Genomic DNA, 56,094 nt, shown 5'->3' with positions numbered 1-56,094 from the left:
CCAAGTCGCCGGTGCGGTACAAACGCTCGCCTGGTGCGCCGAAGGGGTCGGCCACGAACCGCTCTGCGGTCAGTGCGGCTCGGCCGAGGTAGCCACGAGCCAGTCCGGCGCCGCCGAGATAGAGCTCTCCCGTGACACCGGCTGGGACCGGCCGTAGCCGGTCGTCGAGGACGTAGGCACGAGTGCCCGGGTCAGGGACGCCGATGGGCACGATGCTGCCGGTGGGGATGTCCGGATCACAGAGCCCCAGTGTGGAGTTGGTGGTGGCCTCGGTCGGACCGTAAGCGTTGAACATCATCCGGCCGCGCGCATAGCGACTGACCAGCTCCGGCGACACCCGCTCGGTGCCGGCCAGCAGAGTCGCCATGGACGGCAGCAACACGTCGTCCGGCATAGCGGCCAGCAGCGCCGGCGGCAGGATCATGAAGGTGATGCCGTGCTCGTTCGCATAGTCCGCGAGCGGGGCGCCAGGCACGCGCCGGTCAGCCGGTACGACGACCAGTCGGCCACCGGAGAGCAGACCGAGGCACAGGTCCCAGAACGCCACATCGAAGCTGGGTGAAGCGAACTGCAGCACCCGGCTGTGCGGACCGATCCCGAACCGTTCTTGCTGAGTGGCGACGAGCTTGGCGACACCCGCATGCGAGAGCACCACGCCCTTGGGCCGACCGGTCGATCCGGACGTGTAGATCACGTAGGCCGCATGGGCGACCGTCAGCTCGGCCGCAGCGGCCGGGTCATGCGTTGGATAACCAGCGAGCTCAGCACCCGTCTCGGGTGCGTCCAGCAACAGCGAGTCCGGCGGCAGATCCGCCGCAACCTCCGCAGTGGTCACGACACAGACCGGCTGCGCATCCGCAAGCATGTAAGCGATCCGGTCCGCCGGATAGTCGGTGTCGATCGGCAGATACGCCGCCCCCGCCTTCAGTACGGCGACCTCCGCGACAATCATGTCCGCCGAGCGCGGTACCGCGAGTGCGACGACCTTCTCGGGCCCTGCGCCACGTGCGACCAGTGCATGCGCCAACCGAGCCGCCCGCGCGTTCAGCTCGGCGTACGTGAGCTGGACGTCCTCATGGATCAGAGCGATCTCGTGCGGACGCGCAGCGACCTGGTCCGCGAACATCCGCGGCCAGGTCAACGCCGGTACGTCGTGCTCGGTGTCGTTCCAGCCACTGAGGATCTGGTGCCGCTCGTCGTCGGTGAGGAGCTCCAGATCAGCGACCGGCATTTCCGGGCGGGCTACCGCATCGGCCAGCAGCGTGCGGTAGTGGCCGAGGATCCGGTCGATGGTGGCGGGTTCAAACAGGTCGGTGCGGTAGTCAGCTCGCAGTTGCCCGTCGGCGACAGACAGTGCCAGGTCCAGCGGACCGCCCCACTCTGTCTCGTCGATCTGTTCGCGTAGCGCACTGAAGGGGACGCTGCCGTCGACTTCGGTTGCCGAGGCGCCGCCGTACCGATGCAGGAGTGCCACGAAGGCCGTCAGGCCCGTCGCCTCGTCTGCATCGGTGGTGAACGGCAGTGCGCGGAGTGCGCGCGGCTCCGGTCCGTCCGAGCGAGAGGGACGCGGGAAGTCCAGCGGCAACGAGGCAATCAAGGTGTCCGACACAGCTGAATACTAAGGTAAGCCTTGCCTTAGTTGGAGGTTCACGCGTGTGACGTGAGATAACCGCCCATCGTGCGGAAGTAGTCGGTCGCCGCGTACTCGGTCCCGTTGTCGGTCCGCACGCGGCGGACGAGCAGTCCGGGACAGCGCCCGTTGTACGCGTCCGCGCCCGCCACCACGACCACGCCGTCGCCTTCGCGAATGAAGATTCGGCCGGGCGTCCCGCCGTACCGAGCCTCGGAGACGGCCGCCTCGACGATCCGCAGCCGCTCGCCGCGGTGGAAGGCATAGGCATTCGGATAAGGGTCCGACTGGGCGCGCACGAGCCGCTCCAGGCGCTCCGCCGGCCACTTCCAGTCGATCCGGCTGTCCTCCAGCGAGCGCTTGTGGAAGAAGCTGGCCTCCGAGCGATCCTGCGCCACCCAACGACCGGCGTCCTGCCCCGAGGCGATCAGCTCGAGCGACTCCTGGACGATCGGCCCGATCAGATCCACCGTCCGATGAAACAGATCGGTGGCGGTGTCGGTCGGCCCGATCGGCACCGACCGCTGGATCAGAACATCGCCGGCATCGAGCTCGGCGTTCATCTTGTGCGCGGTGACGCCGACCTGCTCCTCGCCGTTGATCAACGCCCAGATGATCGGCGAGAAGCCCGCGTACTTCGGCAGCAACGAGTCGTGAATGTTCAACGTCCCGTGCGGCGGCAGGTCGAACAGCTCCGGCGGCAGCCACGTCCGCCAGTTGTTCGCGATGATCAGATCCGGCCGCGCTGCAGCGATCGCCTCCAGCAGCTCGGCGTCGTCCGGACGATTGCGCAGCAGCACCGGTACGCCGTGCTTCTCGGCCAGCTCGGCGACATCGTCGTCCCAGATCTTCTCGTACGCATGCTCGCTCTTCGGATGCGTGACCACGAGGGCCACCTCATGCTCCGAGTCCAGCAACGCCTGCAGCGTGCGGTGCCCCCAGGTCTGATACCCGAGCATGACGACCCTCATCTGGTTCCTCTCGACGGCTGGCTAGCAAGGTAAGGCTAACCTTAGCCGTCGAGCGAGGGGTCAGCCGACTTCGGCCATGACCTCGTCGGAGACGTCGAAGTTGGCGTAGACGTTCTGGACGTCGTCGCTGTCCTCGAGGGCGTCGATCAGGCGGAAGATCTTGTTCGCGCCCTCGGCGTCGAGGTCGACGGTCATCGACGGGACGAACGAGGCGTCGGCGGACTCGTAGTCGATGCCGGCGTCCTGCAGCGCGGTACGGACCTTCACCAGGTCGCTGGCCTCGCTGATCACCTCGTAGGACTCGCCGAGGTCGTTGACCTCGTCGGCGCCGGCCTCGAGCACGGCCTCCATCACGTCGTCCTCGGTGTAGGACTTGCCGTCCTGCTCCTTGTTCACGACGATGACGCCCTTGCGGTGGAACAGGTAGGCGACACTGCCCGGGTCGGCCAGCGAGCCGCCGTTGCGCGTCATCGCGGTCCGGACGTCGGCCGCGGCGCGGTTGCGGTTGTCGGTCAGGCACTCGATCAGCATCGCGACGCCGTTCGGGCCGTAGCCCTCGTACGTGATCGACTGCCAGTCCGCGCCGCCGGCCTCGGCCCCGGAACCGCGCTTGACCGCGCGGTCGATGTTGTCGTTGGGGACCGACGACTTCTTCGCCTTCTGGACCGCGTCGAACAGGGTCGGGTTGCCCGCGAGGTCACCGCCGCCCGTCCGGGCGGCCACCTCGATGTTCTTGATCAGCTTCGCGAAGAGCTTGGCGCGCCTCGAGTCGATGACCGCTTTCTTGTGCTTCGTGGTGGCCCATTTGGAGTGGCCTGACATCGCGAACCCAACCCTTCTACCGCCGAACAGACTAAGAAAGCTCGCGGACCAGCTCCGCAAAGTAGCCGTGCAGCCTGGCGTCCCCGGTCAGCTCCGGATGGAACGACGTGGCCAGCAGCCGGTCGTGGCGAACCGCGACGATCCTACCCGTGGCCGGGCCCGAGCTCACCGTCGACAGTACCTCGACGTCCCGGCCGACGCGTTCCACCCACGGTGCCCGGATGAACACGGCGTGGTACGGCGCCTCGAACGCCGCGAACTCGAGGTCCGCCTCGAACGAGTCCACCTGCCGCCCGAACGCGTTCCGCCGCACTGTCACGTCGAGCCCGCCGAGCGTCTCCTGGTCGGCGATCCCGCCGGTGATCTCGTTCGCCAGCAGGATCATTCCGGCGCACGTCCCGAACACCGGCATCCCGTCCGCGATCCGCTTCTGCAGGGGCTCGAACAGCTCGAACGCCCGCGCCAGCTTGTCCATCGTGGTCGACTCACCGCCGGGCAGCACCATCGCGTCCACCTGCGCCAGCTCCGAGGGACGCCGTACGGGCCGCGCCTCGACGCCGACCTGCGTCAGCATCGCCACGTGCTCCCGCACGTTCCCCTGCAGCGCGAACACGCCGATCACAGGCTTGCTCATGTCAGTCCACCTTTCCGGTCTTGTCGACCGAGCCGCCTGCTCCGACGAGCTTGCGTTCGTTCGGTCCGATCCACAGCGTCTGGTAGACGCCGGTCAGCCGGCCCTCCGGCGCAGCAGCTGTCGCAGCGGCCAGATCCGGATAGACCGTCGTACCGACTGCGTCGCCTTGCTGGATCCGATACTCAGCACGCCGTACGACGTCGCCCGGGCGCAGGTCCTCGTTCTGCCACTCACCGTGAGCCGCACCGAGCCTGGCCACCTGACCGTCGTCGAAGTGCACGACCATGTCGAACCAGAGCGCGTTCTGCTCGGCGTAGGCGACCGCATCGGCGCGGACGGCGAACTTCTTCGGCGGCTGGTACTTGTCCGGGAGCGTCTCCCAGTACACCGCCTTCACAGCGGAGCCGACGGTCACATACGTCACAGCGACACCCGCCGCTGCCAGTCCAGCGTGACCTCGATCCGGCCCTCGTCGAAGACGGCCGGGAGCTCACGCTCGTTGAGCAGCGCGAGCACGTCCTCCAGCAGCGGCTCCCCCGGCGCCACATTGGCGGTGTCCGGGTGCCACACCTTCAACTCGAGCATGCCGAAGTCCACTGCGTGCCACACGTCGGTGTCCGTGAAGAACACCAGCCCCTGCGGCTCTGTAGCAGCCTCCAGCACCTTGCGTGCCTCGTGGTGGTCCGCGGTGTAGCGAACCACCACCAGCCCGAGCGACTCCAGCTCAGCGAGCACTGCCTCCAACCGGTCCGGGTCAGTGACCTCGGGCCAGCCTTTAGCGTCCTCCGTGACGTCGATCAGCGCCTCACCGATCAGCAGCGGCACCAGCGCGGACGAGTCCATCGCTGGTGCGTCCTCCTGCACCGCCTCGGTCAGCGCGGCAGTGATCGCCGCGTGGTCGGCGTACCCGGACCGCACCAGCACCCGGGCCAGCCCGCGCAGCTCGCGAGAGGTCCGCTCGTCCAGCGCCAGGAGCCCCTCAGGTGCTGTCACCAGCCGCGCTCGGCAAGGCGGTGCGGCTGCGGGATCTCGTCGACGTTGATGCCGACCATGGCTTCGCCCAGACCGCGGGAGACCTTGGCGATCACGTCGGGGTCGTCGTAGAAGGTGGTGGCCTTCACGATCGCCTCGGCGCGCTGCTGCGGGTTACCGGACTTGAAGATGCCGGAGCCGACGAAGACACCCTCGGCGCCCAGCTGCATCATCATGGCGGCGTCGGCCGGGGTGGCGATACCACCGGCGGTGAACAGCACCACCGGGAGCTTGCCGAGCGCGGCGACCTCCTTGACCAGCTCGTACGGCGCCTGCAGCTCCTTGGCGGCGACGTACAGCTCGTCCTCGGGGAGGTTCTGCAGCCGGCGCAGCTCCTGGCGGATCTGGCGCATGTGCGTGGTGGCGTTGGAGACGTCACCAGTACCGGCCTCGCCCTTGGAGCGGATCATCGCCGCACCCTCGGTGATCCGGCGGAGTGCCTCGCCCAGGTTGGTCGCACCGCAGACGAACGGAACGGTGAAGTTCCACTTGTCGATGTGGTTGGCGTAGTCGGCCGGGGTGAGCACCTCGGACTCGTCGATGTAGTCGACCCCGAGGCTCTGCAGCACCTGCGCCTCGACGAAGTGACCGATCCGGGCTTTGGCCATCACCGGGATCGACACGGTGTTGACGATGCTCTCGATCATGTCCGGGTCGCTCATCCGGGAGACGCCGCCCTGCGCGCGGATGTCGGCCGGAACGCGCTCCAGCGCCATCACGGCGACCGCACCGGCGTCCTCGGCGATCTTGGCCTGCTCGGCGGTGACGACGTCCATGATCACGCCGCCCTTGAGCATCTCCGCCATGCCGCGCTTCACCTTCGCGGTACCGGTCTGCGGGGTCACGTTCTCGCTCACTGCATCCTCCTGGTCGTGGGGCTCCACCGCCCAGGCTAGGCGTCCGGCGACACCAATCTTCAGTCCACCTTGATTCAAGTGGACTGAGCGAGCGCATCGCCCAGCCGGGCGACCACCAGGCGCAGAGTGGCGGGCGGGGCGGTGAACGGGATCCGGATGTGGCGCCGGTCGGTCCCGTCCGGCGTGAACAGATCGCCTGAGCCGAGCAGCAGACCGTGCTCTCTCGCCGCGTCCAGCACCCGCCGCGCGCGCACGTCCGTGAGCTCCAGCCAGAGCGTCATGCCACCGGTCGGCGTGGCCCAGCTCACGCCGTTCAGCGTCTTCAGTCCGGTCTCCAGCGCATTCAGATTGGCGCGGAGGCGGGTACGGCGCCTGCTGATCACCTTGTCGAGTTTCTGCACGATCGCTTGGGCCAGCAGGTCGTCCAGCGCGCTCGGCGACGCCACACTGAGCTGTGCGGCCGTGTTGATCCGCCGCCTGAGTTGCTTGCCGGTGCGGACCCAGCCGACGCGGAGTCCACCCCAGACCGTCTTCGACAACGACCCAACGCTCACTGTGCGCGGGTAGCGACTCAGCGGGTCCGCCTGCGCCCCACTGGCCAGCCACAACGGCCGCATGGTCTCGTCGCTGATCAGGGCAGCGCCGTACCGGCGGGCGATCTCGACAACCGTCGCACGGCGGTCTGCCGGGAGGCTGAGGCCAGTCGGGTTGTGGTTGTCGGCCTGGAGGTAGATGACCTTCGGCCGATGCCGTCTGCACAGGTGAGCGAGCTGATCGGTGTCCCAGACGCCAGCTGGCCACCCCGCAACGTCCAGCCGGTGTTTACGCAGCAGGTCAAACGCTGCCGGGTACGTCGGTGTCTCGGTGATCGCTACGCCCGGTCCGAGGTCCAGTCCGGCCAGTGCGGCGTTCAGACCGGCTGCTGCGCCGACAGTGAGCGTAAGCTGGTCCGGCTCGGTCGGTACGCCCTCAGAGGTGAGTCGCGCGGCCAGCGCCGTACGGAGCTCTAATGAGCCACCTGAGGGCGGACCGTCACCGCCCATGGCTTGCGGCAGGCTGTCCTGCACCATCTGAGCCGCAGCCTCGACCACGTCATGTGGTGCTGCGGTGGTTGCGAACCGCAGGTCGAGCAGCGGCTGGTCCCCCGCAGTGACCGTCGATGCCGGCGCGATGGGGTCGAGCAGGCGGTCAGTCGGCCGTACATGCGTCCCTGAGCCCCGCTTCGTCTCCAGTACGCCGTCCGCCCGCAGGTGGTCGAGCGCGCGTACTACCGTCACCCGGCTGAGCCCGAGACGCTCGGCCAGCACACGCTCCGACGGCAGCCGTGATCCGATCGACAGATCCCCGCGCTCGATCCGCCGCAGGACCAGGGCCTCGACCTGCTCGGTCTTGGTCCCGTCCGCTGGTTCCAGATCCCCCGCCCGCCACATAAGTCCAGTCTCTCACCACTGGCCTGATAGCCGCGTTCTGTCGGTGGCAGATGTGAGGATGCGGACATGGACGAGCGGTGGGCGATCGCGCCGGAGGAGGGTGGCGGAGCAGTGCTCGTTGCCCTGCATCTGGACGGTCAGCCCGCCGGGCCGGTGCTGCACGAGCCCGATCTCGCGGCTGCGGTCGGCTCCCGGCCGCAGGTGACGCGGTGGGTGTGGCGGGCGTCGGCTGAGATCTACCCGCGGTTGTTGGCGAGCGGTGTCCGCGTCGAGCGCTGCTACGACATCGAGAACAGTGAGGGCCTGCTGCTCGGTCACGCCGGTCGACTCGGCGAGCCACGCTCGGCGGCGGCCGCGTGGGCCCGGCTGAGCGGTGCGCCTGTCCCACCCGACCCGCCGCTGCGTTCCGTCGTACCGGGTGAGCAGTCGTCGCTGTTCGAGATCCAGGAGGAACCGATCGCCTTCGAGGCGCTGCTCCGGGTGTATGCCGATCAGCTCCGGCGACACGGCGAGTGCGAGCACCCGGATCGGATGCGGCTGCTGACGGCTTCGGAGTCGTCGGGAATGCTGGTCGCTGCCGAGATGGACCGGGCCGGGCTGCCCTGGAGCGCTGCGGTTCACCGCGAGTTGCTGGCTGAGCTGCTCGGTGAGCGATTCGGTGGGACCGGTGAGCCGCGGCGGCTGACCGAGCTGGCCGACGAGGTGTCTGCGGCTTTCGGGCGTCGGGTGCGGCCGGATCTGCCGGCTGATGTGCTGAAGGCGTTCAAGCAGGCCGGGTACCAGCTGAAGAGCACGCGCCGCTGGGAGCTGGCGACGATCGACCATCCAGCCGTCGAGCCACTGATCGAGTACAAGAAGCTCTACCGGATCTACACGGCGAACGGCTGGTCCTGGCTCAACGACTGGGTGCACGACGGCCGGTTCCGGCCCGGGTTCGTCCCTGGCGGCACAGTGTCCGGGCGGTGGATCACCAACGGCGGTGGCGGGCTGCAGATCCCGAAGGTGATCCGGCGTGCTGTCGTCGCCGATCCCGGCTGGAGTCTGGTCGTGGCCGACGCCTCACAGCTCGAGCCGCGGATCCTGGCCGCGATCTCTCGCGACCGCGCGTTGATGGAGGTCGCCAGCGATCCGGGAGACCTCTACAAGGCCGTGTCGGACCAGGCGTTCTCCGGTGACCGCGCGATGGCCAAGCTCGCCGTACTGGGTGCGATCTACGGGCAGACGTCGGGTGACGGACTCAAGAACCTCGCCATGCTGCGCAAGCGATTCCCGCAAGCCGTTGCGTACGTCGACGATGCCGCGCGCGCCGGCGAGGAGGGCAAGCTGGTGCGCACGTGGCTCGGTCGCACCTGTCCGCCAGGTGGCGCAGCACTCGACGACGCCACGCTCGAGGGGCCGCCGGTGGATGAACCACAGTCGGACTCGCGGCACGCTCGTGCGCGTGGTCGCTTCACGCGGAACTTCGTCGTCCAGGGCAGTGCGGCCGACTGGGCGCTGCTGATGCTCGCGGCGCTGCGGCAGGCGTTGGGGCCGCTGAAGGCGGAGCTCGTCTTCTTCCAGCACGACGAGGTGATCGTGCACTGCCCGACCGAAGAGGCCGAGACGGTCGCTGCGGCCATCCAGACCGCCAGCGACCTGGCCGGCACGCTGACCTTCGGTCCAACGCCTACACGCTTCGCCTTCACCACCGCAATCGTCAAGACCTACGCAGACGCCAAGTAGCGCGTTACCGCCCGTCCTCCAGCTCGATGGTCGACGGCATCGGCGCCCGCCCAGCCAACCGGAGCCACTGCACCAGCCGTCGCCGCCTCAGGTTCCGCGTAGAGACGACGACGTCGTTGTGGAAGCGCCGGGCCAGCTGCACTCGTCGCATCGCCAGCGCCAGCTCACTTGCCCACGGCTCGACACCGGTGCCGGTCGCGTTGACCGCTCGCGTCAACGCCGACTCGCACTGCTCGCGGTCGTCGGCTGACGCGGTACGCGCCCGATGCGCCGCGTCCAGCAACAGCAGCGAAGAGGCCGGGTCCAGAATGCCCGCACCGGCGAGCTCCGCAACCAGTGCGGCCCGGCGGGCGAGCTCTGTCTCCAGAGCGGCCCGGGACAACTCCACCCGGTGGTGCAAACGGTCCAGGCGGCCAGCGGTCCAGCTCGCGTACCCGCCGAACAACAGCAGCAGGAGGCCGATCGCGAGCAGAGCCGTGGTCACCTTCACTCCAACATTGGACCACCCCTTACGGAGCGCTCACGGTCCGGCCGAATCGCGTCATCGGGCGCCGCGACGCGTTTAGCGTCAGACGCATGGTTGATATCGGTGTGCTCGGTGGTTCCGGCTTCTACTCGTTCCTGGCGGATGCGCGCCGCGTAGACGTCAGTACGCCGTTCGGACCGCCGAGCGAACCCCCGGTCGTCGGCGAGGTCGCCGGCCGCGAGGTGGCGTTCATCCCGCGGCACGGCGCCGACCACCGCTTCCCGCCGCACCGCGTCAACTACCGCGCCAACCTCTGGGCCCTGCGCTCGCTGGGTGTCCGCCAGGTGCTCGCCCCGTGCGCGGTCGGCTCCCTCAAGCCCGAGCTCGGCCCCGGCACCTTCGTCGTCCCCGACCAGTACGTCGACCGCACCTGGGGCCGCCCGCAAACCGTGTACGACGAGCTGGCGGTCCACACGTCCGCCGCCGACCCGTACTGCCCGGCCGGCCGCGCCACGATCATTGCCGCGGGCAACGTCGTACCGGGCGGCACGATGGTGGTGATCAACGGCCCGCGCTTCTCCACCCGCGCCGAATCTCAATGGCACGCCGCCCAGGGCTGGTCGGTCGTCGGCATGACCGGCGCCCCCGAAGCCGCCCTGGCCCGCGAGCTGGCCCTCTGCTACACCTCCCTCGCCGTCGTCACCGACCACGACGCCGGCCTCCAGGACGGCGAGGGCGTCACCGAGTCCGAGGTGTACAAGGTCTTCGCCCAGAGCATCGACCGCCTCAAGGCGCTCCTCACCGAGGTCATCCCCCGCCTCCCCTCCCCCACGACAGACTGCTCGTGCCACCACGTTTTGGACGGCACCGCCGCAGCACTGGATGCGGCGGTCGCACGGTGAGAGTTCTGCTGACCGGCGGCGCCGGGTTCATCGGGCGGCACGTGCACACGCAACTGACCGCCGAAGGACACGACGTCCTCGTCTTCGACTCGCTGCGCCCTGACGTCCACGACACCCGTCCGGAACCTCGCCAAGACCTGATCGTCGGTGACATCAGAAACCCCGAAGATCTCCGGAGAGCGCTCTTCGGCGTGGACACAGTGATCCACCTGGCAGCCAAGGTCGGTCTCGGCGTCGACCTGAACGACATCGACGACTACGTCTCCACCAACAGTCTCGGCACCGCCGTCCTGCTCCGCGAACTCGCCCACGCGAACCTCTGCCACCTTGTCTACGCCAGCTCGATGGTCGTGTACGGCGAGGGCCGCTACGACTGCGATCGCCACGGCCAGGTCGCCCCCGGTCCCCGCCGTACGGAGGACCTCGAGGCCGGCCAGTTCGACCCGCCGTGCCCGCACTGCGCCGAACCGCTGCGCCCCGGCCTGATCGCAGAGTGCGCTCCCTCCGATCCCCGCAACGCGTACGCCGCCACCAAACTCAACGGCGAACACCTCGCCGCCTCCTGGGCCCGCGAAACCGGCAGCCGCGTCACCGCGCTGCGCTTCCACAACGTCTACGGCCCCGGCATGCCCCGCAACACGCCGTACGCCGGTGTCGCCGCGATCTTCCGCTCAGCCCTCGAACGCGGCGAAACCTCGAAGGTCTACGAAGACGGCCGGCAACGCCGCGACTTCATCCACGTCCACGACATCGCCACCGCCGTCACCACGGCGGCCGGCGCACTCCCCCAGCAACCCCCGTTCACGGCGTACAACGTCGGCACCGACACCGTGCGCACCATCGGCGACCTCGCCGGCGAACTCGCCCACGCCTACCAGGGCCCGCCCCCGGTGGTCACCGGCCAGTACCGCCTCGGCGACGTCCGCCACATCACGGCCACCTCCAGCAAACTCCGCAATGAACTCGGCTGGAAGCCCACCTACGACCTCCGCACCGGCCTCGCCAACCTACTTGCCTCCGGCAACTAGCCGGAATTCTTCAGGTGCGGCCACAACGGTTGCACACTCCACGGCAATCGTGGTGGTCTGGGCGATCGCGGGAAGCAACGGCAGTCGTACGTGTGCGGTGGGGATCCGGCCTTGGGCGGCGAGCACGGCCTTGATGACGACGGGGTTCGGTTCGGCGAAGAGGGCTCGGGCTAGCGGGACCAGTCGGTGAGCGCTCTCTCGGGCTTGGTCCAGCGCGCTGGTCTGCCAGGCTGCGATCAGGTCGGCGTACGGCTGGGGCGCAACGTTCGCACTCGCGAGGATCCCGCCGCGGGCACCGAGTGCCAGCATCGGGCCGACGTACAGGTCGTCGCCGGCCAGCACGCTGACGTCGTCGGGCACGCGGGCCATGAAGGCGACCGTGTCCTCGTCGATCCCGCCGACCGCGTGCTTGAAGCCGATGACGTTGGGCAGCTCGGCCAGCCGGACCAACGTCTCGGCGCTCAGCGTCCGGCCGGTTCGGTACGGGATGTTGTAGATCACCAGCGGGACCGGACTCGCCGCTGCAAGCTGCTTGAAGTGTTCGACAACGCCATCCTCGGACGGCCGGGTGTAATACGGCACGACAACCAGCGCTGCGTCGCCGCTCGAGGCGCCCGTCAACTCATCGATGGACGCGGCCGTCGAGTTCGATCCCGCTCCGACGATGAGCGACGCCTGCCGCGCCGCGCAGACGTCCGAGCAGATCTCGAGAACCCGGCGGCGCTCCGCCGGTGTCAGCGTGGCTGGCTCGCCGGTGGTGCCCAAAGCGACGATGCCGGTCGCGCCACCGTCCAGTACGGCGTGCGCGAGCGCTTCCAGCGCCTCTCCGGCCAATTCGCCGGTCGCAGTGAACGGGGTGATCAGGGGAACGAAGAGCCCGGTGAGTGCCATGAACCGACCATCGCCCTCGACCGCCCATCAGGTCCAGTTCCCATTTCCATCGCTGAGCGTAAGCTCACCTTATGCTCGATGTCCGGAAACTGCGCCTGCTCCGCGAACTCGCGCATCGCGGCACGATCGCCGCCGTCGCCGAGGCGCTGGCCTACACCCCATCAGCCGTCTCCCAGCAACTCACCGCGCTAGAACGCGAAACCGGCGTACCGCTGCTCGAACGCACCGGCCGCCGCGTCACCCTCACCCCGGCCGCCCAAGGCTTGGTCGAACACACCGAAACCATTCTCGCGCTGCTGGCAGAGGCAGCCACCGACTTGGAGAACGCAGCGAGTGCGCTCTCCGGCGTACTCCGCCTCGGCGCCTTCCCCACTGCGATCCCCGCCGTCGTCACCCCGGCAATAGTTGCCCTCAGCACCGAACACCCCGCCCTCGGCCTGACCGTCGTCGAACTCGACCCAGCCTCCGTCCCCGACGGCCTTCGCACCGAAGCTGTCGATATCGCATTAGTCCATGAATACGACCACGTCCCGGCCATGCCCCACCCCGGCCTGCACACTGAGCCTCTTCTGGAAGAGACCGTCTACCTAGCCACTCGTCACCGCCACCCGTTGCCCGCCCTCCGCAACACCCCCTGGATCGCCGGCACCCCGGGCACTCTCTGCCACACCCTCACCATCAGAGCCTGCGAAGCCGCCGGCTTCGCTCCTCAGATCCGCCACCACGCCGACGACTTCACCACCGTTCTCGCCCTGGTGGCCGCCAACCAAGGCTCAGCCTTCGTCCCCCAACTGGCCCTGACCGCCCCTCCGTCCAACGTCACCCTTACTCCCCTCCCCATCCAGCGCCGTACCCACCTCGCCTACCGCCAGGGCACCGCCACCCACCCCGCCATCAAGGCCGCCCGTGCGGCCCTCCAGCACGCAGCCAACGCCGGTACTGGCGAGCGTCCGCAGGTTGTTGGTGCTCAGTAGCCGGTGGTGCCGTCGATCAGTTCACGCATGGCGTCGAGGTGACCGAGGTGGCGTCAGTCTCCTCGATCAGATGCGTGATGATCCACCGCAGCGACACGAGCTCGATCCCCTCCGGCGCCCAAGCCTCGAGCTCATCGAGCTGGTGCGCAGCAACGATCTCGCGGGAGCGTTCGCATTGTTGGTCGTACTCATCCAGCAGCTGATCGAGACGGACATCAGGCGGCTCTGAAAGCTTGAAAGGATCCTTGGCCTCGCCTGCCTGCTGGACGCCCAGGAAGCTGCCCACCAAGGCTTTTACGGTCATCCGTGGCAACGCCGGCAGCACGGCCAGTTCGGCCTGCTCTTCCGACAGGCCCGCGCACTTCCACCTGACCGTTGCCCGCTGACGGTCCAGCCAGCCTGTGAGCATCTCGCGTTCATCAGCCGTGGCAGGCGGGAATTCACGGGTCACTCCACGACCCTAACCGCCCAGCGTCCGCTACATCCTCGCCACCACCATGCGGTCCCAGCCAAACCATCCAACGACCGAAGACTCGGGGTTTACGGTCCGGCTGCTGGGCTGGCGTTGGCTGCCCAGGGGTCGGTGTGATCGGAGACCAATGAGGTGAGCCTGGCTCGGAGAGCTTCGCGGGCGGCGGCGAGCGTCGGGTTACGGTGGGGTACTGGCTGCAGGAAGCCAACCCGGCCGCTCGTGAGTCGGACGGCTGCCGAGACCCAACCTGCCCACCCCGTCAACAGGGGCGGCCCACGCCGGTACGCCGGGAGTGGGAGGTAGCCAGCGCCTCTCGCCCTGGCACTCATGCTGGCGCCGGCGCTCGTGCTGGTGCCGGAGGCGTGGGCAGCGGTGTTCCAGGTGATGAGCTTGGCCAGCGCGGCGGAGTCGGTCCGCGGTGGATCGACCTAGGGTGTCCGAGGTCGAGCGGGTGATGAAGGCTTTCTTCGCCCGCCGACTCGATGATGGCCTCCTGCACGGCAACGGGGTCGCACCGAACCCCCAGGGTGTGTTCTCGGTCGCGCCGGAGGCGGCGGCCGATACGGATCTGTGGGATGCGGTCATGGTCGCCAAGGGCGAGATTGTGGCCGCTGGCGGTACGCCGACCACGCTCGCGCTCGACCCGGTCGCGGTCGTGCAGGAGGAGGGCCGGATCGATGCCAACGGCTACCCGGTGTACCGCGACGGCCTGACCCGCTACAACGGCCTGGACGTGGTCGCGGTCCCGTCGCTGGCCGCTGGTGAGGCGCTGGTCTACGACCGGGCCGAGGTTTTCTGGGTGGTCGCGGAGGACCTCACCATCACCCGAGCCGCGAGTACGCACCCGCCTACGAGCGGGACTCGGTGGCGCTGCGGACCTCCGGTCAGTTCGGAGTCGGCGTCCCGAATCCGACGAAGGCGATCCGTCAGGTGACGGTGACGCCAGCGCCGTAGACAGCACGTGCCCCCCGGTCCCGAGAGGTCGGGACCGGGGGCAAGCTGTGCTCCCCTCGCGAGGGCCGGGAGGGAACGACCGGCGCGGGCCCTATCGGGCTACGAGCCAACTGCGTCGGTGCGGGTGATCTCGGCCAGCGCGAGTGCGGCGCGGAGGTGGTCCTCCGTCAGAAGGTAGACGGTGTAGGCCCACCCCAGCTCCTTGTCGGACTCGGACGTCGGGCTGATGCAGGACTCGGCGGCTGCCGGGATCTTCCGTCCATCCTGGATCCGGAACAGGGTCCGGCCGGACGTGTAGACGTAGATCATCGGGGTGCTGCCGATCCGCAGCGTGACGCGATCCGACTTCTCCTGCACGTGTGAGGTGTAGCCGTACTTGGCCTTGGTCTGCTTGATGAACGAGACCATATGCGGGCGGCGGGACGGCTCGTTGCCGTGCCCCAGTACGTAGGTCTCGTAGTCTGGTGTGTCGCCGTTGGCGGCCGGCGCGTCGGCCGTGAGTCCGAGCAGTGCACGTACCTTCGCGACGTCCTCGGCGTTGTCAGTGTCGAATTCGATCCTCATGGCGTCCTCCCCTGATGTATCCCGGCAGAATCCGGTGATTACGTGACAAGGATGAGATACATGGGGGATGAATGTCAAATAGACGCGATATGAGGCCAGATTCACGTCCATGGCATCGGAGAATTGGAAGGCGCGGCCGGCGCGGGCTCACGGGCTCGCGGGCCGCGCCGGATCAGTGAACTCGCTGCCGAGTAGGCGCGAGTAGCCGCCATTCGGTCGCGGAACCTGCGGTAGTCAGTCTCCGAGCTCAGAACCTCTTATATACAAGGCTTCAGGTGTTGGCGGGGACCGGCGGGAGCTCGATCTGGAAGGCGCAGCCGCCGTCGATGTTGGTGACGCCGATCTGGCCGTCGTGGGACTCGACTACGCCGCGGGCGATGGCCAGGCCCAAGCCGCCGCCTGAGGTTGCGGCGGGGGTGCGCTGTTCGTCGCCGCGCCAGCCGATGTCGAAGACGCGGTCCAGGTCGTCGGCGGGGATGCCGCCGCAGCCGTCGGTGACGGCGAGGCGGACGCGGCCGTCGGTTTCGCGGTCGACGAGGAGTTTGACGGTACCGCCGGGGACTGTGTGGCGGATGGCGTTGCCGACGAGGTTCGTCACGGCGCGGGTGAGTTCGTCGGGATCGCCTTGGACGGCGAGGCGGTCGTCGCCTGGTGGCGTCGAGACGGTGAGGTCGACTCCTGAGGCTCGGGCGTGTTCGCCGTTCTCGCCGGCCACGTCTTCGGCCAGTTCGCGCAGGCTTACCGCGGATCGCTTGCGCGGCAGGGCGGCGGCCGACAGGCGCGACAGCTCGAAAAGGTCGTCGACGAGGCCGGTCATGCGGTCGACAGTCGACCGCATCTGCCGAAGCGCAGCCGGTACGTCGTCGATCACGCCGTCCTCTAGCCCTTCCGCAACGGCACGCAGTCCGGCGAGCGGAGTCCGCAGGTCATGCGACATGAACGCGACCAGCTCCCGCCGGCTCGCCTCGAGAGCGCGCTCTCTGGCGTGGGACGCGGCCAGCTTCTCGCGCGTCATCTCGAGCTCGTCGGTCAGCGCCGCCAGCTCCGCCGGTACGGCGCCCGTGAGGCGATCGGACGGCTCGTACGTCGTACCGAGTCGGCGTAGCCGTTGTCCGACATCACGCGACCCCGCGCTGATCCAGTGGCCGAGTAATACCGACATACCGAGCCCGAGCAGCGCCGCGAAGGCGAGGGTCCAGAGGACCACCCACGAGTCGTGTTCGGAGATGAACATCGCTCGCACGCTCTGCAGCACCGCGGCGAGGGCCGCGGCCATCGGGGCCAGCGCGGCGACGATCATCGTGACGCGCAGGGATCGCCGGCGGAACTGGTACAGGATCGCGCCGCCGATCACTGCGACCACCAAGGTCCACAAGGTGGTCAGCGCGAGGATCGTCATCGTGTCGCGGTTCATTCGGACTCCCCCGCGAACCGGTAGCCCGTGCGCGGAACGGTGAGGACGAGCCGGGGATCGGACGGGTCCGCCTCGATCTTTTCCCGGAGCCGGCGGACGTGCACGGTGACGGTCGAGGAGTCGCCGAAGTCCCAGCCCCAGACGCGGCGTAGCAGCTCGGCCTTCGTGTACGCCTTGCCAGGGTGCGAGACCAGGTAGGCGAGCAGGTCGAACTCACGGTGCGTCAACGAGAGTGCCTTCCCGTCGAGCAACGCGATCCGGGCGGCGGTGTCGATGGTGATCGGGCCGGCGCTCAGTTTGGTCGGCGTCAGGTCGAGGCCGGCCAGCCGCTCCTCGCGGCGCAGCATCGCTTGGACGCGCAGAGTCAGCTCCCGCGGGCTGAACGGTTTGACCACGTAGTCGTCGGCGCCGAACTCGAGGCCGACCAGCCGGTCCTCCTCCTCGCCGCGCGCGGAGAGCATGATCACCGCCGCACCGTCGTCGGCCGCGCGCATGCGACGCAACACGTCCAGGCCGGACATGCCCGGCAGCATCACGTCCAGGACGACCACCGACGGTTTCCATTGCTGCCAGACCTCGACGGCCGCGACGCCGTCGGCGACCACGCGGGCGTCGTACCCGGCCTTGGTCAGGTACGCCGAGACGACGTTGGACACGGTCGGGTCGTCATCGACGACGAGCACACGAGTAGCCACGGTCAGAGCGTAGGACGTCCGGACGCCTCGGCGCTGGACCCGGCCGCCCGGAGAGCGCTCACCGTAAGGGATCCGTAGCCGCCGGCGGCCGCCCGGAGGGCCCGATCTTCCCTACGGTCGAAGGGTGGCTGTCGATCTCGTACTGCCCTGCCTCAACGAGGCGGCGGCGTTGCCCTGGGTACTCACGCGGCTTCCGGCCGGTGTCCGAGCCGTTGTCGTCGACAACGGCTCGACCGATGGTTCGGCCGAACTGGCCGAGGAACTCGGTGCGACCGTCGTCCGGTGTTCGATCCGCGGGTACGGCGCTGCGTGTCACGCCGGGCTGGAGGCGGCGGAGGCGGAGGTGGTCGCGTTCATGGATGCCGACGCGTCGCTGGATCCGCGCCAGCTGGTGCGGGTGACCGCGCCGATTCAGGCGGGGACCGCGGATCTCATGGTCGGCCGTCGGAGAGCGGTCTCTCGTGACGCCTGGTCCTGGCATCTCCGGCTGGCGAATGCCGAGTTGTCGCGCCGGATCAGGCGGCGTACCGGCGTCGTGCTGCGCGATCTCGGGCCGATGCGCGCGGCGCGCCGTACGGCGTTGCTGGAGCTCTCGCTGACCGATCGCCGGTCCGGGTATCCGCTGGAGACCGTCGTCCGCGCTGCCGACGCGGGCTGGCGAATCGCCGAGGTCGATGTCGACTACCTGCCTCGCTCCGGCCGCTCGAAGGTCACCGGTACGCCGCTCGGTGCCGCGCGGGCCGTCCTGGACATGTCGAAGGTGCTGAAGGCATGACCGCGGGGACGCTGATCGTGATCGCGAAGGAACCGGTGGCCGGCCGGGTGAAGACCCGCTTGCAGACCGAGTTCACGCCGAGGGAGGCCGCTGCGCTCGCCCGTGCCTCGCTGATCGACACGTTGACGACGGTTCGGTCAGCGTCGGCGGCGCGCCGGGTTCTGGTTCTCGAAGGGCAGCCGGGGGCGTGGCTTCCGCCTGGGTTCGAGGTGATCGAGCAGCGGGGCGGCGGGCTGGACGAGCGATTGGCGGCAGCTTTCGCGGACTCGTTCGACGGATCGCCGATGCTGCTGGTCGGGATGGACACACCGCAGCTGCCGGCCGAACTGCTGGGGTTCAACTGGCCTGGGTACGACGCTGTGCTCGGACTGACCGAGGACGGGGGCTACTGGTGCCTCGGGCTCCGTGAACCCGACGATGAGGCGCTGATCGGCGTACCGATGTCGACCGAACACACCGGGCGGGATCAGCTGCGACGCTTGGAGAGACTGGGAAAGCGCGTTCTTTTGTTGCCGACGTTGCGAGACATGGACACGCCGTGGGATGCGGCTGCGATCGCGGCGGAGTATCCGTCGCTGCGGATGTCGCGGTTGTTCCGGAGGTTGGAGCACGCGGCGCATCCGGCCTTGCTGTTCGACCAGGCGCTCGGCGGTACGGCGCGGGTCGTTGCTACCGGCATCGATGGGCGGACGCTCTCGTCGCTGTCCGAGCTGGATCGATGGCAGTCACCGGCGGACGAGGTCGATCGGCTCGCGTTGAGCCGATGTGAGGGGCCGGTGCTCGACATCGGATGTGGGCCGGGGCGGATCGTGACGGCGCTTGCTGAGCAAGGGATTCCGGCGCTTGGTGTCGACGTGTCGCCACAGGCGGTCTCGTTGACCACATCGCGCGGCGCGGCGGCGTTGCAGCGGCCGGTGCAGGATCGGCTGCCTGCTGAGGGGCGGTGGGGCAGCGTCGTGTTGATGGACGGCAATATCGGTATCGGCGGGGATCCGGCTGATCTGCTGCGGCGGTGCGCCGAGCTCGTGCGGCCGAACGGTCTGGTGCTGGTGGAGGTGGATCCGGACGACGATCTCGACGACACCGCGCCGATCGTGCTGCGGAGCTCAACAGGACGTCGATCAGTCCCGTTGCCGTGGGCAAGGATCGGTAGCCGGACGCTGCTAAGGCATGCTCGCACGACCGCACTGCACCCGATCGAGGACTGGCGGACACCACACCGCGCCTTTCTCACCCTGCGCCGCACCGCATGAGCAACCCGACCGAGAGCAGCAGGCCACCGGCGCGACGCACCCAGGCGGGGCGATGGGTGGCGTGTGGGCTTGCTGTTGGCGTTTCCGTCGTGACCATTTGGGCGCATGCGGTGTCGTGGTGGCCGAACGTGCTGCTGGTGCTCGGCTGTTTGGTGGTGGCTGGTGGGATCTGGCGGTTCGGACGCGGACTGGGGGTCGCGGCCGTGGTGGTGGTTGCTGCCTTGTGTCAGCTGCCTGGGGTGATGCATGCGCCGATCACCAGTACGGACGCTTATCGATACGTGTGGGACGGACGGGTGCAGTTGGCCGGGCACTCGCCGTACGGGCACGTGCCGCTGGATGACGCGTTGGCCGAGTTGCGCGATCCGGTGTTGTTTCCGGGGTTGTCGCCCGCGGCGAGATCGGGGGTCAGCGCTCCCCCGCGCGTTCCCACTGATCCGGCGGAGGTGGCGGCGTTCGCTGCGGATGACCCGCGGACTCGGATCAATCGACCGCAGGTGCCGACGATCTATCCGCCGATCGCGCAGGTGTACTTCACTGTCGTCGCGGCCGTTACGCCGTGGTCAGCGGGAACGCTTGGGCTGCAGATCGGTGCCGGTCTGCTGGCGGTCGCGCTCGCTTGGCTACTGGCCGCAACGAGTCGCGACAAGCGGTGGGCGGCGCTGTGGGGTTGGTCACCGATTGTCGTTTTGGAGGCGGGAAGCGCTGCTCACGTCGACGTTCTTGGCGCCTTGCTGATCACGGCCGCCGTGGTGGTTGCGGCTCGACGACCTCGGCTGGCCGGGATCCTGCTGGGCGCCGCGGCCGGCGTGAAGTTGTTGCCGTTGCTGCTGGTGCCCGCCTTTCGGGTCCGGCAGTCGGTTATTGCCCTCGGCACCTTTGTCGCGAGCTACATCCCGTACGTCGTCGCGTCCGGCGCCCTGGTTCTCGGCTTCCTGCCCGGTTATCTGACCCAGGAAGGGTTCTCCGACGGCAGCACCCGGTTCGCGATCTTCTCGCTCCTGCTGCCTCCTGAGGCACGGCAAGTGGTCGCCGTTCTCGTCGCGGGAGCGCTCGCGGTGCTGGCGTTCCGGCGCCGCGGCCGCGAGCCGTTGGCTGTCACCTGCTGCTGGCTGTACGGCGCTGCACTGCTGATCGCCACGCCGACCTACCCCTGGTACGGACTGCCGTTGCTCGCCCTGGCAGCGCTCTCCCGGCGGCCCGAATGGATCGTCGTGCCGCTGGCGGCGTACCTGGCCTATGCGACCGTCGGGCACGACAGCAGGCAAGGACTGATCTATCTGGCTGCCGCAGCCGTGGTTGCCAGCGTTGCTACGGTGCGTCACCGTTCGATGGCCGAGAAGCAGTTTGACGCGAGCCTGACCGCCAACCAACACTGAGCAGCGTGACCAAACGCATCGCGATCGCGACCTCGGCCGACTGGCCCGAGCTGCTGCCGGAGGAGCGCCCGCTCCTGGACGCCTTCCGCGCCGCCGGCCTCGAGCCTGTCCCGGCGGTCTGGACCGACTCCTCGATCGACTGGTCGGGGTTCGACGCTGTGCTGCTGCGCTCGGTCTGGGACTACTACAAGCGGCAGGTCGAGTTCACCGAGTGGCTCGGGCTGCTGGACAAGGCCGACGTACTGGTTCTGAACGAGACCGACCTGGTCCGCTGGAACAGCGACAAGCGCTACCTGCTCGAGCTGCGGGAGCGGGGTGTCGCGATCGTGCCGTCGCAGGTCGCGGCCGGCGCGTGCCTGCGCGAGGTGGTCGCCGGCCTCGAGGGTCAGCAGATCGTGATCAAACCGACCGTGAGCGGGGCTGCGTTCAACACCGTCCGCGGCGTGGCCGGCTCGGCCGAGCTGGACCAGGCGATGACGGACCTGCCCGACGACGTGTACCTGGTGCAGCCGTTCCTGCCCGAGATCCAGACCGACGGCGAGTGGTCACTGCTGTACTTCGGCGGCGAGTTCAGCCACGCGGTCGTGAAGCGCCCGGCAGCTGGTGACTACCGGGTGCAGCAGATGTTCGGCGGCGAGTCGACGCTCGAGGAGCCGACCCCGGCGATCCTGGAGAGTGCCGAGAACGCGCTGTCCGCGGCGCCTTCCCAGCCCATCTACGCCCGGGTCGACGGCGTCGTCGTCAACGGCCGGTTCCTGCTGATGGAGCTCGAGCTGATCGAGCCCTATCTGTTCATCCCCGAGCACCCGTCGGCCGCCGACCACCTGGTCAAGACCATCGCCGCGCGCCTCTGAGAGCCCTCAGCTGGCCGCCGACTCCGGGTGACCGCGGCGGCGGCCGTCGAGGAACGTGAGGCCGGCCGCCGTTCCCGTGTAGCGGGTCCGGCGCGCCCACTCGTAGCACTCGTTCAGCACCGGGCAGGCGGTCAGGCACAGCTCGCGCGCCTTGCGCTGCTCGAAACGGCTCGCGGTCTCGTCGTACGCGCCGGCCTGCCCGCTACAGGCGGCACGGTCCATCCAACGGTCACTGGGATCGACGATCACGGTCAGCATCGGTCTCATGACCATGACGGTAGATCCCCGGGAGCGCCCTCCGGGCCGCGTCTCAGGATACGATCGTTTGTCGACCGACTTACTGCACTTAAACGGCGGCGAGCAGGCGACATAGGGTCGGAGCATGCCCACACTCGAGCAGATCAGGACCGCGGCCGAGCAGCTCCGCGGTCGCATCCACCGGACCCCGATGATCAGTTCGTCGGCACTCGACGCGCAGTTCGGCGGCGAGCTCGTGCTCAAGGCCGAGCTGTTCCAGAAAACCGGAAGCTTCAAGGTCCGCGGGCTCCTCACCAAACTGCTGCAGCTCACCCCAGAGGAGCGTGCGCGCGGTGTCGTGACCGTGTCGGCGGGCAACGCGGCCGGAGCCCTGGCGTGGGCCGCGCGGGATGCGGGTATCCCGGCGACCGTCGTGATGGCGACCACCGCCGTACCAGCGAAGATCGAGGCGGCACGCGCGTACGGCGCCACAGTCGAACTGGTGGACGGCGACCTGCTGGCGGCGTACGAGCGGATCCGGGCAGAGCGCGATCTGACCGGTGTTCATCCGTTCGACGACGAACTGGTGATCACCGGCCACGGCAGCCTCGGGCTCGAACTGCTCGAGGACCGGCCCGACCTCGAGACCGTGCTCGTCCCGGTCGGTGGTGGCGGGTTGATCTCGGGAGTGGCGCTGGCGGTCAAGCTGCTCAAGCCGGCGATCCGGGTGATCGGCATCGAGCCGGAGCAGGCCGACGTCGTCAGCCGCAGTCTCGCCGCCGGCGAACCGCAACGGCTACCGACCGCCCGCTCGATCGCGGACGGACTGGCCGCCCCGATCTGCGGTACCCGCAACTTCCCGCTCATCCAGCAGTACGTCGACGACGTCGTACGGGTGAGTGAGGACGCCCTGCGAACCGCCACCCGGCTCGTCATGTCACGCACCAAGCTCGCACTGGAGCCGGCCGCCGCAGCGCCGTTCGCGGCGTTGCTGGAAGGCAGCATCGAGCTCAGCGGTGTGACCGCTGCCGTGGTCAGCGGCGGCAACCTGGACGTCGCCAAGCTGAACCTCTGACCACCCGCAGGGATCAGGCGGGCGCGAGCTCCCGAGGCCGCGCCCTGGACACCACACCGTCACTCGGATCATCGACCACGTCACCCTGCCGCACGGGGTCCTTCTCGGGCAGCAGGATGTCCCGGGCCACAACCAGCATCAGCCACAACGTCCCGGCCATCCGCAAGATGACCGACAACCAGTAGATGCGGTCCGGCACGTCAGGATTGCCAGGCTGCAGGAACTGGGCGAGATGCATCCACACAAGCATCCAATAGAACATCTCGCACGCTTGCCAGATCAGCCAGTCCCGCAGTCTCGGGCGGGCCAGGGCGACCAGCGGCAGCAGCCAGAGCACGTACTGCGGTGAGTAGACCTTGTTGATCAGCAGGAACGCCGCGACCACCAGGAACGCGAGCTGCGCGAAGCGCGGCGGTCTGGGCGCCATCAGCCCGAGGATGGCGATCGACAGACAGAGACCGGCGAAGATCACGATGTTGAGCTGGTTGACATCGGCGACCTCGTGCTTGGCCAGCTTCAGCACGTACCAGATCGAGCCGTAGTCGCTCTCGCGCTCGTCGTTGAAGGTCCAGAACGAGAGCCACTGCTCCTTCGCGAGCAGGTAGATCGGCGCGTTCACCAGACCCCACGCGACCACCGAAGCAACCAGCGCCTGGACGAACGGCCACAGCTTGCGACCGCGCAGGCACACGATCAGCAGCGGCCCGAGCAACAGGAACGGATAGAACTTGGCCGCGGTCCCCAGCCCGATCAGTACGCCGAACCAGATCGGCTTACCGCGTGACCAGGCGAACATCGCCCCGGCGGTGAGGGCGACCGCGAACAGGTCCCAGTTGATCGTCGACGTCACCGCCAGCACCGGCGCGGCAGCGACGTACAGGGCGTCCAGCGGCTGACCGCGGGCCGCGCCCGGTCTGCGGGCGACGCCACGCGCCGTCGCCACCGTGAGGCCGACCGTGAGCAGCGCGCAGAGGAACAGCAGCACGATGTTCATGACGAAGAAGACCCCGGCGGTGTCGCGCTTCTGCTCGTCGGTCAGGTCCTTCTTCGGGTCGCCGGTGACCAGCCAGGTCAGCTGTGCGGCGACCTCCATGAACGCGCCGGTGAGCACCGGGTACTCCAGCACCGGATAGTCGCCGGTGTCCAGGAACGGGCGGTTGCCCTCGGCAAATCCGCGCTCCTGGTAGAGAAAACCGACATCGGAGTAGCACAGCGCCTTGAACGGCCGCCAGCTCTGCCGGTCCCAGCCGGCGTCCATACAGGGCGCCTTCTGCAGCACTCCGAGCGCGAAGGTGATCGTGCAGACGGCGAGTGCGATCCGCAGCGGCGTCCACCAGGACGAACTGAGCCGGGCGAACCGGCCGGACCGTCCACCGAGCCCGACGGTCAGCCCAGCGATGGCCGGATCGGCCTCCGACGGCGGCAGCCGGTCGTGCTTGGGCTGGCTTCGGTGTTCGGTCACGGTCGGCATCATCTCCTATCCGATCAGCCAACGACCAGGGCAGGTTACCCACCCCGCGTTCGGGGCAACACCACCCCCACGCCGAAGGACGCCGCCCGACCCGCCAGAGGTTCTCCGAAACGTCAGGGCGTGCGCCGCTCGTTCAGAGCTCTGCTGACCATCAGGATGCCCGCCAGCGCGCACAGGACGGCGAGTGCGCCGGTCGCCAGCACCAGTCCGGCCTCCAGACCGCGTGGGACGTAGCTGCACGACACCCTGCGCGCCTTCGGCCCCACCGGTACGGCGATCAGTCCCGACAGCGACTGTGGTGGCTTGGCCGCCTTGCCGTCGACCGAACACTGCCAGCCCGGCGCGTTCACGACGCCCATGACCATGGTGCGCGCCTGTCCGGTCTTGGCGAACCGCGCTTCGACGTCGTGACCGCCGACCTCGATCTCGGCCGGCTTGCTGTCCTGCAGCGCAGTGACCGCTGCTGTGAGCCGCTCCGGGTCTAGACAGCCGATAGCGCCCACCGGAAGCTTCGTCGGCACCGACACCCGGACCCGGACCTCGGCGACGCCGTTCGGTCGCACCCTGCCCACCCACAGCACTGGAGCGCCGGTATAGGTCCCCGGGCGTTTCGCAGACGGCTTCAGCACCTGCCGCCAGCCGTCACCGCTGATCATCACGTCACCGACGAACTCCGGCGCCCGCAGGTAGACGCCGTCCCCGGGTTGGCAGGAGGCGGTCAGTCTGAGCTCCACGGGGTCGTCGGCACCCGGCAGCGGCCGGACACCGACGCCCCAGTCCCGCTGTGCCGCCGTAACGCCCTTGGTGACATGCACTTGCACTTCGGGGACGGTGTAGACGTCAGCACCCAGCGCAGTCTCCTGGATGCCGAACGAACCCGGATCCATCGACTCCCACGGCTTCTCGGGCCGCAACGTGACCAGCGGGCTCACCTGACGCTTCGTCAACGTGAACACCCCACGGGGCCCCTCCTGCACCCGAGCACCGACAGCGAAGACCGAATCGACGACAGGGTTCTTCGGATCGATCGGAGCGCGACCGTACGAGCTGTAGCCGAAGCCCAGATCGACCAGTGCCGACGACAGCGACTGCTGGATCGTGCTGGTGTAGTACTCCGCGCCCTGTCCGCCGATCAGCATCGGATCGTTCACAGTCGTGTACTGGCTCGCGGACACGCGCTGCTGCGGCCAGTCGTCGACCGACTGCACCAGCGCCCGGATCGACTCCTGTCTGGCGCCCCACGGCTGGTAGTCGTGCATGAACTTCGACCGGGCCTCGTCGATCGCCACCGACGCCAACGTGGTCTCCACTAGCACAGCGCCGATCAGCAGGCCGGCCGCGATCCGCCGTACCCACTGCAAGTTCCCTGGACGCCAGCGCGTCAGCAGAAACGCCAGTACGGCGACTCCCGCAACCACCGGTACGACGTCCCGCGTGGTCGGCGTGATCGTCGACAAGTCGGCCACCTGCGCATAGAGCGCGCCGACCAGCACCAGCGGCAGTGCCACCGCCAGGAGGTTCCGGACACCGGCCGCGAGCGACAGCCACCCGAGCACGACCAGCATGCCGGCCACGACGAATGCCTGCCGATACGGACTCCCGTTGGGAGAGTCGAACCCGTGCCACACCTTGTGCGGGTACTGCAGTTGCAGACTCACAGCGGTCAGCACCACGAACATAGTCCAGACGAACCGCTCGGGCCGCGGCACCGCACGGTTGAACGGGAAGCTCAACGCGAGCAGGAGCATCAGCGTGCCGACAGCCAGCCCAGGCGACGTACCGACGCCCTCAGACGCCGGCAACAGGCGCGAGAGGAATGCTGTCCAGCCGAGCGGCGTGAACACCTCGTCCGGACTCGGAGTCGCCGTCTGCACCAACCAGTACGTCGGCAACAGCAGTGGTGCCGCCAGTGCGATCCCGACACCGACTCCGACCACGCACCGGAAGCCACCCTCGACCCGGCGCCCGAAGTTCCCACCCGCCGGATCGGACAGCACCCGCGCCAGCACGACCACAGCCGCACCCAGCGTCGCCATGTAGACGGTGTAGAAGTGCGACATCCACAGCAGCGCGACGACGAACGGCGTCACCACCAGCCCTGTCAGCGAGCGTTTGCGCCAGATCCACTCGCACAGCAGGCAGATGACCGGAAAGGCGATCAGACCGTTCAACCACTCGGTCATGTACGCCGCGTCGTCGATCGCCCAGCCACACGTCGCGTACGACACTCCAGCAAGCGCTGCCAGCCACACCGGCCCGGTCGGCCGCAGGAGTCGCAGGTACGCCGTCATCGCGGCCGCCGCGGCTCCGATCGCGGCTGCCGCGATCACGTACAGCGCCAGGTCGATGCGGTCGCGCGGAAACAGCAGCACCAGCCACGACAGGCTGGTTCCGAGGTAGCCCATGAAGTCGCCGATGAACGGAACGCCGTACCCGCTGGACCAGTTCAGGACGAAGTCACCCGGCGCCTGTCCGGTGAGCAGGTCGCGCAGGTAGGCGTGCATCGGGACGAACTGCTGGCCGAGGTCGTTGGTGTTCCGCGGCAGCGCACCGAACGGGTACGTCCCGCGGATGATGCCCGACGCGACGAAGGTCGCCGCAGCCGCCAGAGCGGCCGCCGGCACTGGGACCCAGCGCGGAACTCGCCACGTTCGCAAGGGCTCCCCCGTCATCGTCGTACTCGTGGCGCGGGGCAGACGGCCAGTGGCAGGAGCGTAACAGAGGGTCAGGTTGTTCGGTTCGCACCGAGGGTAGGGTGATTTCGTGGAGCAGCTCGGAGCGGACGAGACGATCGAGCACTGGGACCGCCGGCACCGGCAGCTCGGTGCGCTGCGGTCCGGCGGCGACGCCGGATACGACGAGTTCAGCAACGAGATCTTCTACGCGGTGCGGCTCGGGCGGCTGCTCGACATCATCGGCGACCGGACCGAGCCCGCCGCGCCGCTACGCATCCTCGACGCCGGGTGCGGCAAGGGCTGGTTCGCGCATTCGATGGCGCGGTTCGGGCATGCGGTCGACGGAATCGACGTCAGCGAGCACGCGATCGAGCTGTGCCGTGCTGCCGCGAGCGGCAACAGCAGCTTTCACCTGTCCCCGCTCGCCGAGTGGCATCCGCCGTACCTGTACGACGTGGTCTACAGCATCGACGTGCTCTTCCACCTCATGGACGACGCGTTGTGGGAGGCCTCGGTGCTGAATCTGGCCGCACTGGTCCGGTTGGGCGGACTGCTCCTGGTGGTGGACCACGAGTCGGATGTGGACCGCACCTGGTCGTTCTACCAGCGCACGCGCGCCCTCCACCGGTACGAGAGCCTGCTGGAACCGGTGGGGATGCAGGTGCAGCGTTTCGTCCCCTATGGCTTCCGAGGCGCGCCCACCGGTTTCCTCGTCCTGCAAAGGGTGTTCTGAATGCAGCTCAACGAACTCGTCCGCTCCTGGCTGCCCGAAGGCGGGACAGTCGTCGACCGCACCGGTTCCGACCACGCGTGGCCGCCACTGATGAAGGTGACCGACACCGCCCCGTCTCCGGCGGCCGACAACCTGCTGACGGCTGTGACCGTGGCCGGATCCCCCGCCGCGGTCGGCGACCTGCCCGCTGTGCTGGCGGACGCCGTACCGGGTGAGGTGGTGCTGTTGCTGCTGCCGTGGGCGCCCCACGAGTTGCCACTCGGTCCGGTGATCCAGGCGCTGGTGGCGGCCGGGCTGCAAGCCACCGAGGCGCATCCGCTCGCGGACACCGAGTGGGGCGCGGCCCTCATCTGCCGCCGGGTCGACGACGAGGTCGGTGAGCTGCACTCCTACCTCGACCGTTCGCGGTCGCCAGGGCCGCTGGCCGGTCGGACGCTGCTGCGGCTGGTCGACGAGCACATCGTCGAGGGCCTGGTACGCCGTACTCAGGAGCTGGCGCTGACAGCGATCACAGCCGAGCGTGACGCGCTGCGGAAGGAGCTGGACGCGCTCCAGGCCGAAAACACGACGCCCTCCGCCGCGAGTGCGACAGAGGGCGAAGAGTTGGAGAGCTCAGACGACCTGGGGTGATTCCGCGACCTCGGGCACGACCGGGACCGGGAGCTCACCGGCCGCCGCCTCGATCGTCTGCGGCGCGGGCAGCCGGAGGTAGGCCAGCCGGGCCGCTTCCTGCCGACCGCGCATGATCGCGTCCAGCACGTAGCCGACCGCCAGCACCAGGATCGCGACGATGCCCATCGTCGAGGCCAGGATCGCGGTCGGGAACCGCGGCACCAGACCGGTGTCGACGTACTCGACGATGACCGGTACGCCGAGGATCAGCGACACCACCCCGAAGACCGCGGCCAGGATGCCGTGGAACAGCGTCGGCCGCTCCAGCCGGGTGACGCTGAGGATCCAGCGCAGGATGCGCGTGCCGTCGCGGTAGGTGCGCAGCTTGCTCTCGCCACCGGTCGGGCGCTCCTTGTAGCCGATCGCGAGCTCGGCCACCGGGACCCGCAGGTGCAGCGAGTGGATGGTCAGCTCGGTCTCGATCTCGAACTCCTGCGCGAGCGCGGGGAACGACTTCACGTAGCGCCGCGAGAAGACCCGGTAGCCGCTCAGCATGTCGGTGATCTGACGGCCGAACAGCGCGCCGACGGTACCGGTCAGGACGCGGTTGCCCAGGGTGTGACCCGGCCGGTACGCCTCCTCGTTCGTGTGCTTGCGGACGCCGACGACGTGGTCGTACGGCCCCTGCAGCAGCACCCGGACCAGATCGCCCGCGCGGGAGGCGTCGTAGGTGTCGTCACCGTCGATCAGCACGTAGACATCGGCGTCGACGTCGGAGAACGCGCGGCGGACCACGTTGCCCTTGCCCTTGCGGGACTCGTGGCGCACGATCGCGCCGGCCGCCCGGGCCAGCTCCGCGGTGTCGTCGGTGGAGTTGTTGTCGTACACGTAGATGCTGGCCGTCGGCAGCGCGGCGCGCAGCTCGGTCACCACCTTGGTGACGGCGACGGCCTCGTTGTAGCACGGCACGATCACAGCGATGTCCACGCCGGCGAACTCCTGCAGGTCGGTCATGAGTGGCTTTCTCTACTTGCTCGCGCCCGGCGTGAGCCAGGTCCCGAGGACTGCGCTGGACATGGTTCCGTCGTGCACCGCACGGACGTACTCCGGGCCGCGGGCGGCGACCGCCCGGGCCGCTTCGCGGTCGGCGACGATCTGCTCGACGACCTCGCCGATGGTGGTCGGGTCGGCGTGCACGATCGGCAGGTCGCGCCCGGTGACCGAGCTGACGTGCTTGCGGACGTCCTCGTCGACGTTGACCACGACCACGCGGCCGGCCGCCATCGCCTCACACGCGGTGACGCTGTACGGGCCGAGGACGAACTGCTCGAGCACGATGTCGGCCCCCGCCATCGCGGCCGGCATCTCCTCGCTCGGGATGTCGGTGAGCCGGCGGTACTCGATCAGGCCCTTGTCGTGCAGCGGCTGCATCGCGGCCTCGACGTACTCGGTGCCCTTGAAGCGCGGGTTGGTCGGTGCGTGCAGGACGATCGGACGCTCCCGCTCGAGCACCGGCTCGTCGTTGGCCCAGCGGTCCGGCTCGATCACGACCGGCAGCCACTTGGCGCCCGGTACGTCGACCAGCAGGTCCGGCGTGGAGACGAAGGTCGGCCCGTCGAAGGTGTTGAACAGCAGACCCTCGCGCTTGGCCTGCGCCTCCAGCCGGACGAAGAAGTCGTCGCGCTCGTGGAACGGCGACCACTGGTGCGTCTCGGCGTGCCGGCTCGGCAGGCGGACGTCGGACCCGTGGGCGACCAGGCCGACGTTCACGCCGGCCTCCTTGAGCGCCTTCACGTCGCCGACCGCGTTCCGCGCGAAGCGGGTACCGAAGACCGGGCGACCGGCCTCGATCAGCACGTGGGTGTAGTTGCCGCTGGTCAGGTACTCGACCTGGCGGTCCTGCCAGACCCGGTCGTCCAGCAGCTCGCGCTCGACCTCGATGTCGGCCGGGAACCGGTACGCACCACCGGCGTACTGCATGTTCTTGGCCTGGACACCCTCGAGGTGGCGCTCGGCGGCCCGGGCCCAGGTGGTGCCCTGGCCGGCGAAGTTGGCCGGTCCGACAAACAACCGGACCTCGGACTTCGGCGGCTCCGGGGTCGGCGGCAGGGCCGCCTCCCGGCGCTTGCGGTCGACGTTCGCGGCCAGGGTCTTGCCACCCTCGGTCACGGCACGCTTGCCCCGCCCGAGGATCTTGCGGGCCGGGCCCGGCAGCATCGCGAGCACACGAGCGCGCATCGACCTGCGCCCGGGAGAAACAGTGGAACCCATGGTGTGGAGCTGACCTTCCTGGTTGCTGCGTGCGGCCACCCAGGAGGTTACCGGGTCTCAAGGCCCTGGCTGGACCGGAACGCCGTGACGCTCTATCCCGCCTATTGTGCCGTGTCCTCGATCCGGGCCAGCCACGTGGCCAAGATCTCCTCCAGACGAGCCGCCTCGTCGGGCGGTAAGACGCCGAGCAGACGCCCCTCGTTGTCCAGATGGGCACTAAAAGCGCGATCGATCAGTCGCTTGCCCGCAGGGGTCAGCCGGATCACCCGTCCGCGCCCGTCGGCGTCGCTGCGCCGCCGCACCACCAGTCCGGCCGATTCGAGCCGGTCGACGCGTTTGGTGACCGCACCGGTCGTCACCATCGTGTGGACGGCGATCTCCCCCGGCGCTCGCTCGTACGGCGCTCCGGCGCGGCGCAGCGCGGCCAGTACGTCGAACTCGCCCTCGGTGAGCCCGAACCGCGAGTAGAGCAGCGTCAGCTCGCCAGTGAGGTACGCACCGATCCGGTGCAGCCGGCCGATCACCCCCTGCGGACTGGTGTCGACGTCCGGCCGTTCCTGCCGCCACTCCGCTTGAATCCGTGCCACATGGTCCACGGCTCGAGTATATCTTCCCGGGAAGATATAGTGTCTTCCATGGAAGATACCTACCGGTGGGCGCTCGTCACCGCGATCGCACCGGTGGCCTGGGGAACCAACTACTTCGTCACCCACGAGTACCTCCCCGCCGGCTATCCCTTGTACGGCGCCGTGTTCCGCGCACTGCCCGCCGGATTGCTGCTGCTGGCCGTGGCACGCCGCCTTCCGCGGGGTGTGTGGTGGTGGCGTTCGCTCCTGCTGGGTGTCTGCAACATGGGCGCGTTCTTCGCTCTCATCTACCTGGCTGCGCAACTGCTCCCGGTCAGCGTGGCTGCCACGATCATGTCCGCGGCCCCCATGACCATGGCTCTGTTCGCCTGGGCGCTACTGGCCGAGCGGCCCACCGCACCTGTCTTAGTCGGGGCAGTGGCCGGCTTCGCCGGTGTCTGCCTCCTCCTAGGAGGTGGTGGCTCAGTCAACCTGCTGGGAGTCGCAGCCTCTGTTGCTGCACTGACGATGTCCTCCTGCGGCTACGTCCTCGCCAAGAAGTGGGGCCGAGCCGACGGCCCGCTGGCCACCACCTCCTGGCAGCTGATCGCCGGTGGACTTGTGCTCATCCCGTTCGCTCTGCTCTTCGAAGGCCGGCCGCCGGCTCTCGATCTCCCCGCCGTCGCCGGATTCGCGTACGTCGGTGTGGTGGCCACCGCACTGGCCTTCACAGCCTGGTTCACCGGGCTACGCCACCTCGACGCGGCCACGGTCGGTCTGATCGGACTGCTCAACCCGGTGACCGGCGTACTGCTCGGTCTGGTTCTCTCAGATGAGTCGCTGACGACGAACCAGATCCTTGGCCTCGCCCTGGTCTTCGCCGGCATCACCCTCGGCCAGGTGCGGTGGACGTTGTCGTCAGGCGCGGCACGGTGCGACACTGGCAGCGGTGGCACCATGCAGGGGGGACAACGTGGAGGCGGGACGCGGTCGGGCAGTCGTGCCCACAGTGGTCGCACTAGTGATCCTGGCGCTCGGTGCTGCCGGGTGCTCGAGTGCAGTCGGTTCGGAGTATGTCGGCGAGGACGTTCCGCCCACTCCGACGCAGGAGCCGGCCACAACCAGTAAGAAGCCGACGACAGCGCGGAAGGCAGCTGTCGACTGCACGCAGTCGACCCGTCGGCTTCCGGCGGCGACCGCGGCGGACGGGGTCCGGCTGGAGGCGGCGACTGACGCCACCCGGACCACGCTGCTGCTCAAGAACACCGGCAACCTCGCAGTGATCGTCGTACCGGATGCGGAGTGGAACACGCGAGTGCTGCCGGCGCCGTTCGCCAGTCCGACCGACATCGCGGCCAAGACCGCGCAGGCCGCGGTCGCGGGCAGCGGCATCCTGTCGCCACAGATCAAGCTGCCGGGCAACGTCCCGTCCTCGCAGGCGCTCATCGTGCCGCCGGGCTGGGCGGTCTGCGGCCTGACCGACGACGCGGGCGAGCTCGCCGGTCTGCGCTACCTGCGAGAGAAGACCGCCAGCGCGGAGTACTTCGTCCTCAAGGCTCTGGCCGACCAGGCCGTTGCTGTGAAGACGCCTCCGGCCAAGACGTTCGCCGCAGGTCTGCTGCGCTGCGGCAAGGCCACGCGACTGCTCCTGAAGGAGCGAGTGGACCTGGAGGACATCGAGTTCTACGCCGAACTGCTCAGAACCGGCAGTCCGTGCCAGCTGGCCTTCGAGAGCCTGCTGCCGAGTGAGGCCACGGCCGAGCGGGCAATGGCGCAGGCACTGAGCCGGTTGGAGCGGGTGCCGCATCTGCTGGAGAACACCCCGCTCTACGAAGCGCAAGCCACTACCTGACCCCAGGGTGGTCTCCGGGGGCACTCAGGGTGATCTCCAACTGTTTTGCGGGCCTCCGACCGACAGACTGTTCTCAGAACAGTTCAGACTCGGAGGCAACAAGACATGATCGGCTTCATCGTCGCGGGACTCATCATCGGCGCGCTGGCCCGGCTCTTCACCCCGGGCAAGCAGCGGCTCGGCCTGCTGGCCACACTGCTGCTCGGCCTGGCGGGTTCCGTCATCGGCGGCACGATCGCCAACATCCTCGGCACCGGCGGCATCTTCGAGCTCAACGTGCTCGGTTTCATCACCGCCGTGATCGCCTCGGTGCTGCTGGTCGGCACGGCGGAGCGGCTGTCCGCCAAGAACTGACCGTCAGCGGTCCTCGCCCGAAAACGCCGGGCGAGGTTCGCGGCCCGGCGGCTGTGTCGGCCGGCTGAGGAGCGGAACCCGCTTGGCCAGCGGCCGGGTGACCGGCGTACCGGCGGTGACGGTGAGCTCCTCCCCCGCGTGTTGAAGGGTGATCGCGGCGTCTTTGCCGTCGCGCACCGTGTAGGTGACGGAGCCTGAGTCGACATCCACGGTCAGCCGGACACCACGCCACCGGATCGAGAACCGCAGCCTGCTCAGCCCCTGTGGCAGCGCAGGGTCGAACGCCAGGCAACCGTCGCGGTCACGCAGTCCACCGAACCCGGCGACCAGTGCGGTCCAGGCTCCCCCCAGGGACGCCATGTGGAGGCCGTCCCCGGTGTTGTGGTGCAGGTTCCGCATGTCGATCAGCGCTGCTTCGTACGCGTAGTCGTAGGCCAGGTCCAGGTGACCGACCTCAGCCGCCATCACCGCCTGGACACAGGCCGACAACGACGAGTCGCGCACGGTGAGCCGCTCGTAGTACTCGAAGTCGCGTGCCTTCTGCTCGGCAGTGAACGCGTCACCACACCAGTACGCCGCCAGAATCAGATCGGCCTGTTTGACCACCTGCTTGCGGTACAGCTGGAAGTACGGCGCGTGCAGCATCAGCGGGTACTTGTCCTTGTAGCCCTCGAAGTCCCACTCGGCATAGCCGGTGAACCCCTCGGACTGCGGGTGTACGCCGAGCTCCTCGTCGTACGGGATGTAGACCGCCGCCGCGGCGTCCCGCCAGCTCGCCTCTTCCTCGCTGTCGACGCCGAGCACCCGTGCGACGTTGGGGAACCGCATGGCCAGCTCGGCCGCGGCCCGGAGGTTCCGCGCGGCCATGAGGTTCGTGAAGACGTTGTCGTCGGCAACTGCGCTGTACTCGTCCGGACCGGTGACACCGGGCAGATGCCATCGCCCGTGCCGGTCATGGTGCCCCAGCGATATCCAGAGCCGCGCGGTCTCGACCAGGAGCTCCAGACCGAACTCCTCGATGAACTGGTCGTCGCCCGTGGCACGGTGGTAGCGCGACACGGCTTCGGCGATGTCCGCGTTGATGTGGAAGGCCGCCGTACCGGCAGGCCAGTAGCCGGAGCACTCCTGACCACGGATGGTCCGCCACGGGAAGGCGGCGCCACGCAAACCCAGTACCTCGGCGCGGTCCTTCGCCATGTTCAGCGTTGTGTGCCGCCAGCGCAGGGCATCCGCGGCCGCGTCCGGCATCGTGTAGGTCAGCACTGGCAGAACGAAACCCTCGGTGTCCCAGAAGGTGTGACCGTCATAGCCGGCTCCGGTCAGGCCCTTAGACGGGATCGCGCGCCGCTCTGCGCGAGCGCCGGCCTGCAGCACGTGGAACAGCGCGAACCGCACTGCCTGCTGCAGCTCCGGGTGGCCGTGGACCTCGACATCGGCACCGTCCCAGAAGTCGTCCAGGAACTCGGCCTGCTGCTTCACCAGCCCGTCCCAGCCCGAGAAGCGCGCACTGGACAGTCCTGCCGCCACCTGGTCGCGGATCGCGGTCTCCGACCGCAGACTCGACCAGCCGTAGGACAAGTACTTCACCACACGCAGCTTCTCGCCCGGCTGGAGCTGACAGATCACAGTGGTCCGCGCCCAGTCCTCCCGAACGTCCTGGTCGATCTCGTACCGGGTCGGCGCCTCCACCTCGTGCACCATCGCGGCAGCCATCAGCTGCCGGCTGTTCGTCGTCCGGTGGATCAGTACGACGCCGTTCTCCCCACCGTCGTGGCTCACCGGCTTGAGCGGGTTGTCCAGCGCCGCTGCGACCCGCGGGTCGTCGGACAGCTTGGGCTGCGCTTCATTGGCGACCAGCTCGGACTGGATCACGAAGCGGGCCGGCTGATCGATCGCCTCCACGGTGTACTCGATCGCTGCAACGGCGCGCTGCGTCAGCGACACCATCCGCCGGCTTCGCACCCGGATGCGCTTACCGGCCGGTGACGTCCAGTCCACGTCCCGCTCCAGCAGACCGGTCCGGAAGTCCAGCGACCGCTCGTGCCGGCTCAGATAGCCATAGCGAACGTCGAACGGCGAGTCGTCGACCAGCAGCCGGATCAGCTTGCCGTTGGTCACGTCGACCAGGGTCTGGCCGGACTCCGGGTAGCCATAGCCGGCTTCGGCGTACGGAAGGGGCCGGGCTTCGTAGAACGAGTTCAGATAGGTGCCCGGGATCGCGTACGGTTCGCCCTCGTCGAGATTGCCGCGCAGACCGATGTGCCCGTTGGACAGTGCGAACAGCGACTCCGATTGCGCAAGGTTGTCCAGCGACAAGCGGGTCTCGCGCAAGCGCCATGGCTCGACCGGGTGGTGGCCGCGATCGATCATCGGTCTCCTCCGTCCAGCAGCTCCGCCAGATCCTGTACGACGACATCCGCGCCATGGGCCGCGAGTTCGGCAGCCTGTCCGACCCGGTCGACGCCGACCACTCGCCCGAAGCCGCCGGCGCGTCCAGCGGCCACACCGGCGAGCGCATCCTCGAACACTGCCGCCTCGGACGGATCGACTCCGAACCGCCGTGCGGCGGCGAGGAACGTGTCCGGGGCCGGCTTGCCCTTCAGCCCGTCGGTCCGGATCGTGACGCCGTCGACGATCTCCTCGACGTACTGCGCGAGTCCGGTCACGTCGAGGACCTCGCGGGTGTTCGCACTGGATGAGACGACCGCCCGGCGCAGCCCGGCCTGCTCGGCCGCCTGCAGGTACCGGCGCGAGCCCTCGAACACATGCACGCCGTCGGTGCGGATGCGCTGCTGGACGGCCTCGTTCTTGCGGTTACCCAGCCCGTTGACCGTGGTGGCGTCCGGTGGGTCGCTCGGCGTCCCCTCCGGCAGCGTGATGCCCCGGGACGCCAGGAAGTCGCGGACGCCGTCCATCCGCGGCTTGCCGTCGACATAGGCGTCGTACTCGGCGCGAGCGTCGAACGGCCGGTACGGAAGGCCGTGCTGCTCGGCGTAGTCCCGGAGGAACTGGTCGAACATCTCTTTCCAGGCAGCGGCGTGCACAGCCGCGGTATCGGTCAGCACTCCGTCCAGATCGAACAGACAGACCCGGATCGCCGTCGGCAGTCCCAGCATCTCCACCCTCTCGCGTCGTGGGCGTTCCACTCCACCCTAGACAGACGACGGCCGCGGACACGCCATTCACCGCATGACAGCCCGGTTACGTGAGAATATGACGGGCGGCTGGGGAGTCACGGGGTTGGTGGGGAGATGCGCCAGATCAGCATGCACAGCACACTGCACAGCCGAAGCACTACCTACTTCGGCCGCCAAGAGGTTCTGGACGCGTCACTGCGTCTCCAGGTCGTCCGGGCGAGGTTCTGCGACGACCTGCTGGCCAGACGCCCGTGTGACGCCGAGGTGCTGGTCGTCACCGACCGCTCCGCGCTGCGGGACTGGCTCGAGGGCCACTGCGGTCGCGCCGAGGAGCTGACCGCGGTCACCTGGACCCGGCACCAGGATCTGGAGGCGTTCGTCCCCAGTCACCGGTACAACCGTGAACTGGTCGAGGCGGGTCTCCGGATGACGAGCTTCTTCGACATCAGCGACGGCTCGCCCACCGTCACCGACTTCATCGTCTCGGCCGACGACATGCCGTACCACATCTCCTTCGGACCGATTCAGCTCAAGCTGCTCGACTGTGAGCGGGTGATCCTGGAAGGCCCGCTGCTGAACGGCAAGCGGAGCCTGATGATGATCCACGGCACGGAGGCCGTCAACGCGGCCAAGCAGTACCTGCGAGCGGTCCGCTGCAGCGCTGTCCGTGCAGTCGATCTGCGCGAGCGCTATCCGGCCGGACTCACCCCACGGCAGCACGTCATCGCGGCACTGCTCGGCGACGGCTGCACCGACGAGGAGATCGCCGACCGGCTGACCCTCAGCGTCCGCACCGTGCGGTACGAGGTGGCCCGGCTGATGGAGACGCTGGAGGTCAAGACCCGCTTCGCCGCCGGCGTCCGCTACGCCGAGACCGACAGTCTCGAACGCCACCAGATTGCAGGAACCTGCAACCTAATCGACCACTGTGACGGCCCGCACGCACGCTGACGCCATGCGAACGATCAGCGGCGACGGCTCCCCTGCACTCCGGCCAACCGGCAGACTGTCGGGGTGACCGAATCGACCCTGCTCTCCGTGAACGTCGGCCTGCCGCAGAACGTCGAATGGAGCGGCCGCACGGTCTACACCGGCGTCTGGAAGCGTCCTGTCGACGGACCGGCGATGGTCCGGCGGCTGAATATCGACGGCGATGGTCAGGGCGACACCGGCGGTCACGGCGGAGAGATGCGTGCCGTGCTCGTCTACCAGGTCCAGTCCTACCGGTACTGGGAGCAGCACTTCGGCCGCGACGACTTCGAGTACGGCCAGTTCGGGGAGAACCTGACGGTCGACGGGATGCCCGACGACGAGGTGTGCATCGGCGACCGGTACCGGATCGGCGAGGCCGAGCTCGAGGTGACTCAGCCGCGGGTGACGTGCTACCGCGTCGGAATGCGGATGGGCGAGCCGGAGCTGCCTGCGCTGCTGGTCAGTCACCATCGCCCCGGCTTCTACTGCCGCGTGATCACCGAAGGACACATCCAGGCCGGTGACTCGATCGTGAAGACGCGAACCGGGCCGGGCGCGCTAAGCGTCGCTGACACCGATGCACTGCTTTACCTGCCCGATCGGGACATCGCGAAGTTGCGAGTGGCCGTGGACATCCCAGCGCTGAGTCCTGGCTGGCAGGGCTCGTTCCGAGACCTGTTGCGCGGCTCGACCGTTGCCAAACCGGCCTGGGACGGCTTCCGCGAGCTGCTCGTGACGGATGTGGTCGCCGAGAGCGCCACTGTCTCTTCGGTGCTGTTGACTGCAGCCGACGGTACGGCGCTGCCGAGTGCGACGCCTGGTCAGTACCTGACGTTCAAAGTGCTGGCGCTGTGCGGAGTTACTCGCTCTCCTCGGCTCCTGGCACCGGCAGCTACCGCATCAGCGTCAAACACGAGCCGCACGGAGTCGCGAGCGGCTATCTGACGACGCAGTTGCGGGCGGGCGCCGTACTGGAGGTTGCTGCGCCGCGAGGTGAGTTCGTGCTCGGTGATGACACCAGTCCAGTGGTGCTGCTCTCGGCCGGTATCGGCGTCACGCCGGTGCTGGCGATGCTGCATCAGCTGGCGGCCGAGCGCAGTACGCGCCGCATCTGGTGGATCCACGCTGCTCGCACGCCGGACGAGCATCCGCTGGCTGCCGAGGCACACGCGCTGATCGAGTCACTGCCGAATGCGGTTGAGCACATCTACTACAGCGCGACCGACGGCCGGATCACTCGAGATCGCTTGGCGGAGTTGGCGCTGCCGTCCGACGCCACGGCGTACATCTGCGGGCCGGCGGCCTTCATGAGCGAAATGACCACAGCGCTGACAGCACTCGGCCTTGATCCAAGCCGTGTGCGCACTGAGCTGTTCGGCGCGCTCCCAGCCACCAACCCCGGCATCGCAGACCGGACCACTCGTGCACCACATCCGCCCGCGAGCGAGCCGGGCACCGGCCCGCTCGTGACGTTCGCCCGCAGCGGCATCGCAGTGCCCTTCGCCGGCAAGAACGTTCTCGAGTTGGCCGAAGCATGCGACGTACCAACGCGATGGAGCTGTCGGACCGGCGTCTGCCAAACCTGCGTAACCCCACTGCTCTCCGGCACCATCACCTACTCCCCCGACCCCCTGGAACCAGCCCCGGAGGGCCAGGCGCTCATCTGCTGCGCCCAGCCCACCAGTGACCTCGTACTGGACATGTGAGTTAGGGGTAGTTGACCAGGTAGCGCTGTTGGGTGGCGGCGTTGGCGGTGCCGCCGGTGTTGTTGATGACGTTGCTGATGGTGCCGACGCCGCCGAGGGAGACCGAGACGAGGTCGTGGAAGCGCACGCCTGGTGTGTTCGGTGCTTCGAAGGAGCGGGACGCGACGATCGAGTTGTTCGGGCTGAAGAAGCAGTAGCTGCCGACGCCCCACGCCTCGTGGGTGGTCACGGTGTTCGCGACCTTGTACGCCGCCCAGCCCTGGCTACCGCCGCCACTCGACCACGACGCCTGGTCGGGGACGTCGTACGGGAACTCGTTCTGGTAGAAGTACGTGCGGCCGCCATTGCCGTTCCAGAGCGTCTCGTACTCCTGGTAGTGCTCGACGAAGAGGCCGTACATCGTCACGTTGTTGCCGTTCACCACGAGTCCGTTGGCGGCGGTGTTGACGTTCCAGCCGACGCCGTCGCCGTGGTCGCCACGCCACAGCCACAGGTGGTCGCCGATCACGTCGTTGCTGTTGACCCGCAGGCTGACGCTCGCCTTGCCGATGTGGGCGCCGCCGACGCGGACGAAGACGTCGTGCAGCGAGGTCGGGTTCGCCGCGTGGCTCGCGGTCGAACCGGCCGCGCCGATCTCGATCAGCGACGGCGAGTTGATCGGGCCGGCGTCGACGAGCACTCCGGCCAGCTTGACGCCGTCCACGTCGGCGACGCTGATCGCCGCCTTGCCGGTGTCGGGGATCAGCGTGGCCAGCCCGAGCCCCAGTACGACGGTGTTGGCCCGGGTCACGCGGATCGCATCACTCAGGTGGTAGACGCCCGGCGTGAACAGCAGGTGCTTGCCCTGGGCAAGTGCCGCGTTGATCGTGTCGACCGACGAGCTCGGTTTGGCGACATAGAAGTCGGCGAGGCTGATCGACGTACCGGCGGCCGGGCCCTGCGACCAGCTGGTGCCGGCCGAGTTCGTGCGGAGCGCCGGGACGAAGACGTTGTAGTTGCCTGCGGCATCGAAATACAGGAAGGGCTTCTCGCGGACCTTCGGAGTCTGCCCGATCGTCGTGTGCGACGGGTCCGGGAAGTGCTGCGGCGGCGCGCCGTTCGTGCCGAGGAACACCATGTTCCAGACCGAACCGGCCCAGCTGCCGAACTCCGAGTTCCGCGAGAACCACTGCTGCTGCGAGCCTGAGACCACCCGGCCGTCGATCTTCGTGTCCGCGAACAGGCCACCGCTCGCCCAGCCGTCACCGCCGTTCCAGAGCTGCACCTCCGGCGCGCCCTTCAGATGCATCCGCCGGTACGGCGCCGCCTGCGACACCGCCCATCGCTCGATCTGACCGGGCGGAGTGGTGACGGCCAGGTTCTCGGCCGAACGCCAGAAGTTCTGCGTCGCGTTGCCCTTGTTGTTCGGGTTGTCGCCCTGCTGCAGCCAGTCGGCCTCGACCCGGACGTGACCATTGAGGTTCACGTCGTCGGGAGACAGCCCGAGGCCGGCCACTTGGGTGTAGAAGCCGAGGTTCACGTCCGCGGTGTAGCTGCCGGGCTTGAACAGCACCGCGTACCGCTGAGTGCCGAACTGGTTGGTGTGCATCTCGGCGGCGATCTGGTTCAGCTTGTTCTGCATGTCGGTCTGCGAGCTGCCCGGCCCGTAGACGAAGACGTTCGGCCCGAGGTCCGGGTTGCGCGGATCGGTCGGCGGGATCACCGGTCCGCTGCCGTCACTCGTGCGCACCGCGACCTCCCAGAGCGAGTATCCGTAGCCGGTCCCGCGCTGGGTGCCGGTGATCCGCAGATAGCGCCCACTGCCCGTGACATCAAGCGTCTGCGCACCTCCGGTCCCGGTCGTCGTCGAATACACCTCGGTCCACGCGGTGGCGTTGTCGGACAGTTCGATCCGGAACGCCTTCCCGTACGCCGCCTCCCAGGTCAGCGCGACCTGACAGACGCTGACCGTGGACCCGAGGTCGATCTGCAACCACTGCGGATCGGAGAAAGCGCTCCCCCAGCGCGTTCCCGGGTTGCCGTCGACCGCGGCCGAGGCCGGTACGCCGGCGTTCTCGGTCGACGAGGCGGTCGCGGGCCGGTTCAGCGCGGCGTTCGCCGTACCGCAGGCGGCGGCACGATCGGACTGGGCCACGGCATCACCAGCGCCGAGGCCCGCGGCCACCAGAGCAAGGGCGGCCGCACAACTGGAGATCAGAGAGCGCGCACGTCCGCGCGAGGACACCTTCATAGGGCGACACCAATCAGAGAGCGGGCGGAAAGGATCTGAGAGAGCGCTCTCTCAGAGCGTCCCCGCCCGCCCGGCCGCTGTCAAGGGAACGTTCCCTGAGCGCGGTTCCGGAACTTGCCGGCGGCCGCCAGGGCAGCGACTAGGCCGACTCGCGCTCGACCAGCACGGGCCGGAAGATCTGCGGCTCCGGCGGTTTCGCCGAGTCGGCCAGCCGCTCCAGCAGCATCTCGGTCATCCGCGCCGCCATCGCCTCGAGCGGCTGCGAGATCGTGGTCAGCCGTGGGCTGGTGAGCTGAGCCGGCTGGCTGTCGTCGAACCCGATCAGCGCGACGTCGTCCGGCACCGAACGACCGGCCAACTGGAGGGCGCGCAGGGCGCCGACCGCCATCAGATCGTTCGCGGCGAAGACGCCGTCGAGATCCGGCGCGGTGGCGAGCAGCGCGGTCATCGCCCGCTCACCGCTCTCGGCAGTGAAGTTGCCTCGGGCAACATGAACGTACGGAACGCCATGCGCCTCCATCGCGTGCTCGAACCCGGTCAGCCGGTCGATGGCCGCCGGCAGCTCGGCCGGTCCGGCGATGGTGGCGACCGTACGGCAACCGCGCGCGGCGAGCCGGTCGGCGGCCAGCGCGGCGCCCTGGTCGTGGGCCAGGTCGACATAGCTGATCGGCAGCCGCGGTGACGGCCGGGCGAACAGCACCGCCGGGACGCCCGCCTCCAAAAACATCCGCGGCAACGGGTCGTTCGCGTGGGTCGACACCAGCAACGCACCGTCGGCGCCGCCGCGGCGGACCAGGTCGAGGGCGTCGTTGCGCGCCTTGGCCGAGTCGGCGAGCTGCACGGTGGCGCGCATCGAGCGGTCGCGCAGACAGGTGACGACCCCGCCGATGATCCGCCCGAAGAACGGGTCTGCGAAGGCCTGGCCGGCCGAGCCGTCCGAGCCCGACATGACCAGCGCGACGGTCCCGGTCCGGCGGCTGACCAGTGCGGCGGCCGCGGCGTTCGGCACGTAGCCGATCGACGCGATCGCGTCGATCACCCGCAGCCGGAGACCGGCGTCGACGTTCTCCTGACCGTTGACCACGCGGGACGCGGTGGCGCGCGAGACACCGGCCTCGCGCGCCACATCTTCCAAGGTTGGAGTACGTCGGGCCGGGGTCATGGCACCGGATCGTATCTGGGACACGTGATTCCGCCTCAGCGTTTGTAGATCCCGAACTCGTAGAGTGAATAGCCCCAGCCGGTACCGCGCTGAGTGCCGGTCAGCCGGACGTACCGCCCGGTCCCGCCGGTGGTGATGTCGTCGACGTCGCCGTTCCCGGCGGCCGTGGTGTAGAGCGCTCGCCACGTGTTCCCGTCATCGGAGACCTCGACCCGGTACTCGCGGGCATACGCGCCCTCCCAGACCAGCTGGATCCGGTCGAACGACTGCACCGAACCGAGGTCGACCTGCACCCACTGCGGATCCGCCCAGTCGCTGGCCCAGCGGGTCGCGGTGTTCCCGTCCGTCACGTTCGACGGCGGGAACGGCGCCCCATTGCCGGTCTGCTGGTACGACGACGCTGTCGCCGGCCGGCCGCGCGCGAGGTTCGTCCCCTCGACCGGCGGCGCGACCACGCGGAAGGACCGGGTCTCGATGCTGACATGACCGCGACCGTCCCGGACGTAGTCGTACAGCTTCCAGACCCCGAGCCGCTGCGGCACTGTCACCGTGAACGGCCCGTTGCCGCTCGACGGCGTACCGACGAGAGCACCACTGCCGTCGATGTACTTCCCACCGACCTTGAACTCATGGGAGAGCGCGTCCCCGTCGGGATCGGTGACCGCCACGTTGACCGAGATCGTGCCGCCGGCCGGCGCGTCCGTGGTCCGGCTCAGTGTCATGTTGGTGATCACCGGCGGAGTGTTGCCACCGCCCGGACCGCCGAACGCCTGCCGGATCGCGTACCAGGCAAGGCTTTTCTCGTTGCCGGGCGTGATGTTGAACCAGACCGCACCGAAGTCGTTCTCGCTGCCGTAGTGGAACAGCGTGGCCCCGAGGGCCACACCGGCGTGCCCGGTGATGCAGTTCCAGGCCTGCAGGTAGCCGTCGCGCTTCTGCAGATCGGTCGGCTGGTTCGGTACGCCGTTCGCGTCGTTCGGAACCTCCCACTCACCGGCCGGTCCACCTTCGGTGAGGATGTACGGCTTGGTGTAACCGCCGTTGATCCAGTCCTGCTTGACCTGGCAGACGTGACCGTAGGAGTTCACCGCCAGCAGGTCGAGGTCCGGCGAGTACTGCTTGTAGTACGGCCAGGCACCGGTCCAGGCATCGGTCGAGGTGACCGGGTGGTTCGGGTCGATCGCGTGGATCGCCTTGGCCGCGTCGTTGACGAAGGTCGCGTACGCGATCCGCTGCTGCTCGAGCTCGGCGCCGGAGTAGCAGTTCTGCAGGCCGAGCACCGACTCGTTGCCGACGTTCCAGATCAGCACGCCCTGGTTGTCCTTGTACTCGGTCGTCCAGCGCCGGATCTCACCGAGCATCGTGGTCTTGTAGTTGGTGTCGGTCACGTAGTTGGCGCAACCGCCACTGCCAGGTCCGCCACCGGGCTGGAGCCAGTAGCCGGCCACCACTCGCATGCCGTTCGCGGCGGCCGCGTCGAAGAGCGGCTTCGAACTCGCGTCAGTGCCCCAGGTGCGGACGGTGTTGACGCCGATCGCCTTCAGGTCGGGCAGTCGCTGCGCGGCCTCGGTCGGCGGCGGTCCCCAGGTCAGGCCCTTCACGACCCAAGGCGCGTTGTTGACCAGCAGCTGCCAATTGCCTTGGCTGCCGGCGATTCGGACGGTTCCGGTTCCCGGCGCCGGTCCGGTGTCGCCCGGCGTACCGAAGACCTTGAACTCGAAGAGGGAGACGCCGTACCCGTTGGCGCGGGTCGTGGCGAACATCCGCACGTAGCGGCCGCTGCCGTTCACGTTCAGCGTCTCGGTGCCACCGTGGCCGGTCGTGGTGCTGTAGATCGCGTTCCACTGCTGGCCGTTGGCCGAGACCTCGATGCGGTAGCCGGTCGCGTACGCCGCCTCCCACTGCAGGACGACCTGTTCGACGGTCGCGGTCGCGCCGAGGTCGACCTGAAGCCACTGGTTGTCGGCCCAGACGCTCGACCACCGGGAGTTCGCGTCGCCGTCGACCGCGGCGGAGGCCGGCGTACCGGCGCCTTCGGTGGTCGACGCGGTCGCGGGTTTGCCTTGGGACAACAGCGTCGCGGCCTGCGCCGGGACGGCCGACACCACCAGGTTGCCGAGCGCCACCACCGCGACCGCGATCAGAGCGGAGGTCGTACGGCGGCGTCGGCGGCGGGCACGGAGAGCGGGCAAAGGGTTCATCGGGCGGACTCCTTGGTGCGGGAGAGGGTGAGAGAGCGCTCTCTCGCGGACTGATCGTTGCCCGCGGTTTCATCGCTTGTCAATGCCTCGGTACGCCGCTTGCACGCTCAGCGTGGTTCCGGAACCACGGAGGGTTGACACCGCGGGAGCGCCGGATGATGGTTCTCCAGAGAGCGCTCTCCCGCGATCCGTCCGACCGCGGGCCACCCGACCACCGCCCCGCGGATCCCTCGAACAGGAGGAGTTCCGTGTTCTCGACAAGAAAGTCTGTGTTCTCTTTAAGGATTGGGTTGTACGCCGGCGGCACCGCCGCCGGTCTGATCGCCGCCGCACTGACCGCTCTGGCCGGCTCGGCCGCGCACGCCGCCGACGAGGTGACGCATCACGAGTTCCAGGTCAACTGCACCGTCCATCACCGGGCGCCCGACGACCCGATCGTGTTCCCGAACATGCCGGGCGCGTCCCACGACCACAGCTTCGTGGGCAACACCACCACGAACGCCGCGACCACCCTCAACAGCCTGAACGCCGCCGGACCGTACGCGACGACCTGCCTGAATCCCGACGACCTGTCGGCGTACTGGTGGCCGACGATGTTCCGCGGCAACGACCCGGTCGTCCAGACCTGGCACCAGACCATCTACTACAAGTCCGGCATCCTCGACTACCAGGCGGTCCGGCCGTTCCCGCCGGGGATCCGGTTCGTCGTCGGCAGCCCGACCGCGACCCAGGAGGCGTTCCGGACCTCACCGGGTGCCGTCGAGGGCTGGGAGTGCGGCGACAGCGCGCACAACTGGGACTTCCCGGCGAACTGTCCGGCGGGAACCCAGCTCAACATCCGCTACCAGGCGCCGAGCTGCTGGAACGGCCGCGACCTGGACAGCGCCGACCACAAGAGCCACATGGCTTATCCGGTCAACGGCGCCTGCCCGGCCTCGCATCCGAACCCGGTGCCGATGCTGGAGTTCAAGATCGCGTTTCCGGCCGACGGCGACGTGACCAATGTCCGGCTGGCCAGCGGACGCGGCTACTCCTGGCACTACGACTTCTTCAACGCGTGGGATCCGCCCACGCTGGCTGCCCTGGTGAGCCACTGCATCAACGGCGGCCTGCAGTGCAACTCGCGCGGGTACGACCTCTACAAGCCTTGGCGTGGTCAGGTTCTCGGCGACAACTACCGGTTGCCCGGACGGCCCTGACCCGCTTGGACCTCCTGCGGCGCCGGGGACCGGGCAGGCCCCGGCGCCGCAGGACGGCGGCCGTGCCGCACCGTGGACCCGAAACCGGTCGACCCTGTGAGCTGAGTCTCACCGATCCGCCCAGTTGCCGACCGCAACAAAAGTTGGGAGAAACGTTTCGCCCCTCCACAACGATAGGGAGGCTGGGAGGGGGTGATCCGGTATGTGCGAGGTGACTCGCCGGTTGCTGGCACTGCTACGTCTGATCGAGACCGACGGCACGCGATCGAGCGTCACGGACGACGATGCGCTGCTGGACGCCCAGTTCGGCGTCCAGTCGGCAGAGTTCCCGTTCGACCGCTACTGAAGGGCGGTCGAACGGGCTCGGCCCCGCGGTGTTTCGGGGAACCGATCGAGCATCTCCCGCAGCTCGGCCGCGGTGACATTGGCGCCGAACGCGTCGGTCCCCGGCTCCAGCCGTACGCCGTCGGCCAGCGGCCCCGCGAGCACCGGATCGAAGCCGAGGTCGTCGACGATCGTCGCCACCTGGGCCGCCTCCGCCGGCGGACCCGCGATCGCGATCGCCTTCCGACCGGGCGTCCCGGCGGGCGCAGCGCCGTCCTCGAGGTCGTGGTACCCCATGTGGTTGAACGCCTTCACGACGCGGGCCCCGGCCAGGAACTCCTGGACGATCTCGGACGACGACGTCCGCGGATCGGTGAGGTCGTCGCGGATGCCGTCGACCTCCCACCAGTAGTTCATCGCATCGATCACGAGTTTGCCGTGGAGCGCCTCGACCGGGAGCGCCCGGTGCTTGCCGAGGGGCAGCGCCAGGATCACCACGTCCGCCCGCGCCGCCGCGTCGGCCGCGGTCGTCGCGACCGCGCCCGGCGTGACGACCTCCACGATCAGCGCGATCTTCGACACGTCACCGGAGCCGGCGATCAGTACCGGATAGCCGGCTCCGACCCCGAGCCGAGCCAGCACCGTGCCCACCTTGCCCGCCCCCAGGATCGCGATCGTCGGCTTGCCGCTCATGACTCGTCCGCCAGAATGTCGCGCACCATCGGGATCACCTTGCTGCCGTACAGCTCGACCGCGCGCAGCCGGTCCGCACCAGGCACCGATCCAGCCGAGTAGATGAGGTCAAAGCGCCCGACGCCGAGCTTCTTGATCGCACCGGCGATCCGGCGCGCCACGGTCTCCGGCGAACCGACGTACAGGGAGCCGTGCGCCACCTCGGAGTCGAACTCCGACCGCTTCACCGGCGGCCAGCCACGCAGCGCGCCGATCCGGTCCCGCATCACCTTGTAGCGCGGGTAGTAGATCTCCTTGGCCGCCTCGTCGGTGTCGGCGATGAAGCCGGGCGAGTGCATCCCGACCGGGTGCGCGACCGTGCCGAACTGCTCGGAGGCCCGCTTGTACAGATCCAGGTACGGCGCGAACCGGTCCGGCGCACCGCCGATGATCGCAAGCATCAACGGCAACCCGTAGAACGCCGTACGGACGACGGACTGCGGTGAGCCGCCGACGCCGACCCACGTGGTCAGGCGGCCCGACTCCGTCTTCGGATAGACGTCCGCGTTGTCCAGGGCGGCGCGGACCGTGCCTTCCCAGGTCACCGGCTTCTCGTCGAGCAGCCGCGTGAACAGCTGCAGCTTCTCCTCGAACAGCACCTCGTAGTCGGCCAGGTCGTAGCCGAAGAGCGGGAACGACTCGGTGAACGAGCCGCGGCCGAGGATGACCTCGGCGCGGCCGTTCGACAACGCGTCCACGGTCGAGAACCGCTGGAAGACCCGGACCGGGTCGTCCGAGCTGAGCACGGTCACGCCCGAGCCCAGCTTGATCCGCGACGTCTGCCCGGCGATCCCGGCCAGCACCGTCTCCGGTGAGGAGATCGAGTACTCCGGCCGGTGGTGCTCGCCGAGCGCGATCGCGTCCACGCCGAGCTCGTCGGCCAGGGCCGCCTCCTGCACCACCTGCCGGATCGCTGCCGCATCCGACACCAGTTCGCCGTTCGCGCCTTCCGGTACGTCGCCGAATGTGTCGAGACCGAACTCTAGGCCACTCATCTTCCCGCTCCTGTCATGTCACCAAGTCTAGGTTGACATGTCAACGCATGCGCGGCCGGGGGTTATTCCCGAGCGGTCACCACTTGTCGTAGTGGACGATCGGCTCCAGGTCCTTGCGCGGTCCGGGCTTGAAGTCGGTGCCGATCGTGTGCGCGACCGGGATCAGCACGCCCTGCCGGACACCCTCCGGTACGCCGAGCAGTTCGGCCACCTCGGCCTCGTGCCGCAGATGCAGCGTGGTCCAGGTCGTCCCGAGCCCACGGGCCCGCGCGGCCAGCATGAAGTTCCAGGCCGCCGGGAGGATCGAGCCCCACAGTCCGGCCTGGTTGCCCGCGGGCAGCTCCGGCGCGGTGATGCACGCGATCACGAAGACCGGCACCTTCGCCAGGTTGTCACCCAGGTACGCCGAGCTGTCGCGAACCCGCTGCTGGGTCGCGGCCGTCGTCGGATCGAGCGCCGGCTTGCCGGCCGCCGCGGCCTCGTTGGCGGCGAAGTACTGGTGCAGCGTCTCGCGGTAGTACTCGGCGATCTTCGCCTTCTTCTCGGCATCGGTGATCACCAGCCAGTGCCAGGTCTGGCTGTTGCTGCCGGACGGCGCTTGGACGGCGATCTCGAGGCACTCACGGATCAGATCGAGGGACACGGGCCGCTCGAGATCGAGCCGCTTCCGCACGGCGCGCGTGGTGGTGAGCAACTCGTCTGGGTTCAGGTCAAGGGTGTACACGCATGTCAGTGTTTCACCGAACGGAGTCACCCCGCGACTCATCTCATGTCGCGGTGCCCACGACCGGTGCCACGACCATCGCCGCGGCCGGATGACGCCGTACGGCGACCGGGACGAACGCGCCCGCGATGCCGAAGATCGCCGCCGTGAGCAGCCAGCCGGGCCAGCCCCAGCTGACCGCGATCGTGGTCAGGATGAGCGGCGCGACCAAGTCGCCGAGCTGATGTCCCATCGCGTACGCACCCTGGTACTGCCCCTGCGCGCCCGGCGGCGCGAGCTCGAAGCTGACGCCCCAGCCACCGGCGGACTGCAGCATCTCCCCCAGCACGTGCACGAGCGCGGCAACGATCAGCAGGGCGATCGTCACTGTCCCCGACGTCACGTCGGTGATCGCCAGCACTCCACACGCTGCGGCCAGCAGCAGCCCCGCCCGACGACCGGCCCGCGCTGCCCCCGCGAGCTGCTCGGTGCCGCGCGCGGTGCGGATCTGGAGCAGCACCACCGCGACCGCGTTGATGACGAGCAGCACCGAGATCAGCCAGCGTGGCGCGTCGGTCGCGGTGACGATCCAGAGCGGGATCGCGAGCTGCGCCATCGCGTTGTGCATGTTCAGCACCCCGTCCAGTACGACGAATGCCAGGAACGGACGGTCCTTGAGAGCAGTCAGCCCCGATGGCCCAGCCGCAGAAGCGACGCCGGCCACCGCCGGCAGCCCGAACTGGATCATCGCGGCCGTCACGCAGTACGTGACCGCGTTCGCCAGCAGCGCGCCGACGTACAGGCCGGGTTTGTCGAGAGCGAGAACGATCCCGGCGAGCGCGAGACCGACGCCCATCCCGATGTTCGTGGTGACGCGCAGGACTGCTCGGGTCCGCACTCGCTGATCGGGCTCGGACAGTCCGGCGATCAACGCGCCCTTCGCGCCACGCTGTCCCGAGTCCGCGAGCGCGGTCACGCCGGCCACGGCGACGTACGCGCCGAACGAATGCACCTGGGTCAGCGCGCTCATCGTGATCGCCTGCAGCAGGAGGAAGCCGACGTACGCGCGGTTCGGGCCGAGGCGATCGGCGACGACGCCGAGCGGCGTACTGGCGATCAGCCCGATCACTCCCGCGATCGTCAGCCCGATGCCGACGTGCGCGACCGACAACCCCGCGACGCGGGTCAGGTACATCGCGCCGATCGCGGCGTACACGCCGTTGCCGAGGGTGTTGACGAGCGTCGCGATGATCAGTCGCCGGACAGCGGGCGAGAAGGAGGCGGTCACGCCGTCACTCAACCGCACCCTGGCCTAGAGCGCCTCCGGATTGACGAATCCCGGCAGTCCGGCCGGTGATCAGGCCGGCTTGAACCGTTGCTCCATCGCGTCGATGATGCTCTCGACCTGGCGGTAGGTGGCCGAACTGTAGGCGCCGATGCTGCGCTCGCTGCCGAGCGCGTCGCGCATCGCGTCCAGGTAGCGGCGCTGCACGACCGCCATCTGCTCGAAGCTGTCCGGCTTGGCGGCCGGCACCTCCCGGCTGGCCGAGACCAGGCGCGGGATGATCCGTTCCTTCATCGTCTCGACCAACTCCGGATCGAGCAGCTCCCCCGCGATCGTCTGCTCCTCGAGCGGGCCCATCGTGTCGATCGCCGACTCACCGATCCGCCGCAGCAAGGCCTGCGTCGCGTCCCGCTTCTCCGCCGCCGTCTCGGCCTGGAACTTCAGCCGGGCGATGACCCACGGCAGCGTCAGGCCGAACACCACCAGCGTGAACAGCGCCACCAGGAAGGCCGCGAGCACAACCGTCGCGACGTGCGGCACGTCCGGCGGAATCGTCTGGACGGCGGCCACCGTGACGACGCCGCGCATCCCGGCCCAGGCCAGCACCAGCATTCCGCGCGAGGTCAGCGGCTCCCGCTCTTCGAACTCCACATCCGCGCGGCCGCGGGCGAGCCGGCGCCGCGCCCAGGCGAGCCGGGTCTCCTCCCGCTCGCTCTCCGGGTTCAGCGCGTCCAGCGCCTCCTCGAACTTCGTCAGCCTGGTCCGTTGCTGCTCATTGCGATCCCCGCGGCCGAACCGGCTCGCCAACGCGGGCCACAGCAGCCCGACGAACCTCAGCACGACCAGCAGCCCGACGACGACGGCGACCAGTCCGGCCATCTCACCGGCCGTGGTCTCCTCTCGAGCGGCATCGACCAGCTCCGGCAACTGGTAGCCCATGGCAAGGAACACTGCGCTCTCGAGGACGAAGCTGATCGTCGTCCAGGTGGTCGCCTGCGTCTGCCGGTCACGTGCGCTGAACCGCTTGCTCCCCAGTACGCCGGTCAGCAGGCCGGCCACGACCACCGCGAGTACGCCGGACGCGTGCGACTCGTCGGCCGGGAAGTACGCCAGGAAGGGAACGGCGAACGAGATCGTTGTGTTCAGCACCGGATCGTCCAGGCGCTGCCGCAGCAGCACCGTCAGCAGACCGATCACGCCGCCGATCAGACCGCCGCCGATCACCGCCCACCCGAAGTCGAGCACCGTGTGCCCGAGATCGAATCCACCACCGGCGACACCGATCGCGGCGATCGCCGTCCGCAGTACGACGAGCGCGGAGGCGTCGTTGACGAGGCTTTCGCCTTCCAGCACGGTCATCACGCGGGGCGGCAAGCCGACCCGGTGACCGATGGCTGTCGCCGCGACCGCGTCGGTCGGGCTGACCACCGCGCCCAGCGCAACGCCCAGACCGAAGGAGATGCTCGGGAACAGGGCGTGGACGACAGCCCCGATCGCCAGCGCCGAAGCGATCACCATCACGACCGACAGCCACGCGATCAGCGAGAGGTTTCGCCGGAAGTCGAGCACGGGCAGCTGCACCGCCGACGAGTAGAGCAGCAGCGGCAGCACGCCGGCCAGCACGATCTCCGGCTCGACGGTGATCGTCGGCGTACCGGGGAGATAGCTGGCTCCGATGCCGAGGGCAACCAACAGCAGCGGGGCCGCGACACCGGTCCGGGCGGCGAACACCGAGGCCGCGATCATGATCGCGAGCCCGGCTCCGGCGATGAGCAAGAACTGATGGTCCACGGCACAGGACTCTAGTGCCTCGTCAAGGAACGTTGGTGCCTTTAGCGGTGGTCCAGTCGTTCGCTGGCAAGGCGGAGGAGGAGCGCGATGCGGAGCATCTCGCGACGACGACAACGCCGCCAGCGGGCGTCTGGGGCGCCGCTAAAGGTGCCGAACGTTTCTTGACGAGGCACCTAGCCAGGAAGCACCTCGATCGTGCGCAGGTGCTCGTAAACGATCGACGTCCGGACGTCGGCCACCTCGGGCCGCGCGGTCAGCCGGTCGATGACGAACGCGTAGAGGTGATCGTTGTCCGGCACCGCGACATGGATCAGGAAGTCCTCCGACCCGCTCGTCACGAACACCCCGAGCACCTCCGGCAGCCGCGCCGCCCAGGTCCGGAACCCCTCGATGAACGCCCGCGTCGGCGGCCGCACCCGCACCGCCACCAGCGCCTGCACCGGCCGCCCGATCCGCGCCAGGTCGACCTCCAGCCGCGCGCCGGTGATCACCCCGCGCTCCCGCAACGATCTCGTCCGATCGAGTGCCGTCGTCGGCGCGACCCCCACGGCCGCGGCGACGTCGCGGTTGGTCCGCCGAGCATCGTGCTGCAGTTCCCGCAGGATCGCCGTATCAAGTTCGTCGAGTTCGGTCATCTGGCGATCGTATCCGTACTAAGTACGGATCCTGAGATTCCGTCCGGATTTTGAGTTAGCTTTGCTGCGCAGAGACGCTATTAGTTCGAAGGAGAGGCAGTTCCGTGCAGATCGGATTCACCGAGGACGAGATCGACACCAGCGCATCCACGCGCCAGGCCAGGCTCAAATGGGTCATCGTCGTGAACAACGAACTCCCCACCGGCCGCATCGTCAACGCCGCCACCTGCGTCGCCGCCGCCACCGCGCTCGCGGTCCCCGGCCTCCTCGGCCCCGACGGCAAAGACGCCGACGGCAGTCCCCACGCAGGCCTCCCCTGGGCCGGCTGCACCATCCTGGCCGCCGACCCCGAAACCCTCCGCACCCTCCGCGCCGCCGCCGTTGCACGCGAGGACATCCACGTAGCTGACATGCCGCTGTCCGCCCAAGAAACCCGCGTCTACGACGAGTACCTGACCCAGCTCACCGAAATCACCACCGCCGAAATCACCTACGGCGCCCTCAGCCTGGTAGGCCCCCGCAACCCGATAGACCGCCTCGTCAAGCGACTGCCCCTGCTGCCCTGAGACGTCCTGCCCTCGCCCTGGCCCATGATGGGGGCAACCAGCGGGAAGGCGGGAGCATGACTGAGGTTGGGCCTAGTACTGAGTGGCGCGAGGTTGTGGGTGCCGATGAGGAGGAGCGGCATCAGCGGCAGGCTGAGGGGTTTGTGGCCATGCAGGTGCGCAAGTCCGGGAAGTACGGGACCGGGCGGGCGTTGCATCGGCGGCAGGTGGCGGCGTTGCGGGCTCGGGTGGAGGTGGTCGAGGGGCTGCCGGAGTACGCGCGGCAGGGGTTGTTCGCGGAGCCGGGGTCGTTCGAGGCTTGGTTGCGGGTTTCCAACGGCGGGTTCAACGTTGCGGCAGACAAGACGCCGGATGTGCGGGGATTCTCGATCAAGGTGCTGGGGGTGAGTGGGCAGGGGGCGCTCGGCGGCGAGGCCAAGAGCCAGGACTTTGCTTTGATCAACCATGAGCGCTTCAGTTCGGCGACCAGTGTGGACTTCAGCGGCGTGGTGCTCACGACCGGCAGTACGCCGGGTGGCGCGATCCGCAAGCTGATCGGCTCGCCTTCGTTGCTTCCGAAGGTGCGCGAGGTCGTCACCGCGATCCGGGAGCCGTTCACCGGCTTCGCGACGCAGGACTTCTTCAGCGCCGCACCCGTTGCCTTCGGCCCGTACGCCGTCCGCGTGCGGCTCGCGGCCGCCTCCGATCAGGTCGATCCGGCGGCATCGCGGGACTGGGGCGCCGACCTCTTCCGGCGGTTGGCCGTGGCGCCGCTGGTCTACGAGCTGCAGGTGCAGTTCTTCCAGGACGAGGCGACCACTCCGATCGAGGACGCCTCCGCGATCTGGCCCACGCCGTACCAGACCGTCGCTCGTCTCACCGTCCCGCAGCAGGAGCCCGACGACGAGTTCGCCCAGACAGTAGAGGCTGCTCGCTTCGATCCGTGGAACGCGTTGGTCGAGCACCGGCCGCTCGGCGAGGTGATGCGCGCCCGCAAGGTCGCGTACTACGCGAGCCAGCAAGCCAGGGACGCCAAGTAGCACCCAACCCTTTGCGGCCTCCGTCCCATCAAGGAGGGTAGACAGACATCCGAGGGGGCGAGAGATGGCCGACTCGACGGCGTTCGCCGAGTTCGCGACGAGTAGACACGGCGCGCTCTACCGGTACGCCTATCTGCTGGCCGGGGACGGCGGTCTGGCCGAGGACCTCGTCCAGGAAGCGCTGGTGACGACGTACGTCAGATGGCACCGGCTCCGCGACCCGAACAACGCCGAGGCGTACACGCGCCGGGTCATCACCACCACCGCGATCGGCTGGTGGCGCCGGAAGTCGTGGCGCGCCGAGCGGCCGAACGACGACGTACCGGATCGGCCGGCCGACTCGGCGGCCGCCGACGATGCGACCGCGCGGGTGTGGCTGTGGCACGAACTGCAGCAGCTGCCGCCCCGGCAACGGGCGGCGGTCGTCCTGCGGTACTACGAGGACCTCACCGAGCCGCAGACCGCCGAGATCCTCGACTGCAGCGTCGGGACCGTGAAGAGCCAGGTCTCGGACGCGCTCAAGAAGCTTCGCGCCCGGCTGGGCGCCGACGTCGTGCTGAAGGCAGGGATGAGCGAATGAACAACCTCCTCAGGGACACGCTGGCCGAACGCGCCGCCGGCGCCGAGCCGCCGCCGCTCGACCTCGACGCCATCGTTGCCGCCGGCAATCGCCAGATCTCCCGCCGGCGCGCCATCGGCGTCCTCGGCGGCGCGGTCGCGGCCGCCGCCGCCGTGATCGGAACCGCGACCGTCGTCCGCCCGCGCGAGTCCCAGCCCCAACCGGCCAAGCCGGCCCCGTTCGCCGAGCGCCGCGTCACCTACGCCCTCGGCAGCACCATCCACTACGGCGACGAAATCCTCTCCGTGGCCCCGCTCAGGATCACCGCCTTCGTCCAGACCGACGCAGGCTTCGTCTTCCTCGACGAAGGCAACGACATCCACGTCGCCGACCGCTCGGGCACCCGCAAGCTGGGGGCGGCGGCCAGTTGGGAGCTCACCGCGGACTTCCGCGGCAACCTGGTCGGCTGGATCGACCCCTTGAAGATCCCCAACGAGTCAGTGGTGTACGACGTCCTCGCGGGCCGGGAGCTCGTACGGACCGCGGTCGGCAACAAGCTCCCGCCGACCGTCGACCTCGCCTACAGCCCCCGGATCATCGCGATCGACGGCGGCACAGCATACCTCGACACGGCCCACGGCCCGTACCGCTGGGACATCCAGGCGAACCGGGGGGACTTCCTCACGGGCGTGGGGATGAACGCTGTCCGCGCGGTCGCGGCCGGGCAGATCGTGTTCCAGCAGCCACTCGAGCAGCGCCCGCCGGCGGTGAACCTCACGATCGCGAAGAGCGTGACCGAGAAGCCGTCGGTCCGCTTCGTCGGCCAACAGGCGCACCTCTCCCCCACGGCGGAGTATGTGGTGACCCAGCCGGACGACGCACGCCCAGACGTCCAGCCACCGTGGACCCACCTGCACCTCACGGCCACCAAGTCCGGCAACCGCATCGCCCTGCCGGACCAGACCTATTCCAAGTTCTACTTCGGCCAGTGGATCGACGACGAGACGTGCACCATCGCCGCCGAATACCCCAAGACCGGCGTCCTGGACCTCCTCGTCGTCAACGCCCGCACGGGCGCCACGAAGGTCGCGGTCTCACAGCTCACCACGCTGAACTTCAGTACGACGCCCCCACGCGTGGCGAACCTCGCCCTGCCGACGGGACGGCAGATCATCGACCTCTTCGCCTGATCGCGCTCCTGGAGCGCGGCCCTGAAAGAGGGCCAGACAAATGTTAAGGGCCACCCCTCGCGGGGTGGCCCTTAACAGTGTGAATGTCCGGCGGCGTCCTACTCTCCCACGACCTCCCGGTCG

At 68.7% G+C, this 56,094-nt stretch carries 55 protein-coding genes (1 of these 55 only partly in view); 24 read left to right on the top strand and 31 right to left on the bottom strand.

Annotated elements, in window-relative coordinates; all coding sequences use genetic code 11:
- From ABZS29_RS18215 to ABZS29_RS18180, 8 genes are all read right to left on the bottom strand, one after another.
- Nucleotides 1-1,609, bottom strand: partial view of an amino acid adenylation domain-containing protein gene (locus ABZS29_RS18215; protein WP_355463308.1) — the 5' end (the start) only. Its footprint begins 16,631 nt before the window's first position; 1,609 of the gene's 18,240 nt are visible here — the first part of the coding sequence; its start codon is at nt 1,607-1,609; the stop codon falls past the left edge of the window.
- Nucleotides 1,610-1,647: 38 nt separating this feature from the next.
- Nucleotides 1,648-2,601 (bottom strand): methionyl-tRNA formyltransferase, encoded by a 954-nt coding sequence (locus tag ABZS29_RS18210; RefSeq protein ID WP_355463307.1) that lies wholly within the window; start codon nt 2,599-2,601, stop codon nt 1,648-1,650.
- Between the two features lie 60 nt (nt 2,602-2,661).
- Nucleotides 2,662-3,423 (bottom strand): YebC/PmpR family DNA-binding transcriptional regulator, encoded by a 762-nt coding sequence (locus ABZS29_RS18205; RefSeq protein ID WP_355463305.1) that lies wholly within the window; start codon nt 3,421-3,423, stop codon nt 2,662-2,664.
- Nucleotides 3,424-3,454: 31 nt separating this feature from the next.
- Nucleotides 3,455-4,057: a pyridoxal 5'-phosphate synthase glutaminase subunit PdxT gene (gene pdxT / locus ABZS29_RS18200; RefSeq protein WP_355463304.1), complete on the bottom strand. Its 603-nt coding sequence runs from the start codon at nt 4,055-4,057 to the stop codon at nt 3,455-3,457.
- A gap of 1 nt (nt 4,058) precedes the next feature.
- Nucleotides 4,059-4,481, bottom strand: a complete 423-nt coding sequence (locus ABZS29_RS18195) for a hypothetical protein (protein ID WP_355463302.1) — start codon at nt 4,479-4,481, stop codon at nt 4,059-4,061.
- Complete coding sequence (locus ABZS29_RS18190; protein WP_355463301.1) at nt 4,478-5,050, bottom strand: hypothetical protein; 573 nt, start codon at nt 5,048-5,050, stop codon at nt 4,478-4,480. Before ABZS29_RS18190 ends, ABZS29_RS18195 begins: the two co-directional genes overlap by 4 nt.
- Nucleotides 5,047-5,946, bottom strand: coding sequence for a pyridoxal 5'-phosphate synthase lyase subunit PdxS (gene pdxS / locus ABZS29_RS18185; RefSeq protein WP_355463300.1), 900 nt, complete (start codon nt 5,944-5,946; stop codon nt 5,047-5,049). Before pdxS ends, ABZS29_RS18190 begins: the two co-directional genes overlap by 4 nt.
- Before the next feature lie 74 nt (nt 5,947-6,020).
- A complete protein-coding gene (locus tag ABZS29_RS18180; RefSeq protein ID WP_355463298.1) occupies nt 6,021-7,376 on the bottom strand; it encodes a PLP-dependent aminotransferase family protein in 1,356 nt (451 codons plus the stop codon).
- Nucleotides 7,377-7,442: 66 nt separating this feature from the next.
- Here ABZS29_RS18180 and ABZS29_RS18175 point away from each other — a divergent pair, with 66 nt between their 5' ends.
- Nucleotides 7,443-9,098 carry a bifunctional 3'-5' exonuclease/DNA polymerase gene (locus tag ABZS29_RS18175; protein ID WP_355463296.1) on the top strand — a complete coding sequence of 552 codons (1,656 nt, stop codon included), beginning with the start codon at nt 7,443-7,445 and terminating at the stop codon, nt 9,096-9,098.
- A 4-nt stretch (nt 9,099-9,102) separates the two neighbouring features.
- Here ABZS29_RS18175 and ABZS29_RS18170 read toward each other — a convergent pair whose 3' ends face one another.
- Nucleotides 9,103-9,588: a hypothetical protein gene (locus ABZS29_RS18170; protein WP_355463294.1), complete on the bottom strand. Its 486-nt coding sequence runs from the start codon at nt 9,586-9,588 to the stop codon at nt 9,103-9,105.
- Nucleotides 9,589-9,674: 86 nt separating this feature from the next.
- On the opposite strand from ABZS29_RS18170, the gene ABZS29_RS18165 reads away from it, so the two are divergent.
- Nucleotides 9,675-10,466 (top strand): S-methyl-5'-thioadenosine phosphorylase, encoded by a 792-nt coding sequence (locus ABZS29_RS18165; protein ID WP_355463293.1) that lies wholly within the window; start codon nt 9,675-9,677, stop codon nt 10,464-10,466.
- Nucleotides 10,463-11,494 (top strand): NAD-dependent epimerase/dehydratase family protein, encoded by a 1,032-nt coding sequence (locus tag ABZS29_RS18160; protein WP_355463291.1) that lies wholly within the window; start codon nt 10,463-10,465, stop codon nt 11,492-11,494. Before ABZS29_RS18165 ends, ABZS29_RS18160 begins: the two co-directional genes overlap by 4 nt.
- On the opposite strand, the gene dapA is transcribed toward ABZS29_RS18160, so the two are convergent.
- A complete protein-coding gene (dapA, locus tag ABZS29_RS18155; protein WP_355463289.1) occupies nt 11,474-12,385 on the bottom strand; it encodes a 4-hydroxy-tetrahydrodipicolinate synthase in 912 nt (303 codons plus the stop codon). The genes ABZS29_RS18160 and dapA overlap by 21 nt on opposite strands.
- A gap of 71 nt (nt 12,386-12,456) precedes the next feature.
- Between dapA and ABZS29_RS18150 the strand changes: the two genes are divergently transcribed.
- On the top strand, nt 12,457-13,359 hold the full coding sequence (locus tag ABZS29_RS18150; RefSeq protein WP_355463287.1) for a LysR substrate-binding domain-containing protein: 903 nt from the start codon (nt 12,457-12,459) through the stop codon (nt 13,357-13,359).
- A gap of 16 nt (nt 13,360-13,375) precedes the next feature.
- Here the strand turns inward: ABZS29_RS18150 and ABZS29_RS18145 are convergent, their stop codons facing one another.
- Nucleotides 13,376-13,810: a DUF664 domain-containing protein gene (locus ABZS29_RS18145; RefSeq protein ID WP_355463285.1), complete on the bottom strand. Its 435-nt coding sequence runs from the start codon at nt 13,808-13,810 to the stop codon at nt 13,376-13,378.
- Nucleotides 13,811-14,264: 454 nt separating this feature from the next.
- Here ABZS29_RS18145 and ABZS29_RS18140 point away from each other — a divergent pair, with 454 nt between their 5' ends.
- Nucleotides 14,265-14,765, top strand: a complete 501-nt coding sequence (locus tag ABZS29_RS18140) for a hypothetical protein (protein WP_355463283.1) — start codon at nt 14,265-14,267, stop codon at nt 14,763-14,765.
- A 119-nt stretch (nt 14,766-14,884) separates the two neighbouring features.
- Here ABZS29_RS18140 and ABZS29_RS18135 read toward each other — a convergent pair whose 3' ends face one another.
- The 3 genes from ABZS29_RS18135 to ABZS29_RS18125 form a co-directional block, all read right to left on the bottom strand.
- Nucleotides 14,885-15,349: a hypothetical protein gene (locus tag ABZS29_RS18135; RefSeq protein ID WP_355463282.1), complete on the bottom strand. Its 465-nt coding sequence runs from the start codon at nt 15,347-15,349 to the stop codon at nt 14,885-14,887.
- A gap of 271 nt (nt 15,350-15,620) precedes the next feature.
- Nucleotides 15,621-16,763: a HAMP domain-containing sensor histidine kinase gene (locus tag ABZS29_RS18130; protein ID WP_355463280.1), complete on the bottom strand. Its 1,143-nt coding sequence runs from the start codon at nt 16,761-16,763 to the stop codon at nt 15,621-15,623.
- Complete coding sequence (locus ABZS29_RS18125; RefSeq protein ID WP_355463278.1) at nt 16,760-17,458, bottom strand: response regulator transcription factor; 699 nt, start codon at nt 17,456-17,458, stop codon at nt 16,760-16,762. The genes ABZS29_RS18130 and ABZS29_RS18125 overlap by 4 nt, the downstream gene beginning before the upstream one ends.
- Nucleotides 17,459-17,582: 124 nt before the next feature.
- Between ABZS29_RS18125 and ABZS29_RS18120 the strand changes: the two genes are divergently transcribed.
- The 4 genes from ABZS29_RS18120 to ABZS29_RS18105 all read left to right on the top strand — a co-directional run bounded on the left by ABZS29_RS18120 (nt 17,583) and on the right by ABZS29_RS18105 (nt 21,719).
- A complete protein-coding gene (locus tag ABZS29_RS18120; protein ID WP_355463276.1) occupies nt 17,583-18,233 on the top strand; it encodes a glycosyltransferase family 2 protein in 651 nt (216 codons plus the stop codon).
- The gene (locus ABZS29_RS18115) at nt 18,230-19,486 is read left to right on the top strand and encodes a DUF2064 domain-containing protein (protein ID WP_355463274.1); all 1,257 of its coding nucleotides are present in this window, start codon (nt 18,230-18,232) and stop codon (nt 19,484-19,486) included. Before ABZS29_RS18120 ends, ABZS29_RS18115 begins: the two co-directional genes overlap by 4 nt.
- An 89-nt stretch (nt 19,487-19,575) precedes the next feature.
- Nucleotides 19,576-20,865, top strand: coding sequence for a glycosyltransferase family 87 protein (locus ABZS29_RS18110; protein WP_355463272.1), 1,290 nt, complete (start codon nt 19,576-19,578; stop codon nt 20,863-20,865).
- 5 nt (nt 20,866-20,870) lie between these two features.
- Nucleotides 20,871-21,719, top strand: a complete 849-nt coding sequence (locus ABZS29_RS18105) for a hypothetical protein (protein WP_355463270.1) — start codon at nt 20,871-20,873, stop codon at nt 21,717-21,719.
- Between the two features lie 6 nt (nt 21,720-21,725).
- Here ABZS29_RS18105 and ABZS29_RS18100 read toward each other — a convergent pair whose 3' ends face one another.
- Nucleotides 21,726-21,986 carry a WhiB family transcriptional regulator gene (locus ABZS29_RS18100; RefSeq protein ID WP_355463268.1) on the bottom strand — a complete coding sequence of 87 codons (261 nt, stop codon included), beginning with the start codon at nt 21,984-21,986 and terminating at the stop codon, nt 21,726-21,728.
- A 115-nt stretch (nt 21,987-22,101) separates the two neighbouring features.
- On the opposite strand from ABZS29_RS18100, the gene ABZS29_RS18095 reads away from it, so the two are divergent.
- Nucleotides 22,102-23,031: a threonine/serine dehydratase gene (locus tag ABZS29_RS18095; protein WP_355463267.1), complete on the top strand. Its 930-nt coding sequence runs from the start codon at nt 22,102-22,104 to the stop codon at nt 23,029-23,031.
- Nucleotides 23,032-23,044: 13 nt separating this feature from the next.
- Here the strand turns inward: ABZS29_RS18095 and ABZS29_RS18090 are convergent, their stop codons facing one another.
- Nucleotides 23,045-24,493: a glycosyltransferase 87 family protein gene (locus ABZS29_RS18090; protein ID WP_355463266.1), complete on the bottom strand. Its 1,449-nt coding sequence runs from the start codon at nt 24,491-24,493 to the stop codon at nt 23,045-23,047.
- 122 nt (nt 24,494-24,615) lie between these two features.
- The gene (locus ABZS29_RS18085) at nt 24,616-27,126 is read right to left on the bottom strand and encodes a YfhO family protein (RefSeq protein WP_355463264.1); all 2,511 of its coding nucleotides are present in this window, start codon (nt 27,124-27,126) and stop codon (nt 24,616-24,618) included.
- 139 nt (nt 27,127-27,265) lie between these two features.
- Here ABZS29_RS18085 and ABZS29_RS18080 point away from each other — a divergent pair, with 139 nt between their 5' ends.
- Both ABZS29_RS18080 and ABZS29_RS18075 read left to right on the top strand, forming a co-directional pair.
- Entirely contained in the window at nt 27,266-27,910 is a 645-nt protein-coding gene (locus tag ABZS29_RS18080) for a class I SAM-dependent methyltransferase (RefSeq protein WP_355463262.1), read from the top strand.
- Complete coding sequence (locus tag ABZS29_RS18075) at nt 27,911-28,540, top strand: hypothetical protein (protein ID WP_355463260.1); 630 nt, start codon at nt 27,911-27,913, stop codon at nt 28,538-28,540. It abuts the gene before it with no gap.
- Here the strand turns inward: ABZS29_RS18075 and ABZS29_RS18070 are convergent.
- The 3 genes from ABZS29_RS18070 to ABZS29_RS18060 all read right to left on the bottom strand — a co-directional run bounded on the left by ABZS29_RS18070 (nt 28,523) and on the right by ABZS29_RS18060 (nt 31,389).
- Nucleotides 28,523-29,536, bottom strand: coding sequence for a glycosyltransferase (locus ABZS29_RS18070; protein WP_355463258.1), 1,014 nt, complete (start codon nt 29,534-29,536; stop codon nt 28,523-28,525). The genes ABZS29_RS18075 and ABZS29_RS18070 overlap by 18 nt on opposite strands.
- 12 nt (nt 29,537-29,548) lie before the next feature.
- Nucleotides 29,549-30,760 carry a hypothetical protein gene (locus ABZS29_RS18065; protein WP_355463257.1) on the bottom strand — a complete coding sequence of 404 codons (1,212 nt, stop codon included), beginning with the start codon at nt 30,758-30,760 and terminating at the stop codon, nt 29,549-29,551.
- Between the two features lie 134 nt (nt 30,761-30,894).
- Nucleotides 30,895-31,389, bottom strand: a complete 495-nt coding sequence (locus tag ABZS29_RS18060) for a MarR family transcriptional regulator (RefSeq protein ID WP_355463255.1) — start codon at nt 31,387-31,389, stop codon at nt 30,895-30,897.
- Between the two features lie 39 nt (nt 31,390-31,428).
- Here ABZS29_RS18060 and ABZS29_RS18055 point away from each other — a divergent pair, with 39 nt between their 5' ends.
- The 3 genes from ABZS29_RS18055 (at nt 31,429) to ABZS29_RS18045 (ending at nt 33,565) form a co-directional block, all read left to right on the top strand.
- On the top strand, nt 31,429-32,487 hold the full coding sequence (locus ABZS29_RS18055; RefSeq protein ID WP_355463253.1) for an EamA family transporter: 1,059 nt from the start codon (nt 31,429-31,431) through the stop codon (nt 32,485-32,487).
- Complete coding sequence (locus tag ABZS29_RS18050; RefSeq protein ID WP_355463251.1) at nt 32,369-33,211, top strand: hypothetical protein; 843 nt, start codon at nt 32,369-32,371, stop codon at nt 33,209-33,211. Before ABZS29_RS18055 ends, ABZS29_RS18050 begins: the two co-directional genes overlap by 119 nt.
- A 105-nt stretch (nt 33,212-33,316) precedes the next feature.
- Nucleotides 33,317-33,565, top strand: a complete 249-nt coding sequence (locus tag ABZS29_RS18045) for a hypothetical protein (RefSeq protein WP_355463250.1) — start codon at nt 33,317-33,319, stop codon at nt 33,563-33,565.
- A 3-nt stretch (nt 33,566-33,568) separates the two neighbouring features.
- On the opposite strand, the gene ABZS29_RS18040 is transcribed toward ABZS29_RS18045, so the two are convergent.
- Both ABZS29_RS18040 and ABZS29_RS18035 read right to left on the bottom strand, forming a co-directional pair.
- The gene (locus ABZS29_RS18040) at nt 33,569-35,935 is read right to left on the bottom strand and encodes a glycoside hydrolase family 65 protein (protein WP_355463248.1); all 2,367 of its coding nucleotides are present in this window, start codon (nt 35,933-35,935) and stop codon (nt 33,569-33,571) included.
- Nucleotides 35,932-36,681, bottom strand: a complete 750-nt coding sequence (locus tag ABZS29_RS18035; protein ID WP_355463246.1) for a beta-phosphoglucomutase family hydrolase — start codon at nt 36,679-36,681, stop codon at nt 35,932-35,934. Before ABZS29_RS18035 ends, ABZS29_RS18040 begins: the two co-directional genes overlap by 4 nt.
- Before the next feature lie 135 nt (nt 36,682-36,816).
- Between ABZS29_RS18035 and ABZS29_RS18030 the strand changes: the two genes are divergently transcribed.
- From ABZS29_RS18030 to ABZS29_RS18020, 3 genes are all read left to right on the top strand, one after another.
- A complete protein-coding gene (locus ABZS29_RS18030) occupies nt 36,817-37,653 on the top strand; it encodes a LuxR C-terminal-related transcriptional regulator (RefSeq protein WP_355463244.1) in 837 nt (278 codons plus the stop codon).
- Nucleotides 37,654-37,716: 63 nt separating this feature from the next.
- The gene (locus tag ABZS29_RS18025) at nt 37,717-38,619 is read left to right on the top strand and encodes an MOSC domain-containing protein (protein WP_355463242.1); all 903 of its coding nucleotides are present in this window, start codon (nt 37,717-37,719) and stop codon (nt 38,617-38,619) included.
- Entirely contained in the window at nt 38,526-39,380 is an 855-nt protein-coding gene (locus ABZS29_RS18020) for a 2Fe-2S iron-sulfur cluster-binding protein (protein WP_355463240.1), read from the top strand. Before ABZS29_RS18025 ends, ABZS29_RS18020 begins: the two co-directional genes overlap by 94 nt.
- A gap of 1 nt (nt 39,381) precedes the next feature.
- Here the strand turns inward: ABZS29_RS18020 and ABZS29_RS18015 are convergent, their stop codons facing one another.
- The 3 genes from ABZS29_RS18015 to ABZS29_RS18005 form a co-directional block, all read right to left on the bottom strand.
- Nucleotides 39,382-41,610 carry a discoidin domain-containing protein gene (locus tag ABZS29_RS18015; protein ID WP_355463239.1) on the bottom strand — a complete coding sequence of 743 codons (2,229 nt, stop codon included), beginning with the start codon at nt 41,608-41,610 and terminating at the stop codon, nt 39,382-39,384.
- Between the two features lie 139 nt (nt 41,611-41,749).
- The gene (locus tag ABZS29_RS18010; protein WP_355463237.1) at nt 41,750-42,772 is read right to left on the bottom strand and encodes a LacI family DNA-binding transcriptional regulator; all 1,023 of its coding nucleotides are present in this window, start codon (nt 42,770-42,772) and stop codon (nt 41,750-41,752) included.
- Between the two features lie 35 nt (nt 42,773-42,807).
- The gene (locus ABZS29_RS18005; protein WP_355463235.1) at nt 42,808-44,973 is read right to left on the bottom strand and encodes a discoidin domain-containing protein; all 2,166 of its coding nucleotides are present in this window, start codon (nt 44,971-44,973) and stop codon (nt 42,808-42,810) included.
- Between the two features lie 290 nt (nt 44,974-45,263).
- On the opposite strand from ABZS29_RS18005, the gene ABZS29_RS18000 reads away from it, so the two are divergent.
- Nucleotides 45,264-46,172 (top strand): DUF1996 domain-containing protein, encoded by a 909-nt coding sequence (locus tag ABZS29_RS18000; protein ID WP_355463233.1) that lies wholly within the window; start codon nt 45,264-45,266, stop codon nt 46,170-46,172.
- Between the two features lie 202 nt (nt 46,173-46,374).
- The gene (locus ABZS29_RS17995; protein WP_355463231.1) at nt 46,375-46,518 is read left to right on the top strand and encodes a hypothetical protein; all 144 of its coding nucleotides are present in this window, start codon (nt 46,375-46,377) and stop codon (nt 46,516-46,518) included.
- Here the strand turns inward: ABZS29_RS17995 and ABZS29_RS17990 are convergent.
- The 6 genes from ABZS29_RS17990 to ABZS29_RS17965 form a co-directional block, all read right to left on the bottom strand.
- Nucleotides 46,512-47,189 (bottom strand): NAD(P)-binding domain-containing protein, encoded by a 678-nt coding sequence (locus tag ABZS29_RS17990; RefSeq protein ID WP_355463229.1) that lies wholly within the window; start codon nt 47,187-47,189, stop codon nt 46,512-46,514. The genes ABZS29_RS17995 and ABZS29_RS17990 overlap by 7 nt on opposite strands.
- Nucleotides 47,186-48,223, bottom strand: coding sequence for an LLM class flavin-dependent oxidoreductase (locus tag ABZS29_RS17985; RefSeq protein WP_355463227.1), 1,038 nt, complete (start codon nt 48,221-48,223; stop codon nt 47,186-47,188). Before ABZS29_RS17985 ends, ABZS29_RS17990 begins: the two co-directional genes overlap by 4 nt.
- Nucleotides 48,224-48,299: 76 nt before the next feature.
- Nucleotides 48,300-48,947, bottom strand: coding sequence for a nitroreductase family protein (locus tag ABZS29_RS17980; RefSeq protein WP_355463225.1), 648 nt, complete (start codon nt 48,945-48,947; stop codon nt 48,300-48,302).
- 43 nt (nt 48,948-48,990) lie between these two features.
- Nucleotides 48,991-50,214 carry an MFS transporter gene (locus ABZS29_RS17975; protein ID WP_355463223.1) on the bottom strand — a complete coding sequence of 408 codons (1,224 nt, stop codon included), beginning with the start codon at nt 50,212-50,214 and terminating at the stop codon, nt 48,991-48,993.
- Between the two features lie 69 nt (nt 50,215-50,283).
- The gene (locus ABZS29_RS17970) at nt 50,284-52,002 is read right to left on the bottom strand and encodes a sodium:proton antiporter (protein WP_355463221.1); all 1,719 of its coding nucleotides are present in this window, start codon (nt 52,000-52,002) and stop codon (nt 50,284-50,286) included.
- A gap of 173 nt (nt 52,003-52,175) precedes the next feature.
- Nucleotides 52,176-52,637, bottom strand: coding sequence for an Lrp/AsnC family transcriptional regulator (locus ABZS29_RS17965; protein WP_355463220.1), 462 nt, complete (start codon nt 52,635-52,637; stop codon nt 52,176-52,178).
- Nucleotides 52,638-52,741: 104 nt separating this feature from the next.
- On the opposite strand from ABZS29_RS17965, the gene ABZS29_RS17960 reads away from it, so the two are divergent.
- The 4 genes from ABZS29_RS17960 (at nt 52,742) to ABZS29_RS17945 (ending at nt 55,971) form a co-directional block, all read left to right on the top strand.
- Entirely contained in the window at nt 52,742-53,203 is a 462-nt protein-coding gene (locus ABZS29_RS17960) for a DUF2000 domain-containing protein (RefSeq protein ID WP_355463219.1), read from the top strand.
- A gap of 56 nt (nt 53,204-53,259) precedes the next feature.
- Complete coding sequence (locus tag ABZS29_RS17955) at nt 53,260-54,222, top strand: hypothetical protein (RefSeq protein WP_355463217.1); 963 nt, start codon at nt 53,260-53,262, stop codon at nt 54,220-54,222.
- Between the two features lie 64 nt (nt 54,223-54,286).
- On the top strand, nt 54,287-54,802 hold the full coding sequence (locus ABZS29_RS17950) for a SigE family RNA polymerase sigma factor (protein ID WP_355463215.1): 516 nt from the start codon (nt 54,287-54,289) through the stop codon (nt 54,800-54,802).
- The gene (locus tag ABZS29_RS17945) at nt 54,799-55,971 is read left to right on the top strand and encodes a hypothetical protein (protein WP_355463213.1); all 1,173 of its coding nucleotides are present in this window, start codon (nt 54,799-54,801) and stop codon (nt 55,969-55,971) included. The genes ABZS29_RS17950 and ABZS29_RS17945 overlap by 4 nt, the downstream gene beginning before the upstream one ends.
- The last annotated feature ends 123 nt before the right edge of the window (nt 55,972-56,094 follow it).

The organism is Kribbella sp. NPDC005582 (assembly GCF_040605415.1).
Classification (GTDB): Bacteria; Actinomycetota; Actinomycetes; order Propionibacteriales; family Kribbellaceae; genus Kribbella.
The sequence above is the reverse complement of the archived record's forward strand: the minus strand, read 5'-3'. Positions and strand labels throughout refer to the sequence as shown.

What these genes read in the sequence shown, in the direction of transcription:
- dapA (WP_355463289.1), bottom strand. Translation starts at nt 12,385, where the DNA reads ATGGCACTCACCGGGCTCTTCGTTCCCCTGATCACCCCGTTCACTGCG.
- ABZS29_RS18165 (WP_355463293.1), top strand. Translation starts at nt 9,675, where the DNA reads ATGGTTGATATCGGTGTGCTCGGTGGTTCCGGCTTCTACTCGTTCCTG.
- ABZS29_RS18035 (WP_355463246.1), bottom strand. Translation starts at nt 36,681, where the DNA reads ATGCTGGGACTGCCGACGGCGATCCGGGTCTGTCTGTTCGATCTGGAC.
- ABZS29_RS18205 (WP_355463305.1), bottom strand. Translation starts at nt 3,423, where the DNA reads ATGTCAGGCCACTCCAAATGGGCCACCACGAAGCACAAGAAAGCGGTC.
- ABZS29_RS18065 (WP_355463257.1), bottom strand. Translation starts at nt 30,760, where the DNA reads ATGCGCGCTCGTGTGCTCGCGATGCTGCCGGGCCCGGCCCGCAAGATC.
- ABZS29_RS18045 (WP_355463250.1), top strand. Translation starts at nt 33,317, where the DNA reads ATGATCGGCTTCATCGTCGCGGGACTCATCATCGGCGCGCTGGCCCGG.
- ABZS29_RS18210 (WP_355463307.1), bottom strand. Translation starts at nt 2,601, where the DNA reads ATGAGGGTCGTCATGCTCGGGTATCAGACCTGGGGGCACCGCACGCTG.
- ABZS29_RS17995 (WP_355463231.1), top strand. Translation starts at nt 46,375, where the DNA reads ATGTGCGAGGTGACTCGCCGGTTGCTGGCACTGCTACGTCTGATCGAG.
- ABZS29_RS18030 (WP_355463244.1), top strand. Translation starts at nt 36,817, where the DNA reads ATGCGCCAGATCAGCATGCACAGCACACTGCACAGCCGAAGCACTACC.
- ABZS29_RS18070 (WP_355463258.1), bottom strand. Translation starts at nt 29,536, where the DNA reads ATGACCGACCTGCAGGAGTTCGCCGGCGTGGACATCGCTGTGATCGTG.
- ABZS29_RS17990 (WP_355463229.1), bottom strand. Translation starts at nt 47,189, where the DNA reads ATGAGCGGCAAGCCGACGATCGCGATCCTGGGGGCGGGCAAGGTGGGC.
- ABZS29_RS18075 (WP_355463260.1), top strand. Translation starts at nt 27,911, where the DNA reads ATGCAGCTCAACGAACTCGTCCGCTCCTGGCTGCCCGAAGGCGGGACA.
- ABZS29_RS18055 (WP_355463253.1), top strand. Translation starts at nt 31,429, where the DNA reads ATGGAAGATACCTACCGGTGGGCGCTCGTCACCGCGATCGCACCGGTG.
- ABZS29_RS18015 (WP_355463239.1), bottom strand. Translation starts at nt 41,610, where the DNA reads ATGAAGGTGTCCTCGCGCGGACGTGCGCGCTCTCTGATCTCCAGTTGT.
- ABZS29_RS17965 (WP_355463220.1), bottom strand. Translation starts at nt 52,637, where the DNA reads ATGACCGAACTCGACGAACTTGATACGGCGATCCTGCGGGAACTGCAG.
- ABZS29_RS17985 (WP_355463227.1), bottom strand. Translation starts at nt 48,223, where the DNA reads ATGAGTGGCCTAGAGTTCGGTCTCGACACATTCGGCGACGTACCGGAA.
- ABZS29_RS18040 (WP_355463248.1), bottom strand. Translation starts at nt 35,935, where the DNA reads ATGATCGATCGCGGCCACCACCCGGTCGAGCCATGGCGCTTGCGCGAG.
- ABZS29_RS18135 (WP_355463282.1), bottom strand. Translation starts at nt 15,349, where the DNA reads ATGAGGATCGAATTCGACACTGACAACGCCGAGGACGTCGCGAAGGTA.
- pdxT (WP_355463304.1), bottom strand. Translation starts at nt 4,057, where the DNA reads ATGAGCAAGCCTGTGATCGGCGTGTTCGCGCTGCAGGGGAACGTGCGG.
- ABZS29_RS18180 (WP_355463298.1), bottom strand. Translation starts at nt 7,376, where the DNA reads ATGTGGCGGGCGGGGGATCTGGAACCAGCGGACGGGACCAAGACCGAG.
- ABZS29_RS18115 (WP_355463274.1), top strand. Translation starts at nt 18,230, where the DNA reads ATGACCGCGGGGACGCTGATCGTGATCGCGAAGGAACCGGTGGCCGGC.
- ABZS29_RS17945 (WP_355463213.1), top strand. Translation starts at nt 54,799, where the DNA reads ATGAACAACCTCCTCAGGGACACGCTGGCCGAACGCGCCGCCGGCGCC.
- ABZS29_RS18100 (WP_355463268.1), bottom strand. Translation starts at nt 21,986, where the DNA reads ATGAGACCGATGCTGACCGTGATCGTCGATCCCAGTGACCGTTGGATG.
- ABZS29_RS18005 (WP_355463235.1), bottom strand. Translation starts at nt 44,973, where the DNA reads ATGAACCCTTTGCCCGCTCTCCGTGCCCGCCGCCGACGCCGCCGTACG.
- ABZS29_RS17955 (WP_355463217.1), top strand. Translation starts at nt 53,260, where the DNA reads ATGACTGAGGTTGGGCCTAGTACTGAGTGGCGCGAGGTTGTGGGTGCC.
- ABZS29_RS17950 (WP_355463215.1), top strand. Translation starts at nt 54,287, where the DNA reads ATGGCCGACTCGACGGCGTTCGCCGAGTTCGCGACGAGTAGACACGGC.
- ABZS29_RS18010 (WP_355463237.1), bottom strand. Translation starts at nt 42,772, where the DNA reads ATGACCCCGGCCCGACGTACTCCAACCTTGGAAGATGTGGCGCGCGAG.
- ABZS29_RS18130 (WP_355463280.1), bottom strand. Translation starts at nt 16,763, where the DNA reads ATGAACCGCGACACGATGACGATCCTCGCGCTGACCACCTTGTGGACC.
- ABZS29_RS18150 (WP_355463287.1), top strand. Translation starts at nt 12,457, where the DNA reads ATGCTCGATGTCCGGAAACTGCGCCTGCTCCGCGAACTCGCGCATCGC.
- ABZS29_RS18095 (WP_355463267.1), top strand. Translation starts at nt 22,102, where the DNA reads ATGCCCACACTCGAGCAGATCAGGACCGCGGCCGAGCAGCTCCGCGGT.
- ABZS29_RS18175 (WP_355463296.1), top strand. Translation starts at nt 7,443, where the DNA reads ATGGACGAGCGGTGGGCGATCGCGCCGGAGGAGGGTGGCGGAGCAGTG.